General features: G+C 72.1%; 55 protein-coding genes and 1 riboswitch (2 of these 56 running past the window's edge). Of the genes, 21 read left to right on the top strand and 34 right to left on the bottom strand.

Going from position 1 to position 55,146, the window contains the following annotated elements; translation table 11 throughout:
- Together ACQB60_RS36090 and ACQB60_RS36085 are read right to left on the bottom strand one after the other, a co-directional pair.
- Positions 1-721, bottom strand: the 5' portion of a protein-coding gene (locus tag ACQB60_RS36090) for a cytidylyltransferase domain-containing protein (RefSeq protein ID WP_496930338.1). The gene continues 590 nt to the left of window position 1, outside the view; the window shows 721 of its 1,311 coding nt (coding positions 1-721); the start codon lies at positions 719-721; its stop codon lies beyond the left edge, outside the window.
- 86 nt (positions 722-807) lie between these two features.
- On the bottom strand, positions 808-2,139 hold the full coding sequence (locus ACQB60_RS36085; RefSeq protein WP_496930337.1) for a DUF6716 putative glycosyltransferase: 1,332 nt from the start codon (positions 2,137-2,139) through the stop codon (positions 808-810).
- A 198-nt stretch (positions 2,140-2,337) separates the two neighbouring features.
- Between ACQB60_RS36085 and ACQB60_RS36080 the strand changes: the two genes are divergently transcribed.
- From ACQB60_RS36080 to ACQB60_RS36070, 3 genes are read left to right on the top strand one after another with little or no spacing between them, the layout of a single operon-like run.
- On the top strand, positions 2,338-3,327 hold the full coding sequence (locus ACQB60_RS36080; protein WP_384845799.1) for a glycosyltransferase family 2 protein: 990 nt from the start codon (positions 2,338-2,340) through the stop codon (positions 3,325-3,327).
- A complete protein-coding gene (locus ACQB60_RS36075; protein WP_496930336.1) occupies positions 3,324-4,703 on the top strand; it encodes an alpha-2,8-polysialyltransferase family protein in 1,380 nt (459 codons plus the stop codon). The genes ACQB60_RS36080 and ACQB60_RS36075 overlap by 4 nt, the downstream gene beginning before the upstream one ends.
- Positions 4,700-5,824, top strand: coding sequence for an acyltransferase family protein (locus ACQB60_RS36070; RefSeq protein WP_496930335.1), 1,125 nt, complete (start codon positions 4,700-4,702; stop codon positions 5,822-5,824). The genes ACQB60_RS36075 and ACQB60_RS36070 overlap by 4 nt, the downstream gene beginning before the upstream one ends.
- 15 nt (positions 5,825-5,839) lie before the next feature.
- Here the strand turns inward: ACQB60_RS36070 and ACQB60_RS36065 are convergent, their stop codons facing one another.
- A complete protein-coding gene (locus tag ACQB60_RS36065) occupies positions 5,840-6,022 on the bottom strand; it encodes a hypothetical protein (RefSeq protein WP_496930334.1) in 183 nt (60 codons plus the stop codon).
- The gene (locus ACQB60_RS36060) at positions 6,019-6,696 is read right to left on the bottom strand and encodes a TetR/AcrR family transcriptional regulator C-terminal domain-containing protein (RefSeq protein WP_496930333.1); all 678 of its coding nucleotides are present in this window, start codon (positions 6,694-6,696) and stop codon (positions 6,019-6,021) included. Before ACQB60_RS36060 ends, ACQB60_RS36065 begins: the two co-directional genes overlap by 4 nt.
- A gap of 37 nt (positions 6,697-6,733) precedes the next feature.
- Here ACQB60_RS36060 and ACQB60_RS36055 point away from each other — a divergent pair, with 37 nt between their 5' ends.
- The 5 genes from ACQB60_RS36055 to ACQB60_RS36035 are packed head-to-tail and all read left to right on the top strand — an operon-like array spanning position 6,734 to position 13,983.
- Positions 6,734-8,212 carry an FAD-dependent oxidoreductase gene (locus ACQB60_RS36055; protein ID WP_496930332.1) on the top strand — a complete coding sequence of 493 codons (1,479 nt, stop codon included), beginning with the start codon at positions 6,734-6,736 and terminating at the stop codon, positions 8,210-8,212.
- A gap of 33 nt (positions 8,213-8,245) precedes the next feature.
- Positions 8,246-8,716 carry a winged helix DNA-binding protein gene (locus ACQB60_RS36050; protein ID WP_496930331.1) on the top strand — a complete coding sequence of 157 codons (471 nt, stop codon included), beginning with the start codon at positions 8,246-8,248 and terminating at the stop codon, positions 8,714-8,716.
- A 40-nt stretch (positions 8,717-8,756) separates the two neighbouring features.
- Positions 8,757-9,920: a hypothetical protein gene (locus ACQB60_RS36045; RefSeq protein ID WP_496930330.1), complete on the top strand. Its 1,164-nt coding sequence runs from the start codon at positions 8,757-8,759 to the stop codon at positions 9,918-9,920.
- Positions 9,904-13,464 carry a CHAT domain-containing protein gene (locus ACQB60_RS36040; protein ID WP_496930329.1) on the top strand — a complete coding sequence of 1,187 codons (3,561 nt, stop codon included), beginning with the start codon at positions 9,904-9,906 and terminating at the stop codon, positions 13,462-13,464. The genes ACQB60_RS36045 and ACQB60_RS36040 overlap by 17 nt, the downstream gene beginning before the upstream one ends.
- Positions 13,465-13,506: 42 nt before the next feature.
- Complete coding sequence (locus ACQB60_RS36035) at positions 13,507-13,983, top strand: hypothetical protein (protein WP_496930328.1); 477 nt, start codon at positions 13,507-13,509, stop codon at positions 13,981-13,983.
- A gap of 4 nt (positions 13,984-13,987) precedes the next feature.
- Here ACQB60_RS36035 and ACQB60_RS36030 read toward each other — a convergent pair whose 3' ends face one another.
- Complete coding sequence (locus ACQB60_RS36030) at positions 13,988-15,571, bottom strand: acyl-CoA mutase large subunit family protein (protein WP_496930327.1); 1,584 nt, start codon at positions 15,569-15,571, stop codon at positions 13,988-13,990.
- Positions 15,572-15,674: 103 nt separating this feature from the next.
- Here ACQB60_RS36030 and ACQB60_RS36025 point away from each other — a divergent pair, with 103 nt between their 5' ends.
- Positions 15,675-16,499: a L,D-transpeptidase family protein gene (locus ACQB60_RS36025; protein WP_496930326.1), complete on the top strand. Its 825-nt coding sequence runs from the start codon at positions 15,675-15,677 to the stop codon at positions 16,497-16,499.
- A gap of 210 nt (positions 16,500-16,709) precedes the next feature.
- Here ACQB60_RS36025 and ACQB60_RS36020 read toward each other — a convergent pair whose 3' ends face one another.
- The 3 genes from ACQB60_RS36020 to ACQB60_RS36010 form a co-directional block, all read right to left on the bottom strand.
- Positions 16,710-17,903 (bottom strand): hypothetical protein, encoded by a 1,194-nt coding sequence (locus ACQB60_RS36020; protein WP_496930325.1) that lies wholly within the window; start codon positions 17,901-17,903, stop codon positions 16,710-16,712.
- A complete protein-coding gene (locus ACQB60_RS36015; protein ID WP_496930324.1) occupies positions 17,903-18,574 on the bottom strand; it encodes an RNA polymerase sigma factor in 672 nt (223 codons plus the stop codon). The genes ACQB60_RS36020 and ACQB60_RS36015 overlap by 1 nt, the downstream gene beginning before the upstream one ends.
- A 346-nt stretch (positions 18,575-18,920) precedes the next feature.
- Entirely contained in the window at positions 18,921-19,730 is an 810-nt protein-coding gene (locus ACQB60_RS36010; RefSeq protein ID WP_496930323.1) for a hypothetical protein, read from the bottom strand.
- A gap of 174 nt (positions 19,731-19,904) precedes the next feature.
- On the opposite strand from ACQB60_RS36010, the gene ACQB60_RS36005 reads away from it, so the two are divergent.
- Positions 19,905-21,332 carry an FG-GAP-like repeat-containing protein gene (locus ACQB60_RS36005; protein ID WP_496930322.1) on the top strand — a complete coding sequence of 476 codons (1,428 nt, stop codon included), beginning with the start codon at positions 19,905-19,907 and terminating at the stop codon, positions 21,330-21,332.
- Here the strand turns inward: ACQB60_RS36005 and ACQB60_RS36000 are convergent.
- On the bottom strand, positions 21,269-22,255 hold the full coding sequence (locus ACQB60_RS36000; protein ID WP_496930321.1) for a hypothetical protein: 987 nt from the start codon (positions 22,253-22,255) through the stop codon (positions 21,269-21,271). The genes ACQB60_RS36005 and ACQB60_RS36000 overlap by 64 nt on opposite strands.
- A gap of 436 nt (positions 22,256-22,691) precedes the next feature.
- Here ACQB60_RS36000 and ACQB60_RS35995 point away from each other — a divergent pair, with 436 nt between their 5' ends.
- Positions 22,692-23,516 carry a helix-turn-helix domain-containing protein gene (locus tag ACQB60_RS35995; protein WP_496930320.1) on the top strand — a complete coding sequence of 275 codons (825 nt, stop codon included), beginning with the start codon at positions 22,692-22,694 and terminating at the stop codon, positions 23,514-23,516.
- Complete coding sequence (locus tag ACQB60_RS35990; RefSeq protein WP_496930319.1) at positions 23,503-23,727, top strand: DUF397 domain-containing protein; 225 nt, start codon at positions 23,503-23,505, stop codon at positions 23,725-23,727. Before ACQB60_RS35995 ends, ACQB60_RS35990 begins: the two co-directional genes overlap by 14 nt.
- Before the next feature lie 3 nt (positions 23,728-23,730).
- On the opposite strand, the gene ACQB60_RS35985 is transcribed toward ACQB60_RS35990, so the two are convergent.
- From ACQB60_RS35985 to ACQB60_RS35975, 3 genes are all read right to left on the bottom strand, one after another.
- The gene (locus tag ACQB60_RS35985) at positions 23,731-24,012 is read right to left on the bottom strand and encodes a transcriptional regulator (protein ID WP_496930359.1); all 282 of its coding nucleotides are present in this window, start codon (positions 24,010-24,012) and stop codon (positions 23,731-23,733) included.
- Between the two features lie 14 nt (positions 24,013-24,026).
- Positions 24,027-24,524 (bottom strand): hypothetical protein, encoded by a 498-nt coding sequence (locus ACQB60_RS35980; RefSeq protein WP_496930318.1) that lies wholly within the window; start codon positions 24,522-24,524, stop codon positions 24,027-24,029.
- Positions 24,525-24,654: 130 nt separating this feature from the next.
- Entirely contained in the window at positions 24,655-25,086 is a 432-nt protein-coding gene (locus tag ACQB60_RS35975) for an RICIN domain-containing protein (protein WP_384845837.1), read from the bottom strand.
- A 199-nt stretch (positions 25,087-25,285) separates the two neighbouring features.
- On the opposite strand from ACQB60_RS35975, the gene ACQB60_RS35970 reads away from it, so the two are divergent.
- On the top strand, positions 25,286-26,749 hold the full coding sequence (locus ACQB60_RS35970; RefSeq protein WP_496930317.1) for a protein kinase domain-containing protein: 1,464 nt from the start codon (positions 25,286-25,288) through the stop codon (positions 26,747-26,749).
- Positions 26,750-26,755: 6 nt separating this feature from the next.
- On the opposite strand, the gene ACQB60_RS35965 is transcribed toward ACQB60_RS35970, so the two are convergent.
- From ACQB60_RS35965 to ACQB60_RS35940, 6 genes are all read right to left on the bottom strand, one after another.
- Complete coding sequence (locus ACQB60_RS35965; protein ID WP_496930316.1) at positions 26,756-27,181, bottom strand: VOC family protein; 426 nt, start codon at positions 27,179-27,181, stop codon at positions 26,756-26,758.
- Positions 27,182-27,250: 69 nt separating this feature from the next.
- Positions 27,251-28,018, bottom strand: coding sequence for a succinate dehydrogenase iron-sulfur subunit (locus ACQB60_RS35960; RefSeq protein WP_496930315.1), 768 nt, complete (start codon positions 28,016-28,018; stop codon positions 27,251-27,253).
- Positions 28,018-29,772, bottom strand: coding sequence for a succinate dehydrogenase flavoprotein subunit (sdhA, locus tag ACQB60_RS35955; RefSeq protein WP_496930314.1), 1,755 nt, complete (start codon positions 29,770-29,772; stop codon positions 28,018-28,020). The genes ACQB60_RS35960 and sdhA overlap by 1 nt, the downstream gene beginning before the upstream one ends.
- Positions 29,773-29,796: 24 nt before the next feature.
- A complete protein-coding gene (locus tag ACQB60_RS35950) occupies positions 29,797-30,279 on the bottom strand; it encodes a succinate dehydrogenase hydrophobic membrane anchor subunit (protein ID WP_496930313.1) in 483 nt (160 codons plus the stop codon).
- A gap of 8 nt (positions 30,280-30,287) precedes the next feature.
- Entirely contained in the window at positions 30,288-30,668 is a 381-nt protein-coding gene (gene sdhC / locus ACQB60_RS35945) for a succinate dehydrogenase, cytochrome b556 subunit (protein ID WP_384845847.1), read from the bottom strand.
- A 147-nt stretch (positions 30,669-30,815) separates the two neighbouring features.
- On the bottom strand, positions 30,816-31,421 hold the full coding sequence (locus ACQB60_RS35940) for a 2-oxo-4-hydroxy-4-carboxy-5-ureidoimidazoline decarboxylase (protein WP_496930312.1): 606 nt from the start codon (positions 31,419-31,421) through the stop codon (positions 30,816-30,818).
- Positions 31,422-31,633: 212 nt separating this feature from the next.
- Between ACQB60_RS35940 and ACQB60_RS35935 the strand changes: the two genes are divergently transcribed.
- From ACQB60_RS35935 to ACQB60_RS35925, 3 genes are all read left to right on the top strand, one after another.
- Positions 31,634-33,241 carry a beta-N-acetylhexosaminidase gene (locus tag ACQB60_RS35935; protein WP_496930311.1) on the top strand — a complete coding sequence of 536 codons (1,608 nt, stop codon included), beginning with the start codon at positions 31,634-31,636 and terminating at the stop codon, positions 33,239-33,241.
- A gap of 119 nt (positions 33,242-33,360) precedes the next feature.
- Positions 33,361-33,867, top strand: a complete 507-nt coding sequence (locus tag ACQB60_RS35930; RefSeq protein ID WP_384845853.1) for a hypothetical protein — start codon at positions 33,361-33,363, stop codon at positions 33,865-33,867.
- Between the two features lie 64 nt (positions 33,868-33,931).
- Positions 33,932-34,489, top strand: coding sequence for a hypothetical protein (locus tag ACQB60_RS35925; RefSeq protein WP_496930310.1), 558 nt, complete (start codon positions 33,932-33,934; stop codon positions 34,487-34,489).
- Between the two features lie 57 nt (positions 34,490-34,546).
- On the opposite strand, the gene ACQB60_RS35920 is transcribed toward ACQB60_RS35925, so the two are convergent.
- The 3 genes from ACQB60_RS35920 to ACQB60_RS35910 form a co-directional block, all read right to left on the bottom strand.
- Complete coding sequence (locus tag ACQB60_RS35920; RefSeq protein WP_496930309.1) at positions 34,547-34,948, bottom strand: ATP-binding protein; 402 nt, start codon at positions 34,946-34,948, stop codon at positions 34,547-34,549.
- A gap of 172 nt (positions 34,949-35,120) precedes the next feature.
- Positions 35,121-36,362 (bottom strand): metallophosphoesterase, encoded by a 1,242-nt coding sequence (locus ACQB60_RS35915; RefSeq protein ID WP_496930308.1) that lies wholly within the window; start codon positions 36,360-36,362, stop codon positions 35,121-35,123.
- Positions 36,363-36,364: 2 nt separating this feature from the next.
- The gene (locus ACQB60_RS35910) at positions 36,365-36,607 is read right to left on the bottom strand and encodes an SCO4848 family membrane protein (RefSeq protein ID WP_384845861.1); all 243 of its coding nucleotides are present in this window, start codon (positions 36,605-36,607) and stop codon (positions 36,365-36,367) included.
- 109 nt (positions 36,608-36,716) lie between these two features.
- Here ACQB60_RS35910 and ACQB60_RS35905 point away from each other — a divergent pair, with 109 nt between their 5' ends.
- A complete protein-coding gene (locus ACQB60_RS35905) occupies positions 36,717-38,003 on the top strand; it encodes a D-alanyl-D-alanine carboxypeptidase family protein (RefSeq protein ID WP_496930307.1) in 1,287 nt (428 codons plus the stop codon).
- Here the strand turns inward: ACQB60_RS35905 and ACQB60_RS35900 are convergent.
- Genes ACQB60_RS35900 through ACQB60_RS35885 form a run of 4 tightly spaced genes read right to left on the bottom strand, consistent with a single transcriptional unit; the run spans position 37,945 to position 40,775 of the window.
- On the bottom strand, positions 37,945-38,847 hold the full coding sequence (locus ACQB60_RS35900; protein ID WP_496930306.1) for a YihY/virulence factor BrkB family protein: 903 nt from the start codon (positions 38,845-38,847) through the stop codon (positions 37,945-37,947). The two genes, ACQB60_RS35905 and ACQB60_RS35900, sit on opposite strands and share 59 nt — an antisense overlap.
- On the bottom strand, positions 38,835-39,293 hold the full coding sequence (locus ACQB60_RS35895) for a GtrA family protein (RefSeq protein ID WP_496930305.1): 459 nt from the start codon (positions 39,291-39,293) through the stop codon (positions 38,835-38,837). Before ACQB60_RS35895 ends, ACQB60_RS35900 begins: the two co-directional genes overlap by 13 nt.
- Positions 39,290-40,246 (bottom strand): decaprenyl-phosphate phosphoribosyltransferase, encoded by a 957-nt coding sequence (locus tag ACQB60_RS35890; protein WP_496930304.1) that lies wholly within the window; start codon positions 40,244-40,246, stop codon positions 39,290-39,292. Before ACQB60_RS35890 ends, ACQB60_RS35895 begins: the two co-directional genes overlap by 4 nt.
- Positions 40,239-40,775 carry a phosphatase PAP2 family protein gene (locus tag ACQB60_RS35885; RefSeq protein WP_496930303.1) on the bottom strand — a complete coding sequence of 179 codons (537 nt, stop codon included), beginning with the start codon at positions 40,773-40,775 and terminating at the stop codon, positions 40,239-40,241. Before ACQB60_RS35885 ends, ACQB60_RS35890 begins: the two co-directional genes overlap by 8 nt.
- Before the next feature lie 178 nt (positions 40,776-40,953).
- Between ACQB60_RS35885 and dprE1 the strand changes: the two genes are divergently transcribed.
- Together dprE1 and dprE2 are read left to right on the top strand one after the other, a co-directional pair.
- The gene (dprE1, locus tag ACQB60_RS35880; RefSeq protein ID WP_496930302.1) at positions 40,954-42,318 is read left to right on the top strand and encodes a decaprenylphosphoryl-beta-D-ribose oxidase; all 1,365 of its coding nucleotides are present in this window, start codon (positions 40,954-40,956) and stop codon (positions 42,316-42,318) included.
- A 41-nt stretch (positions 42,319-42,359) separates the two neighbouring features.
- The gene (gene dprE2, locus ACQB60_RS35875) at positions 42,360-43,115 is read left to right on the top strand and encodes a decaprenylphospho-beta-D-erythro-pentofuranosid-2-ulose 2-reductase (RefSeq protein ID WP_384845875.1); all 756 of its coding nucleotides are present in this window, start codon (positions 42,360-42,362) and stop codon (positions 43,113-43,115) included.
- A 20-nt stretch (positions 43,116-43,135) separates the two neighbouring features.
- Here dprE2 and ACQB60_RS35870 read toward each other — a convergent pair whose 3' ends face one another.
- The 3 genes from ACQB60_RS35870 to glyA all read right to left on the bottom strand — a co-directional run bounded on the left by ACQB60_RS35870 (position 43,136) and on the right by glyA (position 46,250).
- Positions 43,136-43,723 (bottom strand): 2'-5' RNA ligase family protein, encoded by a 588-nt coding sequence (locus ACQB60_RS35870; RefSeq protein WP_496930301.1) that lies wholly within the window; start codon positions 43,721-43,723, stop codon positions 43,136-43,138.
- Between the two features lie 83 nt (positions 43,724-43,806).
- Positions 43,807-44,817, bottom strand: coding sequence for a tryptophan--tRNA ligase (trpS, locus tag ACQB60_RS35865; RefSeq protein WP_496930358.1), 1,011 nt, complete (start codon positions 44,815-44,817; stop codon positions 43,807-43,809).
- A 161-nt stretch (positions 44,818-44,978) separates the two neighbouring features.
- Positions 44,979-46,250: a serine hydroxymethyltransferase gene (gene glyA / locus ACQB60_RS35860; RefSeq protein ID WP_496930300.1), complete on the bottom strand. Its 1,272-nt coding sequence runs from the start codon at positions 46,248-46,250 to the stop codon at positions 44,979-44,981.
- Between the two features lie 52 nt (positions 46,251-46,302).
- Positions 46,303-46,395, bottom strand: a riboswitch (ZMP/ZTP riboswitch).
- A 121-nt stretch (positions 46,396-46,516) separates the two neighbouring features.
- Between glyA and rocD the strand changes: the two genes are divergently transcribed.
- Complete coding sequence (gene rocD, locus ACQB60_RS35855; RefSeq protein WP_496930299.1) at positions 46,517-47,719, top strand: ornithine--oxo-acid transaminase; 1,203 nt, start codon at positions 46,517-46,519, stop codon at positions 47,717-47,719.
- A gap of 12 nt (positions 47,720-47,731) precedes the next feature.
- Here the strand turns inward: rocD and ACQB60_RS35850 are convergent, their stop codons facing one another.
- From ACQB60_RS35850 to ACQB60_RS35840, 3 genes are all read right to left on the bottom strand, one after another.
- Positions 47,732-48,517 (bottom strand): SAM-dependent methyltransferase, encoded by a 786-nt coding sequence (locus tag ACQB60_RS35850; RefSeq protein WP_496930298.1) that lies wholly within the window; start codon positions 48,515-48,517, stop codon positions 47,732-47,734.
- 65 nt (positions 48,518-48,582) lie between these two features.
- Positions 48,583-49,770 (bottom strand): glutathionylspermidine synthase family protein, encoded by a 1,188-nt coding sequence (locus tag ACQB60_RS35845; RefSeq protein ID WP_496930297.1) that lies wholly within the window; start codon positions 49,768-49,770, stop codon positions 48,583-48,585.
- Positions 49,771-49,802: 32 nt separating this feature from the next.
- On the bottom strand, positions 49,803-50,207 hold the full coding sequence (locus tag ACQB60_RS35840; protein WP_496930296.1) for a hypothetical protein: 405 nt from the start codon (positions 50,205-50,207) through the stop codon (positions 49,803-49,805).
- Positions 50,208-50,295: 88 nt separating this feature from the next.
- Between ACQB60_RS35840 and ACQB60_RS35835 the strand changes: the two genes are divergently transcribed.
- Positions 50,296-51,138, top strand: a complete 843-nt coding sequence (locus ACQB60_RS35835; protein WP_496930357.1) for a DMT family protein — start codon at positions 50,296-50,298, stop codon at positions 51,136-51,138.
- 132 nt (positions 51,139-51,270) lie between these two features.
- Here ACQB60_RS35835 and ACQB60_RS35830 read toward each other — a convergent pair whose 3' ends face one another.
- From ACQB60_RS35830 to pdxR, 3 genes are all read right to left on the bottom strand, one after another.
- On the bottom strand, positions 51,271-53,376 hold the full coding sequence (locus tag ACQB60_RS35830; protein WP_496930295.1) for an ATP-binding protein: 2,106 nt from the start codon (positions 53,374-53,376) through the stop codon (positions 51,271-51,273).
- Between the two features lie 145 nt (positions 53,377-53,521).
- A complete protein-coding gene (locus ACQB60_RS35825) occupies positions 53,522-54,667 on the bottom strand; it encodes a PP2C family protein-serine/threonine phosphatase (RefSeq protein ID WP_496930294.1) in 1,146 nt (381 codons plus the stop codon).
- Positions 54,668-54,826: 159 nt separating this feature from the next.
- On the bottom strand, positions 54,827-55,146 hold the 3' end of the coding sequence (pdxR, locus tag ACQB60_RS35820; protein WP_496930293.1) for a MocR-like pyridoxine biosynthesis transcription factor PdxR. It continues 1,120 nt past the right edge of the window; 320 of the gene's 1,440 nt are visible here — the last part of the coding sequence; the start codon falls outside the window, past its right edge — the gene reads right to left on this strand; it ends in the stop codon at positions 54,827-54,829.

Below are 55,146 nucleotides of genomic sequence, written 5' to 3'. Positions count from 1 at the left end.
GCACGAGCTCCGTACGCCCGAAGAAGCGGTGCTTGTGGTCGCGGAACCCGGCCGACGTCATCGCGTACACGGCGCCGGTCTCCAGGAGGTCCTGGGGGCGGTCCTGGCGGCGCGGCCGGAAGGACTTGTCGTGGTTGACGCCGTAACCGCCGTCCGTGGCCGTGGTGTTGGCGACCTTCACCGATCCGTTCCCGCCCACCTCGTCCGTGCGCTGCGCGCCGAGGACCGCGGGCTCGTCGTCGGCGTCGCGCCACACGAAGCCGTGGAAGGGCGCCACGGTCAGGGCGGTGTCGGCGCCGCCGCGCACCACCGCGTCGACCACGGCGTCGACGTCCTCGCGGACGATGAAGGGGCTGGTGCACTGGACGAGGAGGACCACGTCGACGGGCTCGCCGTGCAGCGCCTCGTGGGCGTCCATGGCGTGCAGCACGGCCGCCTCACTGGTCGCCGTGTCCCCGGCGATCGCCGCGGGCCGCAGCACCACTTCGGCACCCGCCGAGCGCGCGGCCTCGGCGATCACGTGGTCGTCGGTGGAGACGACGACGTCGGTGACGAGCCGGGCGGCCCGCGCCTCCCGGACGGCGCGCGCCACCAGTGGGACGCCGCCGACCGGGGCGAGGTTCTTGGCGGGCACGCCCTTGGAGCCACCGCGCGCGGGGATCACGGCGAGGACCCGGCGGGTCGGCGTGCTCGCTGGGGCAGGGCGGTCGGGGTGGGACATGGGGGCGGCTCCTTGGCGGGGGAGGTGGGGGTGGGGGTTCGGCACGTTCGGCGCGGCCGCGGCTCGCTCGTCCGGCGTCGGCCCGGTCACAGCTCGCCCATCCGGCGGATGACGGGCGCCACGCGCTGCACTCCGTGGCGGTAGGCGCCGCGGGCCGCGCTGCGCACGGCCTGGCGCACCGGGCCCGGCTCGCGGTCGGCGGCGGGTGCTCCGGGGAGCGGGGCGCCGTCGGGGCCGAGGTGGTGGCGGGCGAGGATCCGGGGCAGGTAGCCGGAGGCGGTGACGGGGCTGTAGTACGGGGTGAGCTGCGGGAGTCGAGGAGTGGCGAGCAGCTCTTCGACGCGCGAGCGGGCCGCGTCGAAGGCCGTCGCGTACGTCCCGTCCGCGGCGACTCCCTGGCGCGCCGTCCACTCCGGGTCGGCCTCGGGCCGGTGCCCGGCGTCCAGCTGGTCGAAGGAGGCCAGGCAGCCGGAGCCGATGAAGTGGTGGTTGCCGAGCGCCTCGCGCACCCCGAGGTCGGTGAGGACCGCGGTGGGGATGCGCCGGTGCAGGGCTTCGAGCGCGGCGGTGGAGCTGATGGTGACCAGCAGGTCGGTGTGGTCCAGGACGTCGCCCATGTGCCCGTACACGAGACGGAAGTTGGGCGGCGCGTCCTCGGCCTTGACGAGCTTCTGGTACGGGAGTTCTTCGATGTGCGTGGTGTGCTCGCCGGGCTTGCTGCGCAGCTTGAGCAGCACCTCGCGCTCGGGGCGCTGCCGCGCGTGCCGGACGAGGCGGCGCAGCAGGTAGGTGCGGTCGGCCTTGTTCTCCGGTACGGAGGGCTGGGCCGCGAAGACCACCGTGTAGGGGTCCTTGGCCTCGTAGGGCGCGCCGCCGAGGAAGGGCAGCGCGCACTCGGTGACGCTGGAGGCGTCGGCGCCCACTCCCTCGTAGACGGCGCGGAAACGCTCCGCGTCCTGGCGGGAGTTGGCGAGGACGACGTCCGCGCCGTGCCGCAGGAGCAGCCCGTCGGCGAGCTTCTCGTAGACGACGCCGACGTAGCCGGTGACGACGACGGGGCGCCGGGCGCGCCCCTGCCAGGCGTGGGCGAGACCGTGCAGGACCGCCTGAACGGCACCGCCGACGAGGGCGAGCACGACGATGTCGTACGAGGTCCCGTCCTCGCCGTCGCGCCCCATCTCCTGCAGGAACTCCACCGCGGTGACTTCGCGGAGGGAATCGGCGCGCACGCCGACTTCCTGGAGCTGCCGGGGGGTGGGGGTGGCCCGGCCACGGAGCAGATATCCGTCGAGTCTGGCACCCTGGATGAGGCGGTTCGCGGTGAGTGCGCCCCATTTCCACCGGGTGTCGGAATCGGCGAGCACGGCGATGCGTGTCTGCTGCTGATCCCTGGTGGTCTCGTTGTCGCTTACTGGCACAGCCAAGACGCTAGGAAGGCCCGTCGATTCGCGGCCCAACTCAGGTGCAACAAACGGTTAACAGAGAGCCGACGAATGGCGAATCGGCACGTCGGAATCGTCTCTCACAAGCCGGTTAACCATCCCGCCATGCGTCGTTCACCTGACATCCCACCAAGGGTCAAGACGAATGCCGGGCCGACACCTAACGTCACCCACGTGGTTAAGCTCTCCGTCATCGTGCCGTTTTTCAACGTGCAGCAATACGCGCCCGACACCTTGAAGAGTCTGCGTGCCAACGCACGGGACGACTTCGAATTCATTCTCGTGGACGACTGTTCCAAGGATGAGACGCCGGACATCCTGGAACGCGCCGCGCGGGAACTGCCGGACGCGGGCTGCCAGGTCAGACTCATCCGTCATGAGCAGAACGGCGGCCTGGCGACCGCCCGCAACACGGGCCTGGACGCCGCGCGCGGGGAGTACCTCACCTTCCTGGACGGCGACGACTGGCTCGCTCCCGGCTATTACGGTCAACTCCTCGACCGGATCGAGCGGTTGGACGTCGACTTCGTCCGCACCGACCACGTCCAGTGCACCGCGCGGGCCCGCTCGGTGCACCGCGTCCCCTACGGCCGCCGCGACGAGGCCCTGAATCCGCGCGACGCCATACTGCCCGCCGACCGCTCGACCTCCGTCGACTACGCGTACGCCTGGGCGGGCATCTACCACCGGCGGCTCGCGGACGCGGGCCTGCTGCACTTCACGGACGGGCTGCGCACGGCGGAGGACCGGCCGTGGATCTGGCGGCTGCACAGAGAAGCGGAATCGTTCGCGGTTTCGGGCCTGTTGGGCGTGTTCTACCGGCGTGGCGTCGCGTCCTCTCTCACCCAGATCGGCGACGTGCGGCAGCTCGATTTCATTCGCGCATTTGATCAAGTCGTACGGGAAACGGCACAGGACCGGGACGCGGCGAGCCTGCTGCCGAAGGCCGTGCGGACGTATTGCGCCATCATTTCCCACCACTTGGGATCCATCGAAAGGTTCGAACCGGCTGTGGCCCGCAAATTGAAGTCGATGAGCGCCGCCGCCCTGAAGCGGATGCCGCAGGGCGTGCTCGACGAGGCACTCGACTCCATGGACGTCCAGCGCGCCACCCGGCTGCGCAGGCTGCGGCGGCGTCCGGTCGCGGCGGAGGTCGCCGCGTGACCACGTCCTGGCTCACCAGCCCGCAGCGCACCACCCGTATCCACGTCGCCTCCACCCTCTACGGAGTGGCGACGCTGGCCGCCGCCATCGACGCGGACCGCTTCACCCCGGTGGACCGCAGCATCCTCCTCGTCTCCAACAACGCGGCCACTCCGGAGACGACGGCGGGCCCCGACACGGCCCCCGGCTTCGAGCGGCTGCGCTCCCGCTTCGACGAGGTGCTGTCCTGGAACGAGGCCATCTCGCCCTTCCACCCCGGTGGTTGGTCGCCGCGCGGCGACGACGTCCCCCTGTGGGAGCGGTATCTGCGGCTCACCTGGGGGCTCGGCGACGACCGCGTGGAGCTGGCGCTCGAATCGATCCAGGTCGACCCGGCCCTGGCGATCGCACGGATCTTCACGGGCGCGCCCGTCGACGTCTACGCCGACGGCCTGATGAGCTACGGCCCCACCCGCAACAAGATCGACCCGCTGGTCGGCACGCGCGTGCGCCGGCTGCTCCACCTCGACCTGGTGCCGGACCTGAAGCCGCTGCTCCTCACCGAGTTCGGCGTCGAGCCGGAGCTGGTGCCGACGGACGTGTTCCTCAAGGTGCTCGGCCAACTCGGCGAGTCCGAGGGCGAGTTGCCCGAAGGGCTGCCCGGCCCCGGGACCGAGCCCGCCCTGGTCCTCGGCCAGTACCTCTCCGCGCTCTCCATCCTCACCCCCGAGGAAGAGGAGGAGCTGCACCTGACCATGGTGCGCGGCGCCCATGAACGCGGTCACTCCCACGTGGTGTTCAAGCCGCACCCCACCGCCCCTGCCGCCTGGAACCGCACCCTGGAGAAGGAGGCGGAGCGGATCGGCGTGCACCTGACGGTGCTCGACTCGCCGGTCCTCGCGGAGGTCCTCTACCAGCGGATGCGGCCCGCGCTCGTCGTCGGCTGCTTCTCCACGGCGCTGCTCACCGCGTCCGCGTTCTACGGCCTGCCGGTGGCGCGCACGGGCACCGAGCTGCTCCTGGAGCGCCTGGCGCCGTACCAGAACAGCAACCGCGTACCGGTCACGATCGTCGACGCGCTGCTGCCCGACCTGGATCCGGCGAAGCAGCAACAGCCGCTCTCCGTGACGGAGTTGAAGGGGCTGCTCGGCGCCGTGGGCTTCGCGATGCAGCCGCAGATCTACCCGGGCCTGCGCACCGCCACCGAGGACTACCTCTCCCGGCACCTCACCGACCGCACCTGGCGGTACTTCAAGCGCCGCCGCCTCACCGCCCTCGCGCTGCCCGGCGCGCTGCCCTCGCAGCTGTCGTTCATCCCGCGCAACGCGACGGTGCGCAAGGTCGCGCGCCGCGCCCGCTCGGTGAAGCGCTCCTTCAAGCGGACCGCACTCGGATGACCGCGACGGGCACGACCGTTCCCGCGCCCGCCCCGGAGGCGGTGGCCGCACCGGTCCGCGCGAAGGCCGCACCCCGCCTGCGCGCCCTGGACGGCCTGCGCCTCATCGCCGCCCTGATGGTCGCCGCGTACCACTACGGCGGCCGGGACGGCGAGATCGCCAAGGCGTGGGGCAGCTCACCCAGCCACCAATTCCCGTCCCTGCACGGCTGGTTCGCCTACGGCTGCCTCGGTGTGCAGATCTTCTTCGTCATCAGCGGCTTCGTGATCTGCATGAGCGGCTGGGGGCGGCCGCTGCGCTCCTTCTTCGCCTCGCGCGTCTCGCGCCTGTATCCCGCGTACTGGGCGGCGATCGCCCTGGTGACGCTGGTCTTCGCGCTCCCGGCGGTGGCGTTCAAGGCGGTCTCACCGAGCGACACCCTGCTGAACCTGACCATGCTCCAGCAGCCGCTGGGCGCGCACCGGGTCCTCGGGGTCTGCTGGACGCTCTGGGCGGAGCTGCGCTTCTACGCGCTGTTCGCGGTGTGCGTGGTCCTTCCGGGGGCGACGCGCGCCCGGGTCGTGCTGTTCTGCGCGGGCTGGACCCTCGCGGCGGCGATCGCGGAGGCGGCGAACGAACCGCTCCTTGACCTGGTCCTGATGCCCGAGTACGCGCCGTTCTTCATCGGCGGCGTCGGCATCTACCTGCTGCACCGCAACCGCGGGGACGCCACGGCCTGGGGCATCGTCGGCGTGAGCTGGCTGATCGGCCAGCACTACGCGGTGGACCGGCTCTGGCACCCGGCGAGCACGCCCGCGTTCTCGTACCGCTCGGCCTTCGTCATCATCGCGATCGTCACGGCGGGCTTCGCGGCGGTGCTCCTGATCGCGCTCGGCTTCCTCGCCCGCGCCAACTGGGGCTGGCTGACGGTGGCGGGCGCCCTCACGTACCCCTTCTACCTGGTGCACGAGCACCTGGGCTGGGTGGCGGTGGGCTTCCTGCACCAGCGCCTGGGGCTGCCCTCGTACGCGACGCTCGGGCTCACGGTGGCGGCGATGCTGTTCCTGGCGTGGCTCCTGAACCGGTACGTGGAGGCGTGGGCGACGCCGCGCATACGGCGGGTGCTGAGCGCTCCTCGATGAGGGCGCGACCGGACCTCAGTAGCCGCCGGGCTCTCCGGCCCCGGGCTCCCCGGTGAGGTCCGCCACCAGCTCGTCGATGACCTCGCTCATCACGCCCTGAGCCTCGCCGATCGCGTCGGCGAGCTCCTGGACCAGGCGCTCCAGCGTCTCGTCCACGCTCTCCGTGCCCGCTGCGTCCCCGGCTTCGGCTTCGCTCATGCGCCCACCTTACGGTCCGGTCCCCCGGGCCGGACGAGCGTCGCCCCGATCCCCTCGACGACCGCCGCGAGGCCCTGCCCGAAGCCCGCGTCGTAGTCCCGGAACATCTCGTATCCCGCGGCCGCGGCGAGCGGGAACTCCGCGAGCCGCTCGGCCCGCGCGTCCAGGTCGTACCCCTCCTCGCCCTTGGCCGGGTCGGGGCCCATGGCCTGCTCCTCGATGACGTACCCGATGGTGTAGCTGTACGCGGTCTGCCAGGCGCGGGCGGCGTCGGCGGGCGTGAACCCGGCACCCGTGAGCCGCCGCAGGTTCGCCTCCATCGGCGCCACGTACGACAGGTCCGTGAAGTGCGTGCCGCTGTAGACCTTGGCGCCGTCGCGGTAGCGCAGCAGCTGGGCGCGGAGCCCGCGCATCGCGGCGGCGATGACCGTCCGCCAGTCGGCGCCGTCCGGCGCGACCATGTCGTCCACCATGCGCCGCAGCATCTCGGTGGCCATCTCGTCGAGCAGCGCCTGCTTGTCCTTGAAGTGCCAGTACAGAGCGGGCGCCTTGACGTCCAGCTCCTTGGCGATGGCGCGCAGGGTCAGCCCTTCGAGCCCCGTCTCGTTCAGGAGGTCGAGGGCGGTGCGGGCCACCAGGGTCCGGTCGAGTCGCGTCGTTCGTTCGCCAGCCACCTTGACAACTTAACACCGTTAAGCGCACCCTCGGGGCATGACGGAACTTAACAGCGTTAAGGACGTACTCATCGTGGGCGCGGGCCCCACCGGCCTGACCCTCGCCTGCGACCTGGCCCGGCGCGGTGTGCGCGCCCTCCTGGTCGAGCGGGCCGAAACGCTGTTCCCCGGCTCGCGCGGCAAGGGCATCCAGCCGCGCACACAGGAGGTCTTCGACGACCTGGGGGTCCTCGACGAGGCCCTGGCGCTCGGCGGGACGTACCCGACGGGGATGATCTGGCGCGACGGCGAACGGCAGGGCGAGCGGCCCATGTTCGAGGCGGTGGCGCCGACCCCCGCCGAGCCCTACACCGTCCCCCTCATGCTGCCGCAGTGGCGCACCCAGGAGATCCTGCACGCGCGACTGCGCGAACTGGGCGGCGCGGAGGTCGAGTTCGGCACGGCGCTGACCGCCCTGGCGCAGGACGAGGACGGGGTCACCGCCGAGCTCACGACGGACCACGGCACACGCACCGTGCGCGCCCGCTACCTGGTCGCGGCGGACGGCGGCCGCTCCACGGTGCGCCGCGCGCTCGGCGTCACGATGACCGGCGAGGCCGTGGACCCGTACCCGACGATCGTCGCCGACGTCCGCGTCCGGACCGGCGCCCTTGACCGCGACCACTGGCACATGTTCCCGCCGGCCACGGACGACGACACCCTCGCGAACACCTTCACGGCGCTCTGCCCCCTCGCCGGGACCGAGGACTTCCAACTGGCCGCCCGCCTTCCCGAGGACGCCACCCCCGACCTCTCCCCCGACGCCGTACGCGCACTGGTCGCCGCCCGCACCCACCTGGCCGCCGAGGACGTGACCGAGGTCCGCTGGGCCTCCGACTTCCGCCCGCGCGCGGCGATGGCGGGCCGCTTCCGGGCGGGCCGGGTGTTCCTCGCCGGGGACGCCGCGCACGTGCACTCGCCCGCGGGCGGCCAGGGCCTCAACACCGGCGTCCAGGACGCCTACAACCTGGGCTGGAAGCTCGGCGCGGTCCTGCGTGACGGAGCCCCCGCCGCGCTCCTCGACACCTACGAGGAGGAGCGCCTGCCGGTCGCCGCGAGCGTCCTGAACCTCTCGACGCGCGTGCACCGCCAGGAGGTCCCACGGGGCCGCGCGACCCAGCAACTGGGCCTGAACTACCGCGAGTCGAGCCTCTCGGCGGAGGAGCGCGGCGGCATCGAGGACGACGCACTCCAGGCGGGCGACCGCGCACCGGACGGCCCCGCGGACCGAGCCGGGGGCGACGGGCACCTCTTCGGCCTCTTCCGCGGCCCGCACTGGACGCTCCTGGCGGTCGGCACCCCCGAGGCCGAACTCCCGCCCCTGAAGGCCGACTTCATCCACGTACACCACCTGAAGCCGTACGAGCCGTACGGCCGGGGCCTGTTCCTGGTCCGGCCGGACGGATACGTGGGCTGGGCGGGGACGGACGCGGCCACCCTGCCCGACTACCTGAAGCACGTCACCGCGAACGTTTGACCTCAAGTTGACTTGAGGTTCTACGTTCTCCCCATGACGACTTCCACGTACTCGCACGACGACGCCGGACTCATCAACCAGCCCATCGGCTACTGGAGTTCGGCCACGGGCACCGCCGTGGTCCACTACATCCGCACCACCCTCGCCGAGTTCGGGGTGACCCAGCCACAGTGGTGGATCCTCAACCAGGCGGCCGTCGGCACCGACGACGGCAAGGACCGCTCCGAGGTCGTGGCGACCCTGCGCGGCTACCTCGACGTCGGCGACCGCGCCCTGGAGCACGACATCGACGCCCTGCTCGGCCGCGAGCTGCTCAGCGAGGACGGGAGCGGGCGGCTCCGGCCCACGGACGCGGGGCGCGAGCTGCACGCCAGGATCGCCGTGCAGCAGAAGGCGAACCGCGACCGGATCCACGCGGGCATCACGGACGGGGAGTACGTGGCGGCCCTGAAGGTGCTCCAGCGGATGATTCACAACGTGGGGGGTGACGCCTGGCACCACTGACGCCAGACTGGGCTCCACGAGTCGTGCACACGGGGGTGCGATGGGGCGAGCTCTGCCTGAGTGGGACGTGCCGTTCGCGCGGGAGGTGTTCGGAAGGGAACCCCTGGCCGTCCTCATGGGCGTCGAGACCGGCATGACGGACCGGGCGCGAGCCCTGGAGGTCATCGAGGAACAGCGTGACGCCATCCCGGACAGCGGATATGTGCTGGCGCTCGCACAGCTGCTGTCCGGGATGCCCTTCACCGCGCTGGCCGGGCTGGAAGAGCTGGCCGACGAGCGGCCGGAACACGTGCCGCTGCGCGTGGACCTGGCCACGGCCCTGGTGCACGCCGGCCGGCTCGCAGCGGCGGGCGCCGTCCTGGACGAGGCCGCCGGTCTCCTCGAGCGGCAGGGCACAGGGCTCGCGCGTCGGTGGCTCGACGAGGTGCGCAGGCGCGCGGAGTGGGTGGCCGACACCCTTGAACAGCGGGCCCTGGAAAGAGAGTTCCTCGTCCTGCGGATCGCGGCGTGGGACGTGAACACGGGCCAGGAGCGGCCCACCGAGACCTCACTGCTGCACGCGCAGAGCCTGTGCGCACTCGGAGAGCTCGACGACTCGCCGGAGCCGTTCTGGACCGCCTCGCGGGTCGTGACGGAGACCCTTCAGCAGCAAGTGAGCGTGCGGGCACTGGAGTTGCTGGTCCGAATCGCCCGTTCCGGTCTGCCCGCCTCGGTGCAGCACGACGCGATGGACTTCCTGCGCCGGGAGCACCCCGAGTCCGCCGTGCTCCGGGCCGCGCGCAGCGCCCCGCTGGCGGGCCGCGAGCTGCGCGAGCGCGAGGCGCGGGCCGAACGGGACTTCCTGTACGAGGAGTTGGTGACCGCCGCCGACGAGAACGACCAGGAAGCCCTGAACCGCGCCTTCGCCCGGCTCAGGCGCCGCGCCATGTCCGCGGAGCACCGCTCGCCCTATCTGGCCCTGCACCTCTTCTTCGAGGTGGCGTCGGCGCCCCCGGAGACGGCCGCCCTCCTGTCCGACGAGGTGGCGCGGGAGCCCGGCATGGAGGCCACCGATCTGCTGCGGATCGCCGGCGCCTTCGCGCGGGCGGGCCGGTGGCAAGAGGCCCGCGCGCACGCCCGGCGGTGCGCCGCCCTCACCCACGACCCCGAAGAGGCGGCACGGGCCGCGGCGCTGCTGGAGGACGACGATGACGCAGCTGTCTGAGGACACGATGTCGGCCACCCTCCGCATGATGACCGCGGCCACCTTCGACGAGGTGCGCACCCTTCTCCGCCGGATCCCCCTGGACCAGCGCGAGGGGGCGGCCGCCTTCCTGGAGGAGATCGGCGACGTCGGGGACCAACCGGCGATGCGTGAGCTGCACGTGTTCCTGGCGCGGTTGTGCAGGTCGGGCGTGGACGGGAGCGGCACGGCGGGCCCCGTGCGGGACTCGGGGCCGGGCACGGGCACGGCCTCCGCCGGTGAAGGCTCGGGCACGGCCTCCCGTACGGGCTCAGGCCCGGCTTCCGACACCGACACCGGCACCGGCACCGACACCGGCACCGACACCGCTTCCGGTCCGCCCGCGGACTTCGAGGACCTTCTCGCCCGAGCCCGCCGGGCCCCGCACCTGCTCGCCGCCCACCGCCTCCTGCACCGCCACCGCGCCCTGCTGCCGGACCGGCCCGTGCAGGCCGCCCAGCCCTCCCTCATGGCCGACTCCGGGGACCGCCTCGCCAAGGCGGGGCTCTGCGGAGTGCTCGCGATGCTCAGCGAAAGCCCGCCCGACCAGGTGCTCGGCCGGGCCCTGTGGGCGAGCGTGCTCGCCGAGCCGGAGCCCCGGCGGGGGCGGCCCCATCAGCCGGAGCCGAAGCTCCGCCGCGCCCTGTTCCACGGAGCGCGCGCCGTCGCTCTCCAGGAGGCCGCCGGAGACGGCTCCTCCCTCCTGATCGCCTACGGCTCGCTCGCCGGGGCCATGGGCTCGCTCAACGACCTCCGTGGCATGCGGCACACCCTGAACCGGGCCCTGGACCAGGCGCGCGGGCGCCGGGGAGTTCCGGGTGACGAACTGGCCGACACACACGCCCAGTTGGCGGGCATGTACGTCTACCGCGACGTGCGGTACCGGGAGGCCCTCGGCCACCTCGACGAGGTCGACGCCCTCACCGCGCAGGGGGTCCGGGCTCCCGTACCGCGGACCACCCTGCTGGACCTGCGGGCGCGCGCCTGGCAGGGCATCGGCGCCTACGGGGCGGCCGTCCGCGCCTTCCGTGAGCTCCTCGCGCTGGCAGGTGAGGACGGCACCGGAAATCTGCGCCGGGAGACCAACTACCGCCTGGCGCAGTGCATGGAGGCGCGCGGCCGCGGCCGGGAGGCCCTGCGGATCCTGCTGGCCGAGCAGGACGCGACCGGCATCGAGACGGCGCCGGGCCTCCCCCAGGTCCACCATCTGATCGCGCGGACCTTCATCCGGGAGGGCGCCCCGGAGCGGCGCCGCCCGGCCGCGCACATGCTCCTGCTGAGCCTGTTCGACCTGGGCGGCCGCCCCTGGGGCGGCCTCGGTGAGATCTTCGTGGCCTACGCGGACCTGGCCCTGCTCGACGGCGAGCGGGAGGAGGCGGCAGGCTATCTGCGGGACGCCCTCGCCATGACGACCGGGGCCGTCGAGGGCGACGAGTGGCACCGGGTCGAGGCCCGCCCGCGCATGCTGGGCTTCGCCGCCGGACACGAGCAGCTCCAGGACCACGACCTGGGCGAGTCCCTGAGCTTCCTCTGCCACCAGGTGCGGCTCATGCTCGGCTCCTCCCCCCAGTTCGCGACCCTGCTGCTGCGCATCCGCCTGATCGTCCTGGAACGCCTGGCCCGCGTCGCCGGAACCAGGGCCGAACGCGCCGCCGCCGAGGCCGAGTTGACGGCCCTCTACACCCAGACCCTCACCGACGACATCTGGTACGCCACCCGCGACCTCTGCCTGCCCGTCGCCGCCCTCCTCGCCGACACGCACGGCCCCGCCACCGCCGAGGCCCACCTGCGCGCCACCCTCGACGCCGCGCTGCGCAACGACCGCGCCGACGACACCCTCGGCGTCCGGCTGGCCCTCGCCCGCATCGTCGCCGAGGACCCGGAGCGGCGGCAGGTCGCCTTCGACGAGCTCTGGGAGTGCCGCGCCATGCTGCTGCGGCAGCGCGAGGGCGACCACGGCGCGCAGTCCTCGCAGGAGTGGGCGGGTCTCGCCCTGCCCGTGTACGAGGAGCTGCTCGCCCTCCTGCTCGGCGAGGGGGAGCCGCTCGCCCTCCCCGACGGCCGTCCCGCTCCCCACCTCGCCTTCGACCTCCACGAGGAGGTCAAGTCACGCGGCATCGTGGAGGACCTGTCCCGCCTCCCGCTGCCGCCGCCCCCGCCGGTCGCCCACGTCGACCCGCGACTCCTGGACGACGAGGCCCGGTTGCTGCCCGCCGTCCGCCGCCTGCTGCACGAGTCCGAACACGGCGACACCGGCGCCGACGCGTCCCGGCAGCGCCAGCGCGAACACATCCTCAACGGCCTCCTCGACGACCTGTACGCCAAGGCCGCGGCGATCGGCAGGACGGCGCCCCGCCACGAGCGGCTGCGCCGCGCCCGCGGCATCGGACTGCCCGAGGCCCTGCGCCTGGTCGAGGCGCACGCCCCCGCCGAGGGGCTGACCCTCGCCTCGTACTTCATCGGGGAACGGCACAGCTTCTGCTTCGTGCTCACCTCGGGCGAGTCCCGGCTGCGCACCTACCGCGTCCCCACCACCCGCGCGGCCCTGCACACCGCGGCCGACGCGATCCGCCGCACCGTCGACGGCGACCCGGACACCTTCCCGCCCCGCCCGCCGATCCACCCGCGCCGCCCCACCCCGCTCCCCCTCGGCGAGCTCTCCGCCCAACTGCTGCCCTTCCAGGACGCGCTGGCCGGCCGCGAGCTCCTGTGCGTCGCCCCGCACGGCCCCCTCGCGGTGCTGCCCCTGCACGCTCTCAGGCTCGCCGACGGCGCGTACGTCGCCGAGCGCGCCGCCCTCACCTACACGCCCAGCCTGTCCGCCCTCGAATACCTCCTCCTGGAGGACATGCCGCGCCCGCACCGGGTGGTGCACGTCAGCGTCGCCTCCGAGGAGGAGCTCGCGGACCCGGCCGCGCCGGACTTCGAGCACGAGAACACCGAGAACACCGCCCACGCCGGGCCCGGCGACGACAGCACCCGGCTCACCGGCACGGCGGCCACCCCCCGTACCGTCATGGCGGCCCTCGCCCGCCACGACCTGGCCTACGTGGCCTGCCACGGCCACTCGGGCGACGGCGAGCCCGACGACGCCGCGCTGATCCTCACCGACGGCCGCCGCCACACCAGCATGCACGCGAGCCCGCAGCTCCCCGACGCCCTGCCCTTCCTGCTGCGCGCCCGCGACATCACGGCCCCGCCCACCGGCTCCACCCCGGCCACGGTCGTCCTGCGCGCCTGCTCGGCCGGCTGGCACGACCCGGCCCACCTGGGCGAGGACTTCACGGGCCTCACCCAGGCCCTGTTCCGCGAGGGCACCCGGGTCGTGGTGGCACCGGTGTGGCGGGTGAACCGGGACAGTTCGGCGGAGCTGCTCGACGGGCTCGTGGACGACCGCAGGGCCGGGGAGCCGATGTGGCGGGCGCTGTGGCGGGCCCAGCGGCGGCTCCTGTCGGACGCGTCGCGGCCGTGGCTCGCGCACCCGTACCACTGGGCGGGGTTCGTGCCGCTCGGCGACTGGAGATGATGTGCCGTGTACGACCGTGTCCCACAGAGGAGTTGACCGTCCTTGACCACCACCGACATCGCCCGCTTCACGGACCGCACGGTCGTCCTGGCCCTGGGCGAGATCACCCACACGCTGGCCGCATCCGGTGCCGAGCCCTTCCCGGTGACCGACGCGGGGCAGGCGCAGGAGGTGCTCTGCGCGCTGTTCGCGGCGGCGGGCCTCGACGCCCCCGCGTTCGGTTCGGGGGACGCCCGCGCCGTCCTGGCCCGCCTCGCCGCCGACGAGGACAGCGCGGCGGTCAGCGGGCCCGTCCTCGCCGACCCCCCGAAGGACGACCAGATGGGCGTGCTGGAGTCGGCGGACCACATCGTGGTCCTCGGCGCCGTCGTCGCCTGGCTGCGCCTCAAGGTCGACTTCCGCTACACCCGCAAGGACGGCAGCAACTCCGTCGAGTTCAAGCTGTCCCAGAAGCCCGCGTCGAGCGGCTACCTCGCCCAACTGGCCCAGACGGTGCGGGACTTCTTCCAGCAGCCGTGACCTCTCAGAAGGTGCCTCGCGGCTCGTACGCCCCCCACACCTCCCGCAACGCCCCGCACACCTCCCCCACGGTGGCCCGCGCCCGCAGGGCGTCCTTCATGGGGTGGAGGACGTTCAGGTCATCGCTCTCCGCCGCCGTCCGCAGCGCGTCCAGGGCCGCGTCGACCGCCTGCTGGTCGCGGCCCGCGCGCAGCGCGGCAAGGCGGGCGACCTGCTGTGCCTCGATCGCGGGGTCCACGCGCAGCGGCTCGTACGGCTCCTCCGCGTCGAGGGCGTAGCGGTTGACGCCGACCACCACGCGCTCGCCGCTCTCCGTCTCGCGCGCCACGCGGTACGCGCTCCGCTCGATCTCACCCTTCTGGAAGCCGTGCTCGATCGCGGCGACGGCGCCGCCCAAGTCCTCGATCCTGTCCATGAGTTCGCTGATCGCCGCGTCCAGGTCGTCCGTCATCCGCTCGACCGCGTACGAACCGGCGAAGGGGTCGACGGTGGCGGTGACGTCCGTCTCGTGGGCGAGGACCTGCTGGGTGCGCAGGGCGAGCCGGGCGCTCTTGTCGGTGGGGAGCGCGATCGCCTCGTCGAAGGAGTTGGTGTGCAGCGACTGGGTGCCGCCGAGGACGGCCGCGAGGCCCTGGACGGCGACCCGGACGAGGTTCACCTCGGGCTGCTGCGCGGTGAGCTGGACCCCCGCCGTCTGGGTGTGGAAGCGCAGCATCAGGGATTTGGGGTTCCGCGCCCCGAACTCGTCGCGCATCACCCGGGCCCAGATCCTGCGCGCCGCACGGAACTTGGCGACCTCCTCCAGGAGCGTCGTGCGGGCCACGAAGAAGAAGGAGAGGCGCGGCGCGAAGTCGTCCACGTCCATGCCCGCCGCGACCGCCGTGCGCACGTACGCGATGCCGTCGGCGAGCGTGAACGCGACCTCCTGCGCGGGCGAGGCCCCCGCCTCCGCCATGTGGTAGCCGGAGATCGAGATGGTGTTCCACTTCGGCATCTCGGCGCCGCAGTAGCGGAAGATGTCGGCGGTCAGGCGCAGCGAGGGCTTCGGCGGGAAGATGTAGGTGCCCCGCGCGATGTACTCCTTGAGGACGTCGTTCTGGACCGTCCCCGTCAACTGCCGCGCGTCGACGCCCTGTTCCTCGGCGACCAGCTGGTACATGAGCAGCAGCAGCGCGGCCGGGGCGTTGATCGTCATCGACGTGGAGACCCGGTCGAGCGGGATCCCGTCGAACAGCACCCGCATGTCGTCGACGGAGTCGATGGCCACGCCCACCTTGCCGACCTCGCCGTGCGCGAGGGGCGCGTCCGAGTCGTGGCCCATCTGCGTGGGCAGGTCGAAGGCGACGGACAGGCCGGTGGTGCCGTCGGCGATGAGCTGCTGGTAGCGGGCGTTGGACTCGGTGGCGGTGCCGAAGCCCGCGTACTGCCGCATCGTCCAGGGGCGGCCGGTGTACATCGTCGGGTAGACGCCCCGCGTGTACGGGTACGCGCCGGGGTCGCCGAGCCGCTCGCCCGGATCCCAGCCCGCGAGCGACTCGGGGCCGTACACCGGCTCGACGGGCAGTCCTGACTCGGTTTCACGCGCCATGGGTCCAGGATGCGCCAACGTTCGAGAGCGGTCACTCGGGGGAAACAGTTTGGGGGACGGTGTCCACTCCAGGGGCGGCGTCCACTACAGCGGGGGGACCGGCATGACCAGAGGACTCATATCCAGACGGCGTACGGCGGTGGGGGCCGTCCTCGCCATGGCCGCGCTCGTCGGCGGCTGCAAGGCGGCCGCCGTGGAGACGGACGGCAAGGCGTCACCGCCGGCGAGCAAGGAGCCGGAGCACTCCGCGCCGCCGACGCCAGGACACACCGCGAAGCCCACTCCGCCCGCCCCGCCCAAGGTCCTCATGGCCCAGGGCGCCCGCGGCGAGAAGGTGCGCGGACTGCAGGCCAGGCTGCGTCAGCTCGCCTGGTTCTTCCAGGACCCGACGGGCACGTACGGCTCGTCCACGGCGAAGGCCGTCAGCGGCTTCCAGGGCAAGCGCGGCCTGCCCCGCACCGGCAGCGTGGACACGGTCACCTGGCAGCGGCTGCTCTCCATGACCCACGAGCCGAGCCGCTTCGAGCGGTACTCGGGCGGCGGCATACCGCCCGCCGCACCCGACAAGCGCTGCCTGACCGGCCGGGTCCTGTGCATCAGCAAGAGCACCCGGACCCTGACGTGGATGGTGGACGGGAAGGCCCGCTTCACCACGGACGTCCGCTTCGGCTCGCAGTACACGCCCACGCGGGAGGGCGAGTTCCCCGTGTACTGGAAGTCCCGGCACCACGTCTCGACGCTGTTCCACACTCCCATGCCGTACGCGATGTTCTTCAGCGGCGGCCAGGCGGTCCACTACTCCTCCGACTTCGCGGCCCGCGGCTACAACGGGGCGTCGCACGGCTGCGTGAACGTACGGGACGAGAAGAAGATCGCGCGGCTGTTCGCCGAGGTGGAGAAGGGCGACAAGGTCGTCATCTACAAGTGAGAGACGCGGGAGGGACAAGCAAGAGAAACAGCGCGGGCGGGACCGGGGGAACGTGTCCCGCCCGCGCTATGTGGCACTGAGTCGAAGGTACGGGGGGAACCCCCGACTCGTGCTCCGGCCGATGACCAGTCGGCTCACTACTTACTGCGCCGCCGCCTCAAAAAACGTCACACCTTGAACGAATTTCAGGAACGGACTTCAGAACGAGCCTCAGGAAGAGCTGCTCGTCGGCGCGGGCGTCACGCGGTACGACGCGGTGGGCATGGCGTGCTGCGGCGCACTCGGCGTGGACGTGGGCCGCGCGGTGTTGCCCTCGCCCGGCCGGTGTCCGCCGCCGTTGCCCCCGGGGCCGGAGCCGCCCGGACCGGAGCCGCCGGAGCCGTCCTCGTCACCGTCCCCGTCGCCGTCACCCTGACCGCCGCCGGAGCTGCCGCCGTTGCCGTTGCCGCCGCCCCCGGAGGAGCCGCGGTCGTCATCGCCGCCGCCGGGGGTGCCGCCGAGCACTCGCCCGCAGAATTCATTGACGCGCTCCGCGCCCTTCGCCGCCTTCTCCAGGCGGCGCCGCTGGTCGGCCGGGAGGTCGCCGTCGCGGTAGTCGCGGCAGGACTCGACGATGCGCCGGTACCAGCCCTTGGCCTCGTCGTCGGAGCCGCTGCCCGTGCCGGGGACCGGCTTCTTCGAGCCGCCGGGCGTGCTGCCCGCGTCGTCGTCCGGCGCCTTGCTGTCCGGGTCCTTCGCGGTGCCGGGCTTGTGCGTGGTGTCGTCGTCCGGGGTGGTGCCCTCGTCGGGCGTCGGCTCGTCCGGGTTCCGGCTGCTGCCGGAGGGAGTCGGCAGGACGCTGTCCGGGGAGGACGCCGCCGAGGGCGTGCGCTCCTGCGCGGGCGCTTCCTTGCGGGTGAACGGTGTCGGCAGGACCCCGGTGCCCGCCGCGACGGCGACGCCGCCGAGCATGCACCCGGCGAGAGCCGCGGCCATGCCGAACCGCACGGGTCTTCCCCAGCGGACGGCACGGGGACGCTCGCCGGGACGGCCCAGGCGCACCGGCCCGGCACCGGCGGACGCCGCCCCCGCCCCCTCGGCCCTGGCCTGCCGGAACGCGGCCAACGCGGCCGCCTCGCCCGGGAGTTCACCCTCCAGGGCGGCCGGAGAAGAAGCGTGCGCGGCCGTCCCGGGACGACCGCTCGCGACGGCGGCACCCGGCCGCACGCCCGACGTCTCCTCCGTGGCGCGCACGGCATCGTCCGCACACAGCGTCTCCAGCGACTCAAGGGCCTGCGCGAGCCGTTCGGCCTGCTCTTGTTCGGCCTGGTTACGGGTGTGAAGGTCGACATCGTCGAGGGGCTCACCGCGCAGCAGGCGTTCCGCCACGGCACGGTCGAGCCACTGGTAGTCCTCGTCGGCCATCACATGTCCTTCTGCGTCCGCGTACGCGAATGCGTCACACCGGTGGACGACACCGGGCGCCCGCGGCGGCCTCGCTGGGGTGGTACCGCGCCGAGCGCGGCGGGGGGCTCGGCACCTTCCGTGCCGTCCGCGCCGAGCAGCTCCGCGAGCCGCTTCAGGCCGCGGTGCGCCGCCGTGCGGACCGCTCCGGGGCGCTTGCCGAGAGTCTCGGCCGCGCTCTTCGCGTCGAGGCCGACGACGACCCGGAGCACGACGGCCTCGGCCTGGTCCTGCGGGAGCTGGGCTATCAGCGCGAGCGCGTCACCGGTGGCGAGGGACTCCATCGCCTCGCCCGCCGTGTCGGCCTCGCCGGGCTTGCCGGTCAGCTCCGTCTCGTCGCCGCCTATCGCCGGGCGGCGCCCCCGCATCCGTATGTGGTCGAGGGCGCGGTTGCGCGCGATGCGGGCCGCCCAGCCGCGGAACCGGTCCGCGTCGCCGGTGAACCGGTCGAGGTCGCGCGCGATCTGCAGCCACGCCTCGGACGCGACGTCCTCCGCGTCCGGGTCCCCGACGAGTGTCCGGACGTATCCGAGCAGCCGTGGATGCACGGCGCGGTACACGGTCCGGAACGCGGTCTCGTCCCCGTCCTGAGCCGCTAGCACCGCGGCGGTCAACTCCGCGTCGTCCCCCACTGCTGGCTGCCTGCCTGTCCCTTGCGCCTAAACCGGCGCCGCTCTCGCGGAGTCGGTTGTTCACCGTTGTGGTTGCTCAATTGATGGTGCGGTGCGTGGTCCCGAAGACAGCGGTCCTGACGTCCGCGGCCTCCCGCGCGATGTAGCACGCTACGGGTTTGACACGCCCTACGTCCATGTTTGTACGACCAGCAACCACCGGGTGACAGAGCGCGGTGTGACAGAAAACGCACCGGCGGCGCTGTAGAGAGTACGGGCCGTCCGCGGTCCGTACCGCGTGACGGCCGGGGCCTCTCCTGTGGGGGGTGGCGGCCTCGGCCGTTCACCCGGACCTGCCGCTGCGCCGCTACGCCTCCAGCAGCGAGCCCGCGCTCCCCAGGTCGATGTCGGCGATCTCGGACGGCGGCGGGGCCTTCACATGGACCGGCTCGCCGTAGTCGGAGAACTCCATCTCCATCAATGAGCGCCCCTGCCGCATCTCCATGGCGAGCGCGTACGGCTTCTTCTCGTCCGCCGCCACATACAGCGTCGCGTCCATCTCCCCCTTGGAGTCGACGAGCGGGATGACGCGCTTGCCGTCGCGGTAGGTCTCGGGCTTGGCGCGGGTGTTCTTGTTGTCCTGGCCGGCGCCGCCGCCCATCGGGCCCATGAGCCGGTCGAGGTCGCACTGGCTGTGCAGCGCGGCCGTGCTCGGGTCCTTGGCCGGGACGGCCATGAACTTGCCGCGTACGAGCGCCGTCCGCTCCTTGGCCCGGGCCTCGACGGCGGGGCCGCGCAGCGCGGCCTGCGCGAGGATCGCGTCCAGCGCGCTGTCCCTGAACCGGAAGAAGACGAGCCCGTCCGCCAGCACCCGGATCTCGCCCGACTTCATCTCCCCCTCGTCGAAGGTGCCGGAGCAGTTGCCCTTCCGGTCCACGAGCAGCGAGACCTTACGGGTGCCCAGGGGCGCGGTCATGGAGACCTTGAGCCGCACGGAGTCGGTCTCGGAGAGCAGCCGCATCGCCCGGTCCGCGAGCTTGCCGCCCCGCACCTGGTCCTCCGGCGGCAGCGTGCGCCACGTCCCGCCGGACAGCGTCGCGGGTTCGTCGGAACCGCAGGCGGTGAGCAGCCCCACCGCCAGCCCCACCGCGAGCGCACCCGCACCGGCTCTCTTCACCAAAGATCTCTTCACAGCTGGAACAGCGCGCCCCGACGTCCCGGCGTCACGCCTCCACGCTGCGGAAAACATCACGCGACATTTCACCCGCCCCCGTACAACCCTTTGCCCACCTCGGCAGTCGTACGCTCGGCCCTAGGTCATAGGGAACAACTGGACGTAAAGGAGGGCGAGTTGAGCCTGAGGAGCAGGGCACTGCTGACGATCGGGGCGGCCGTACTGGGGTGTTCGGGGGTGACGGCGCTCGCGGCCCCCGCGTCCGCGGCCGAGCCGGGCCCATCGGCCCCCACCGCCGACATCGACGGCGACGGCGGCGCCGACCTGGTCGCGGGCACGCCCGGGACCTCCGGCGGCACCGGCTCCCTCACGGTCCTGCCCGGCGGCGCGCAGGGCCCGGCGAGCGGGGCGCAGAAGACGCTCACGCAGTCCTCGCCCGGCGTCCCCGGCAACTCCGAGGCGGGCGACAACTGGGCCGCGGCGACCGCGACCGGCGACATCAACGGCGACGGCTACGCGGACCTGGCGATCGGCGCCCCCGGCGAGGACGACACGACGGGCCACAAGGACAGAGGAGCGGTCACGATCCTCTACGGCCCCGCCCTCACCTCCGGCACGGACATGCAGCTGGCCGACGACTTCCACATGCCGGGCGCCCGGTTCGGCTCGGCGGTGGCGGTCGGCGACTTCAACGCCGACGGGAAGGCGGACGTCTTCGCGGCGTCCACCGGCACGGGCGGCACCTGGTCGGCCCGCCTGTCGGAGACCCACGAGGTCGGCGGCAGCCTGACCACGCAGGACAGCTCGATAGCGTACGAGGACGCGGCGTCCGGCGACTTCAACCACGACGGCTACGCGGACGTGGCCCTGACCTACCGCGACCAGGCGGGCAAGGGCCGGGTCACATGGTTCAAGGGGACGCGGTCGGGCCTGAGCCGGGTCGGGGTCCTCCCGGTCGCGGGCGGCCGCTCGATCGCGTCGGCGGACGTGACGGCCGACGGCCACGACGACCTGGTCATCGGCCAGCCGTACACGTCCGAGTCCGGCGCGCACGCGGGCGGCCAGGTGACGGTGCTCCCCGGCTCCCCGACAGGCCCGACGTCCACCGGACTGACGACGGTCCACCAGTCCTCACCCGGCGTCCCCGGCGCCGCCGAGGCGGGCGACGCGCTCGGCTGGTCGGTCGCCGCCGCCGACGTGGACGGCGACGGCCACGCGGACGTCCTGGCGGGCGCCCCCGGCGAGGACATCACGCGCGCGGGAACGGCCCGCAAGGACGCGGGCACGAGCTTGTTGTTCAAGGGCACGGCATCGGGCCTCACGGGGACGGGCGCCCTCGCGATCTCCCAGGACGAACCCGACGTCCCCGGCTCGACGGAGTCCGGCGACCGCCTCGGCTCCTCGGTCTCCCTCGCGAACTTCGCCACCACCGACGGCCGCGCGGACCTGGCGATCGGCGTCGACGGCGAGGACGCGGGCGACGGCACGATCCTCCAGCTGGACAGCGGCAGTTCGGGCGTCGCCCTGGCGGGCGGGGTGTACTACGGCCGTGCGGCGCTGGGCACTCCGGCGGGCGCGCACGTGGGCGGGTCACTGACGCCGTAGCCCGCCCCGCGCAGGGCCGCCCGCACGACGGAGGCACCTCGTACGGCGGCCGACTCCACACTCGGTACGGGCTCAGGCTCGGACTCGGCCGCCCGCTCCCGACGGCACTCGGCGCACAACTCCTCGTCCCCCACCGGCCGGAAGAGCCACACCTGTACGTGCCGCTCGCCCGCACACTCCCGCATCCGCGCGACGCGCGGCTCGGGCCGTGGTGCGGGCGGCACGGCCACAGGCGGGATCCGCCGCAGCACGTACCGCAGCAGCCCACCGGGCCGGTGAATGCCCGTTCCCGGACAGGGCAGTTGGCGGCTGACCTCGCGCCAGACGCCCTCCGCCGTGTGCCCGCGCACCAGCCACTCCGCGGCCAGCACGGACAGCTCGGCGAACATCCCCCGAGGAACCCGCAGCCGGGGGTCGAGCTGGGGCAGCGCGTCGACGACGCGACGCCCTTCGGCGAGCACCGCGTCCACCTCCGCGCCAGGTTGGAGGGTGTTCCCTACGGGGGTTTCCTCTGGAAGACGGCCGACGGACCGACCCACCGGCGCACCGGCGGCCGGTGCACCACCCGTCGGCGCGACCTGCATCGACTCGTCCGCACCACCGCCCGCGAGCCGGATCGCCTCCTCCCGCACGAGCGGCACCTTGGATACGAGCTGCCGCGTACGCCACCGCCCCCGCTCCACCTGCTCCCGCCACTCGTGCACATACCCCTCGTCCTTCAACTGCCCCTTGGCGCGCAGGAAGGCGACCTTCCCGATCCCGGCGCGCCGGGCGGTTCGGGAAAGAGATTCTTCCGCTTCGGCGGGGAGGGAGAGCTGCCAGGTCAGGAGCCGAACCGCGTCGGAGGAGAGCCGGGGATGCCGGATGATCTCGTTCGGTACCTGAGAGAAGAAGCGCGCGGGCGCGCTAACATGACGGAACATCGTCGGGTGCTCCTAGTGCACTCGAGGTTGAAGGCCCTCGCCGCCGGTTGCAGCCGGGACGGGGGCCGCCTCGTTTCCGTACGAGGCGATCAAGCTGTGCATGCTCACGCTACAGCAACTCCCGTACACGCAGGGTCACTTCACGCCTCGGCACCGCGAACACCTGCACAGCGGATACCTGACCCCCGCCGGGAGCGCCGCGACGTCCCGGGCTGGGTAGTAGACGACCCGGGGCCCCCAGGTCCGCCCGCTGTCCCGCGACACCCGCAAGGTGATCCCGGGCCCTACCCACTCCTTCTCCCCCATCTCCCCGATCTCCTCCATGACCTCGCCCTCTCGCTCAGCGTGCTGTTCCGATCACAGAGTGAGGTGGCGATGGGTACGCTCGGTAGGGGATCCGATGTGACAACGCAACTCGCACATCCGGGAGTTGGGCATGGCGATCGAGGACAGCCCGCAGTCGCGAGAGAAGTACGGGCAGGAGCTGAAGCGGCGACGGGAGGCGGCCGGGCTCACGCAGGAGGAGCTGAGTGTGCGGGCGGTGATGTCGCGGACGCACATCGCGCATATTGAGGCGGGGCGGCGGAGGCCGGATGTGGAGGACGCGAGACGGCTGGGTCAGGTGCTGGGGGCGGGGGACTTCTTCGTGGAGTTCCTGCCGACGCTGGCAGAGGGCAAGGTCGCGGAACACTTCGCGGAGGCGTTGGAGCTTGAGCGTCAGGCGACGGTGATCAGGGTGTACGGCCCCAAGCTGGTGCCGGGCGTCCTTCAGACGGAGGCGTACACGCGCGAAGTACTCGGCTCGGGCTTCCCGCCCAAGTCGACCGAGGAACGTGACAAGCTCCTTGTCACACGCGTGAAGCGGGGCCAGATCCTCGACGATTTCCACTCGCCGGTGTTCTGGGCGCTGCTGGACGAGGCAGTACTCAGGCGTCCCGCTGGAGACCGGGCCGTGATGTGCGAACAGCTCTGTCACATCGTGAAGTTGGGCGAGAGCCAGCGCATCCGAGTGCATGTGCTTCCGTTCTCGGCGGGCTTGCACGCGCTGATGGAAGGCGTCGTCTCATTGATGTGGTTCGAGGACCTGCCACCTGTCGCCTATGTGGAAGGCTTGAGTACAGGACGGGTGCTCGAAGTCCCGTCCGTGGTCCGCGAGTGCCAAGCGGCATACGATCACGCTCTGGGGGATGCGCTCTCGCATCGCGCCTCCCTGGCCCTGATCAGGTCCATCGCGAAGGAATACGAGCATGCGCAGCAGTGAGCCCGTGACCATCCCCGACGCGTCCGCTCTGCTGATGTGGCGCAAGTCAAGCTACAGCGGTGGAGAAAGCGGCCAGTGCCTGGAAGTGAACGACGCAGGGGCCCCCACCCACATCCCCGTCCGCGACAGCAAAAACCCCACCGGCCCCGCCATCGCCTTCACGGCCCCCGCGTGGACCACCTTCGTCGACGCACTCAAGAACAGCGACTGAGCCTCAGGGGCCGACAATGGCCCGCAACGCCGCATGGTGAGCCTGATACGCCGCACGCCCCGGCGAGCTCAGCTTCAGCCAGACCCGCTGCCGGGTGTCCCGTACGGCCTTGCGCTGCTCCACATACCCCGCGTCCATGAGCACGGTGACGTGCTTGCTGAGCACGGACGCGGATACGCCGAGCTGTTCCTGCACGACACTGAACTCCGCCTCCCCGGCGACATCCAGCAGGGCACAGATCCGCAGCCGGTTGGGCGCGTGGATGGTGGCGTTGAAGCCCTCCATGGGGTCGGCGGCGCTCACGACGCCTTCCGGTGCAGTCGGACGAACCAGCGGTGGAAACCGATGGACACGGCCGCACCCACGACGGCGGCGCCGAAGAGCCACAGCGGCTGCCCGGTCTCGCGGAACACGAACGCGGGGCCCACGAAGAGTAGCGGCATCCCGATGAACAGCGGCACGGTGGCGCTCTTGGGCAGGACGTCCATGCGCAGCGCCACGCCTGTCTTGGCACGCCAGTTCCGGGCGGCGACGGCGAAAGCCACGAAGTACAGCCCCTCGACGACGAGCAGGGCGACGAGCCAGGCCCCGTGCGGCATCAGCCAGTCACGCTCGCCCAGCACACCGCCGAGCAGGATCGGCGACGCGGCGCAGAAGGCGGCGAGCAGCACGGCGAACCACCGCGGCCACGGCGTGGCGGACAGCGCAGCGACGGACGCGCGGACCTGATCGGTGTCGGCCAGAGCGGCACGCGCCTGCTCGGGCGTCGGCTGGAGGACTCCCCCGTTTGTTTCCATGCCGGAAACTCTAGCCGCTGACTTTCCGATACGGCAAGAGTCCAGTTTCCGATACAGAAAACGACACGAAAAGGGGCCGCCCCACGCAGCACACACGCTGATGGCGGCGACCCCACAACTCACTTACAACTCAGGCGCGTTCGAAGGTCCACTCCTGGGTCGGCGAGAGCGTGCCGTCCTGGAGGATGCCCTGGGAGCCCTCGGTCTCGGTGGCGAGGGTGACGACCTGAAGGGTGCCCGGGTAGCTGATCCGGAACGCGCTGCTCGCGACGGGCACGATGGGCCACACCACGTACACGGGCTGGACCGCCAGCTTCGGCGGGTAGGACCGGTCGCTGGAGAGGTTGAGGAAGACCTCACCGATCGCGGACTTGATGATGAACTCGTTCGGGAACTGGGTCTCGACCAGCTCCCACGCCTGATTGTCGCTCTTCTGCCAGTGCCAGCCGATGACAGGGGTGTTGGGCGCCGTACTGCCACCGCTGACGTCGAGGACGCGGTCCGCGTAGGCCGCGCTCTTGATGAAGTACCTGCCCGGCTCGACCACGAGTTGCATCGCCATGGATCCTCCATGAAGAAACGGGGATGACGAGCGTTTCGGGCATTCACGCTAGACAGCGATCAAGGTCCCGTAACGGGCAAATCCGGCCGTAGGGCACGCTCCAGCGCGTTCGACGCTCACGACGGTCATGCCGGGCACGGCCCTCAGCCGGAGCTCCGCGGGCAGTAGCCTGCTCGTTGACGGAGAGGCGGGGCGGACGGTGACCACGGGAATCAGGCCCGGACATGAGTTGTCGCAAGGGCGTTATGTCATACAGGAGTTGATTGGCAAGGGGGGCATGGCGGCCGTACACCGTGCACGGGACACCGCGCTTGACCGGACCGTGGCCGTGAAGTCCATGAGCACCGAACTCGCGGGCCAGCAGAGTGCCCGCGAGCGGTTCCGGCGCGAGGCACGCGCTGTCGCACGGATCGGCCACCCACGCGTGGTCGCGGTGCACGACGTCGGTGAGGAGGCGCTGCAAGCGGGGCAGGCACCGGTGCCGTACATCGTCATGGAGTACGTAGAGGGCAATCCGCTCAGTCGGCTGGTGCCGGAGCAGCCCGGTGGCATGCCGCTGGACGAGGTGCTGCGGATCACCTCCGATGTGCTGTCCGCCCTCACGGCCAGCCACGCGCAGGGCATGGTGCACCGCGATGTGAAACCCGCCAACATCATGGTGGGGCAGGACGGTTCAGTGAAGGTCATGGACTTCGGCATCGCCCGGGCCTTCGACGGTTCGGGCACGGCACTCACCGGCACCGGCGTCACCATCGGGACCCCGCACTACATGGCACCCGAGCAGTTCGAGGGCCGCAGCACCGTCGACGGGCGCACGGACCTGTACGCGGTCGGGGTCGTCCTCGTTCAACTCCTTACCGGAAGGCTCCCGTTCGACGCCGACTCCGGCTATCAGATCGGCTACCAGCACGCCACCATGGAGCCACCGACCCTCGCGGAACTCGGCGCCGACGTCCCAGCCGAAGTGCAGGGTCTGGTCACACGCGCACTCGCCAAGGCTCCCGACTCGCGGTACGCGGACGCTGTGGCGATGCGGGCCTCCGTGGACCGGCTCCGTCCGCGGATTCTGACCCAGGACACGCCGCCTTACGGTGTCCCCACTGCCCCCGCGTACAGTCCGACCGTTCTCGACGGCCCGGACGAAGGTACCGGGCCGCCCGGACCGGCCCCCAGCGGCACCGACCTGCACGGCGCCCTGACCCAAAGCGCCCCGGCACGAGCATCAGAGCCGCAACCACGCCCGGCACCGGCCGCTCCGGAGCCCTCCTCTCACCAGCCCCCGCCACGGCTCAACTCACAGCTCCCGCCCACGCTCTCGGAAGAGGAAGCCGACCCGTACACGCTCCCGCCGGTCGCCCCATCCGCCCCCGTCCGCACGTTGAAGGAGCGTGCCCGGCTGGTCCGGAACTCGTACGGGATGCTCATGGCGTCGGTCGCACTCATCGGCCTCACCCACTGGCTGCCCGGCGGCTTCATCGTGCTGCCGCTGCTGTCGTCGGTCCGCGGCTTCTGGCTCGCAGGCAAGGGCGGCGTGACGCCGGGGCTCGCCCTCGGCGGGACCGGCTCCGGCATGCTGCAGGCGGCCGCCGCGGCCGCCATGCTCGGGCACGGGTTCTTCGGCCTGCTCACGCTGGTGGAACTGGCGACCTTGACGAGTGGCTGAAGAATCTCAACTCCGCGCCAGCTCCGGCCTCTTCGAGTAATCCGTGAACCCGACCACGTTCCCCCACGGGTCCGCGATCTCCACGGTCCACCCCGTGGCCACGGAGAACGGCTCGGCCAGGACCGGGATGCCCGCCCCCGCGAGCACCCCCGCCTTCGCCCGCGCGTCGCGGACCTCCAGCCAGATGCGGGGCGCGTCCCAGGGGGCGCCGCGGTGGACCGTCGCTTCCTCCACGCGCAGCAGGATGCCCGGGGTCTCCTTGCCGACCTTCAGGATCGCGAGCCCGATCTCGTCGAGGCGGAAGGCGACGGGGAAGCCCGCCCGCTCGTAGAAGGAGACCGCCTCGCCCAGGTCCCCGACGGGGAAGAGCACGTTGTCGAAGCCGAGCGTCTCGTACGTCTCGGACGTCTCATACGACTGGTCATCTGACATGCCGTCAGAGTACGGCGAAGGCCCCGTTCCCAAGGGGAACGGGGCCGGAGGGATCAGCGGGTCAGCCGATCAGAAGCGGCGCGTGATGAGCGCGCGCTTCACCTCCTGGATCGCCTTGGTGACCTCGATGCCGCGCGGGCACGCGTCCGTGCAGTTGAACGTCGTGCGGCAGCGCCACACGCCGTCCTTGTCGTTGAGGATCTCCAGGCGCTGCTCGCCCGCCTCGTCACGCGAGTCGAAGATGAAGCGGTGGGCGTTCACGATCGCCGCGGGGCCGAAGTACTGGCCGTCGTTCCAGAACACCGGGCACGAGGAGGTGCAGGCCGCGCACAGGATGCACTTCGTCGTGTCGTCGAAGCGCTCGCGGTCCTCGGCGGACTGCAGGCGCTCACGGGTCGGCTCATTGCCGGTCGTCACCAGGAAGGGCATGACATCCCGGTACGCCTGGAAGAACGGGTCCATGTCCACGACCAGGTCCTTCAGGACCGTGAGGCCCTTGATGGGCTCGACCGTGATCGGCTTGGCCGGGTTGATGTCCTTGATCAGGGTCTTGCAGGCCAGGCGGTTCTTGCCGTTGATGCGCATGGCGTCCGAGCCGCAGATGCCGTGCGCGCAGGAGCGGCGGAAGGTCAGCGACCCGTCCATGTCCCACTTGATCTTGTGCAGACCGTCGAGGACCCGCTCCTTGGGGTCGATCTCCAGCTGGAAGTCCTCCCAGGTCGCCTCCGCCGAGACCTCCGGGTTGAACCGGCGGATGCGGAAGGTGACCGTGATGAGGTGGGAGGAGGACGAGTCCTTCTCCAGGGCCTCCAGCTTGTCCATCGTCGGGGTAGCCATCAGTACTTACGCTCCATCGGCTGGTAGCGGGTCTGCACGACCGGCTTGTAGTCGAGGCGGATCGACTCGGAGCCGTCAGCGCCGACCTCGCGGTACGCCATGGTGTGGCGCATGAAGTTGACGTCGTCGCGGTTCGGGTAGTCCTCGCGGTAGTGACCGCCGCGGGACTCCTTGCGGGCCAGGGCGGAGGTCGCCATGACCTCGGCCAGGTCGAGCAGGTTGCCCAGCTCGATGGCCTCCAGGAGGTCGGTGTTGAACCGCTTGCCCTTGTCCTGGATGGAGACGTTCAGGTAGCGCTCGCGGAGCTCCGCGATCTTCTCGACCGCCGTCTTGATGGTCTGCTCCGTGCGGAACACCATCACGTTGGCGTCCATGGTCTCCTGCAGCTCCTTGCGGAGCTCGGCCACGCGCTCGGTGCCGGTCGCGTCGCGCAGGCGCTCGACCTGGGCGACGACCAGCTCCTCCGGGTTCTCCGGAAGCTCGACGTAGTCGTTCTTCGCGGAGTACTCGGCGGCGGCGATGCCCGCGCGGCGCCCGAACACGTTGATGTCCAGGAGCGAGTTGGTGCCGAGGCGGTTGGCGCCGTGCACCGAGACGCAGGCGACCTCGCCGGCCGCGTACAGGCCGGGCACGACCGTCGAGTTGTCCGCGAGGACCTCGCCCTCGACGTTCGTCGGGATGCCGCCCATGGCGTAGTGCGCGGTCGGCTGGATCGGGATCGGGTCCGTGTAGGGCTCGATGCCGAGGTAGGTGCGCGCGAACTCCGTGATGTCGGGCAGCTTCGCGTCGAGCTGCTCCGGCGGGAGGTGCGTGAGGTCGAGGTAGACGTGGTCGCCCTCGGGACCGCAGCCGCGGCCCTCACGGATCTCCGTGTAGATGGAGCGGGACACGACGTCACGGGACGCGAGGTCCTTCATGACCGGCGCGTACTTCTCCATGAAGCGCTCGCCGTCCTTGTTGCGCAGGATGCCGCCCTCACCGCGGGCGCCCTCCGTCAGCAGGATGCCCATGCGCCAGATGCCGGTCGGGTGGAACTGGAAGAACTCCATGTCCTCCAGCGGCAGCCCGCGGCGGTAGCACGCGGCCTGGCCGTCACCGGTCAGGGTGTGCGCGTTCGACGTCACCTTGAAGAACTTGCCGGTGCCGCCCGAGGCGTAGACGACGGCCTTCGCCTGGAAGATGTGGATCTCACCGGTCGCCAGCTCGTACGCGACGACACCCGCGGACTTCTTGACGCCGTCGACCTCCACGATGAGCTGGTCGAGGACGTAGAACTCGTTGAAGAACTCCACACCCTCCTTGACGCAGTTCTGGTAGAGGGTCTGGAGGATCATGTGGCCGGTGCGGTCCGCGGCGTAGCAGGCCCGGCGGACCGGGGCCTCACCGTGGTTGCGGGAGTGACCGCCGAAGCGCCGCTGGTCGATCTCGCCGGCGGGCGTGCGGTTGAACGGCAGGCCCATCTTCTCCAGGTCGAGGACCGCGTCGATGGCCTCCTTCGCCAGGATCTCGGCGGCGTCCTGGTCGACCAGGTAGTCGCCGCCCTTGATCGTGTCGAAGGTGTGCCACTCCCAGTTGTCCTCCTCCACGTTGGCGAGCGCGGCGGCCATGCCGCCCTGCGCGGCGCCCGTGTGGGAGCGGGTGGGGTAGAGCTTCGTCAGCACGGCGGTACGGCTGCGCTTCGTCGCCTCGATGGCGGCGCGCATGCCCGCGCCGCCGGCGCCGACGATGACGGTGTCGTACTTGTGGATCTTCATGAGTGGATTACCTCAGCCCCGTGCCTAGCGGATGTTCGGGTCGAAGGTGAAGATCACCAGCGTGCCCAGAAGGATGGTGAACACCGTGGCGGTGTACAGCAGGCCCTTGAGCCACAGTCGCGTGTTCGGGCGCTCCGCGTAGTCGTTGATGACGGTACGCAGGCCGTTCGCGCCGTGCAGCATCGCGAGCCACAGCATCAGCAGGTCCCAGACCTGCCAGAACGGGGAGGCCCAGCGGCCGGCGACGAAGGCGAAGCCGATCTTGCTGACGCCGCCGTCGAGGACGAGCTGGATCAGCAGGTGGCCGAGGACCAGGACGACCAGGACGACGCCGGACAGGCGCATGAAGAGCCACGCGGCCATCTCGAAGTTGCCGCGGGTCGAGCGCGGCGTCTTCGACGTGCGCTTGCGCGGGGCCTCGATGAGGGGCGCGGGGTGCTCGGCGTCGTAGAGGGACTCACCCTCGACGGGGCTCACTCCGGACTTCTCAAGTGTGGTGTCGGACATGTCTGGCGTCAGCTCCCGAACAGTTCACGAACGGCGTGGCCGAGAACCGGGTACAGCGCCCCGGCCATCAGCACGACCCAGATGCCGACGACGGTCCACAGCATCTGCTTCTGGTAGCGCGGACCCTTCGACCAGAAGTCGACGGCGATGACGCGCAGGCCGTTGAGCGCGTGGAAGAGGATGGCAGCGACCAGGCCGTACTCGAGGAGTGCGACGATCGGCGTCTTGTAGGTGCTGACGACATCGTCGTACGCCTCCGGGGAGACGCGGACGAGAGCGGTGTCCAGCACATGCACGAACAGGAAGAAGAAGATGAGGACACCGGTGACTCGATGAGCCACCCAGGACCACATGCCTTCCCGGCCGCGGTACAGCGTTCCAGCCGGCACGGAAGAACCCTCCGGGAGCGGGGATTGGGGCCGGCCGGCTGCGGTGTCGGACGACCCGGCCGGGTACGGTCCACCGGCCGCTCGACATCGTATCGACGAGTTGTCGGCTTGCTCGCCCGGGGTCCGCAGGTGTGATCAAACAGGCAATCAAACAGGCACGTACGGGCTATCGGGCCGCGTTTGTGTCCGCTCTTCCTGCAGTTGAACGAGCCGGGCGAGGCGGCCGCGGGCGAGGCGGCGCAGCTCCTCGGCCGCGATGGCCCGCTCCTCCTCCGGGTCGTGGCCGAGCCGGGAGCGGATCCCGGCGAGCAGCGCGTCCAGGGCCTCGCCCGGGGCGATGTCGTCGAGACAGATCACGAAGGCGTGGCCGAAGCGGCTCTCGTACGCGGCGGTCGCGGCGCGCAGCGCGGTGTGCGCGGCGGAGTAGATGTCCTGGTCGGCGCCGGGCGCCGGGAACGCGGTGGGCTCGACGGGTTCGCCCGCGAGGGCCTCGGTGAGGTCGGCGGGGGTCAGGTCGTAGGCGGCCTCGTCGGCGGCGGCGAGCAGCGCGTCGAGGTCGGGGTAGGGCCGGTGCTCGGCGACACGGCGGGCCCAGCTGTGGCTGGCGCAGCAGGTCAGGAGGGTGCGCACCGCTGTTTCGGCCGCGACGGAGTTGAGCTCCGTCAACTGGGCGACGGGGCCTCGTGGCTGGCCGGGGACGCGGCCGGTGGGGCGCGGGTGCGTGGGCAGCGGGTGCTCCTGGGCAGGGGCCATCTGTGGATGGGACTGGATGTGCTGGGGGGTGTGCCGTAACGCTATCGAGACGTGTGGGGAAGTGTCCGACGGATGCACGAATTTCACTCAGACGGGAGAGTTTGGCTTCGCGGTGTGGACGGGGAGGGGTGCGGGGCAAGTCGTAGCGTGACCCTCATGACGGCGCTCACTCTCTTGTCCTTGTCCGCTCCCCGGGCCGTGGGCGGTGCCCGGTGAACCGGCGCCGGGCCACGGCGGTCGGCGGGGTCGTCGCGGCGGGGGCCGTGGTGCTGACGGTGGCGCTCTGGCCGGACGGGGGCGACGGGTCGGGCGGGCGTGCGGGCCACCCCTCCGCCGGGAAGTCGGGCGCCTCCTCCGCTCCCTCGCCCACGAAGTCGTATCCGCTGTCCAAGGCGCCGCAGACCATCCCGGCGGTGCGGCAGCACACGCCCGCGCGCGGCCCCGGGTGGAAGCCCGCCGAGGGCGGCCGCGTCGTCGTCGCGGACGGCGCGCTCGCCGACGAGGGCCGGCTGCTCGCCGGGGAGCTGAAGCTCCGGTACGCGGGGATCCTCGGGGAGTCCGCCCCGCGCGCGGGCGACGTGGAGCTGGCGCTCGACGAGGGCGGGGACGGCGGGAAGGACGACGAGTCGTACACCCTCACCGTCAAGGACCGGCGGGTGCGGATCGTCGCGGGCAGCGACGCCGGGGTGTTCTACGGCACCCGCACCCTCAAGCAGGAGGTGAGCGGGGACGGCACCGCGCCGGAGGGAGTGGTGCGGGACCGGCCCGCCAAGGAGCGCCGCGGCTTCATGCTCGACATCGCGCGCAAGCACTTCACCGCGGGGTGGATCGAGGACCGGATCCGGGAGATCGCGGACCTCAAGTTCAACGAGCTGGGGCTGCACTTCTCCGACGACCAGGGCTTCCGGATCGAGTCGGACTCGCACCCGGAGATCGTCTCGCCGTACCACCTCACCAAGGCCGAGATGCGCCGCATCCTGAAGCTGGCCGCGAGCCGCCACGTCACGGTCGTGCCCGAGATCGACTCCCCCGGGCACCTCGGCGCCGTCATCGCCAGGCACCCCGGGCTGCAGCTGCGCGACACCCGGGGCGTGGCCGCGCGCGGGGCCGTCGACATCTCCGAGCCCGAGTCGGAGGAGATCGTCAGCGATCTCCTCGACGAGTACGGGAAGTTCTTCCCCGGCCCCTACTGGCACGTGGGCGCCGACGAGTACCGCGCCCTGATGACGAAGGACCCCGAGGCCTCGTATCCCCAGCTGGCCGCCCGCGCGCGGGAGGACGACGGGCCCGGCGCGCGCGTGCAGGACCTGGCGACGACGTGGCTGAACGACCGGGCCGACTTCGTCCGGCAGTCCCCGTACGAGAAGCGGCCGCGCGCCTGGAACGACGGGTTCTTCCGGGGCGGGACCGTCAAGGCCGACAAGGACGTCGAGGTGGCGTACTGGACGGGCAAGGAGATCGGGGCACGGGAGCCCGCCGAGTATCTGCGCGAGGGCCGCAAGGTCCTCAATTACAACGACGAGTACCTGTACTACGTGCTCGGGCAGCCCAACACCTTCCGCTATCCGACGGGGCAGCGCATCTACGAGGAGTGGACGCCGCTCGTGCTGCGCGGCTCGCACGCGGTGAGCGGCACGTACGACGGGCAGGTCCTCGGCGGCTCCTTCGCGGTCTGGTGCGACCTGGCGGGCGCGCAGACGCAGGACCAGGTGGCGCGGGGCATCCGGCTGCCGCTGCGGGCGACCGTGCAGAAGTTGTGGGACCCGCGGAAGCCCGCGCTTTCCTGGGGGAACTTCGCACGGCTCGCCGATCGTCTTTAGGGCCAGGACCTGACGTGGATTGACGTGATGGGTGGCGAACTCGCTTATCCGTGTGGTCTATTCGGCCCGAGCCGAGACTGCGGATTCAAGCGTTGCGAGCACACCGGGGGGATGCCGGCATGGGCTACTGGGGTTATTACGTCGTGGGGCGCAGCGAGCGTCCGCTCAATGAATACGCGGCGGTGGCCGGTGTCCATGACGAGCTGACGCTGCTGGAGCGGCGGCCCGACGGCTGGCAGGTCTGGGAGGTCCCGGGCGGGGACGGCGCGCGGGACGTCGGGAACATGAACACCCTTGCCCTGGAGACCGGTTCACCCGCCCTGTTCGGATATGTGATGGACAGCGACTGCGTCGTCGTCGAAGCGGCCGCCCCGGAGAGCGGGGCGTGGACGACGTGCCTGGCGCGCGAGGCGATGGCGGGCTACCTCGGCGACGACGGGCTGACGGTGGAGGACTACTTCCTGGAGCCGCGCGACGCCGCGGACCGGGCGGTCGCCTGGGCCGCCGAGTCGGGCCGGCGGGTCACGGCGGAGCCGCTCCTTGACGTGCTGAGCGCCGACCCCGAGCCGTCGGCGGAGCAGCTCTTCTTCCGCTTCCTCGACCGGCTCGGCGTTCTCCCGCAGTGACGTTCCCGGGGCCTCGCACGCAGTAAGGGGATGTGCAGGGTCCGCTCTACGGGAGGCGTACGCCATGAGCCTGGTGGAACTGATCGCGCAGGCCGACGAGAGGGGCCTGGCGGCCAGCGGGCTCGCCTGTCTGGACCGGTGCGCCCCGCTGCTCGGCGGCGGGGACGAGGTGTTCCGGCCGCTGTGGAGCAGCCTCGCGGACGGCGCGGAGTGGGACGCCCCGCTGGCCGCGGCGCGCGCCGCCATCGGCCCGGTGGACGCGGCGGCCGACGAGGCGACGGCGCTCGCGCACCGCATGCTCATGGCCGCGCCCGCGTCCCGCGCGGCGGGCGGGCTGCGCGAGTGGGCGGACGGCTGCTCGGTGGCCGCGCTGCAGATCCACCGACTCCTCGACACGGTGGCCTTGGCGGCCACCAACGCCCCGGCGCCTGCGACGGTGGGCGGCTACGAGCCCACGTCCCCCTTGGTGGCCGCCGAACTCCGGCGCCAGATCCGGACGTTGGAGCTCCTGGCCAACCAGGGGGCGGGCGCGGGCGGTCTGCGTCAGGCCCACACCGTGGCCACGGAGGGGCGGCGGGTGCTGCGCGCGGTGGTGTCCCGGCGGGCCCGCAGCGCGAAGTGAGCGCGGCGCGCGCCCGTGTGCCTGCGGCTTGATTCCTGCCTCGCTGCGTACGTGCGGCTACGCATGCCGTACGAGGGCCCACACGGTCTTTCCGTAGCGCCCCCGCCGCCACACCCCCCACGCCTCCGCGAACGCGTCCACCAGGCGCAGGCCCCGGCCGTTCTCGCCGTTGCAGGAGGCGAGGGGCCGGGGCTCGGGGAGGCGGGGGTCGCCGTCGGAGACCTCGATGAAGCAGGAGCCGTCGGCGAGGGCGGTGACCGCGACCTCCACCTCGCGCTCCCCCGTGCTCGCGTGGGTCACCGCGTTGGTCACCAGCTCGGAGACGAGGAGGAGCGCCTCGTCGAGTCCGTCGCCGCGCTCGGGCAGGCCCCAGGCGGCGAGGTGGTCGTGGGCCCGTCTTCGGGCCAGCGGGACGGAGGCCGGGTGCGGTGGCAGCCGGAACGCCAGACGTCGTAACAAACCCCGTTCTCCCCTCCGGCACACCACGTCATGGAGAAAGCATCAAAAACCGCACACACGTCCTACACAAGATGCTGCGCGGGGAAAGCTCGCCTTGTCACACGCTTGCCGGAGGCCGTGCCGCGATCCGGCCAGGTCCGAACCTGCCGCTGACATAGGCCAGTTGACGCCCTCACGCCTGGCGCGAGGCCAGCTCCACGACCGTCACGTCGGACGGCGCCCCCACCCGCGTCGGCGGCCCCCAGGCCCCCGCGCCCCGGGACACGTACAGCTGTGTGTCCTCGTACCGCTCCAGCCCGGCGACCGTCGGATTGGCCAGCTCGGCGAGGTAGTTGCCCGGCCACAGCTGGCCGCCGTGGGTGTGCCCGGAGAGCTGCAGGTCGACGCCGTGCCGCACCGCGTCGTGGATGACGACGGGCTGGTGGGCGAGGAGGACGGCGGCCCGCGCGCGGTCCCGGTCGCCGAGGGCCGCCGCGAAGTCGGGCCCGTGCCCCTCGCTCTCGCCCGCCACGTCGTCGACGCCCGCCAGGTCGAAGGCGCCGAGCTCGACGCGGGCGTTGCGCAGCGGGTGCAGGCCGAGCTCGCGGACCTCGTCCACCCAGGCGTCCGCGCCCGAGTAGTAGTCGTGGTTGCCGGTGACGAAGAAGCTGCCGTGCCGCGCGCGCAGGCCGCGCAGGGGTGCGGCGGCCGGGCGCAGATCCTCGACGCTGCCGTCCACCAGGTCCCCGACGACCGCGATCAGGTCGGGCTGCGTGGAGTTGACGACGTCCACCACGCGCTGCGCGAAGCCGCGCCCGAGCACCGGGCCCAGGTGGACGTCGCTGACCACGGCGATCCGGAACCCGTGCGCCGCGCGCGGCAGCTTGGCCAGCGGCACGGTCACCCGCTTCACGGTCGGCCCGCGCAGCACCCCGTACGTGCCGTACCCCACGGTCCCGACGGCGACGGCGGCCGCCGCCCCGCCCACGACCCGGGAGACGAAGACCCGCCGCGACGGCTCGGCCGCGCCCGCGCCCGCCTCGGGTTCCGCGGGTCCGGTGGTCTCCGCGCTCCCCTCCGGTTCCGCCTCTTCCCGTACGGGCTGACGCCCCCGCGCCCGCGCGGCCGTCCACCGCAGCAGCAGCGGCCGCACCGCCTCTCCCACCACCAGCGCGAGGACCAGGTAGAGGGAGACCGCCGTCCACAGGAACCCGGGCCACGCCACCGCCCGCTGGAGCCAGAACGGCGCGCCCGCCCGCTCCACCACGACGGCGCCGATCATCAGCACCAGGCCGGCGGCGAGGAGGACGGCGCCCGCGCGCCGGATGCCGGGGCGGGACGTGGTGTCACGGAACAGGCGGCGCCAGGCGTACCAGTGCAGCGCGGCGAGGACCGCGAGCGCGACAAGGCCCGCGAGGAGGGCGAGGACGACCACGGCTATGACGTTCGGCGCAAGGCGCGCAGCCCACGCAACCCAATGGTCCCGACCACCGTCCCCAAGACAAAGGAGACAACGGCGAGCGTCAGATGCACCCAGAAGTACCCGGTCGGGTTGTCTGCGTCATCGAAGGCGAGACCGCTGCCGTCCTTCCACAGGTTCTTGACGAAAGTGATCCAGATGAACCAGCTCCACACGCCGAAGGCGAGCAGGAACCAGGAGACCGGGCGGCTGAGCTTCATGCGTTCAGTATCGCGAGCCTCCGTGGCGCACCGCCGCCGGGGTGGGGAGCAGGAGACACAGCCGACCGCGGCGACGACTTCCATAGTTGCGCCCTGTACGTTCTCGTCCGTGTCCGCCGTTAAGAAGACAAAGAAGACCCAGAGGGCCCAGAGGACCGCTCTGCTGGTCGCCTCCGCAGCCCTGCTCACCGTCTCCACCGCGGCTCCCGCACTCGCGGACGGCAAACCGGGCGGCGACAAGGACAAGCCCCAGCCGCCGAAATCGATGTCGACGGTCGGCGGCGCCCAACTCGGCAAGCCCGGCACCCAGGTGCGGCTGAAGTCCGGCGCGCCCGTCCTGCCGAAGGACCTGTCGGGGCGGTCGTGGATCGTCTCGGACGCGGAGACCGGCGACGTGCTCGCCTCGCACAACGCGCACTGGCGCCTCGCCCCCGCGAGCACCCTCAAAATGCTCTTCGCAGATACGGTTCTGCCGAAGTTCCCCAAGAACCTGAAGCACAAGACCAAGCTCTCCGACTTCGACGGCATCGGCGCGGGCTCCAGCATGGTCGGCGTCAAGGAGAACGAGACGTACACGGTCCACGACCTGTGGCTCGGCGTCTTCCTGCGCTCCGGCAACGACGCGGTGCACGTCCTGTCCGCGATGAACGGCGGCGTCAAGGAGACCGTCAAGGACATGCAGGCGCACGCCGAGTCGCTGCAGGCCCTCGACACGCACGTGGTCACGCCGGACGGCTACGACGAGAAGGGCCAGGTCTCCTCCGCGTACGACCTGACGCTCTTCGCCCGCTCCGGGCTGCAGAAGAAGGACTTCCGCGAGTACTGCTCGACGGCGACCGCCAAGTTCCCCGGCGCGACCAAGAAGGACAAGAAGACGGGGAAGACGAAGCGCGAGTCCTTCGGCATCCAGAACACCAACCGGCTGCTCACCGGCCTGGACGGCGTCAGCCGGTACAAGGGCATCGCGGGCGTCAAGAACGGCTCCACCACCAACGCGGGCACGACCTTCACCGGCGTCGCCGAACGGGGCGGCAAGGTGCTGCTCGTCACCGTCATGAACCCGTCCTCCGGTGAGCCGCACGCCGTCTACAAGGAGACCGCCCGCCTCCTCGACTGGGGCTTCGCGGCCTCCGGCAAGGTCGACCCGGTCGGCGAGCTGGTCCCGCCGAAGGGCGCCAGGACCGGTGCGGGCAAGGGTGCTCCGGGCGCGGGCAAGGACGGCTCGGACTCGGCGAAGACGGTCGCGAGCTCCTCGGACGACAACTCCGGGGGCATGGGGGTCGCCCTCGGGATCACCGGCGGGGTGCTGGTGCTGCTCGCGGGTGGTGTCTTCCTGATCAACCGCCGGTGGCCGCTGCCGGAGCTGGTGCGGCGTCGCTCCGGTCGCCGGGGCTGACGCGGGGGGTCGCGGTCCAGGCGGCGCAGAACAGGACGAGCTTCGCGGTGAAGTTGATCCACAGCAGCAGCGCGATCGGCACACCGAAGGCTCCGTACATGCTCTTCGCCGCCACCCCCTTCATGTAGCTGCCGAGCAGCAGCTTCAGGAGCTCGAAGCCGGCGGCGCCGATCAGGCCCGCCGTGACCAGCTCGCGGCGGCCCGGCTGCACGCCGGGCAGCAGCGTCAGCACGTACAGGAGCAGCAGGAAGTCCGCGAGGACGGCGATGGCGAAGGCGACCGCCTGGAGCAGGAAGCCGCCCCAGCCGTCCTCGCTGACGCCGAGCCGGCCCGCCATCCACCCGACCGCGGTGGAGGCGAGCATGGAGGCGACGAGCGAGGCAAGACCGGCGCCGCCGAGCCCGAGCAGCACGCCCGTGTCCTTGAGCTTGCGCAGGAACGGGTTCTCCTCCTCGTCCTCCAGCTCCCACACCGAGCGCAGGCATTCCCTTATCGAACCGACCCAGTTGACGCCGGTGAGCAGCAGGAGGGCGCCCGCGACGAGGCCGACGGTGCCGGCGTTGGCGAACAGCGCGTCCAGGTTCAGCTGGTCGGAGATGCCCGGGACCTGTTCGGAGATCTTGCTGTCGAGCTTGTGCCGCTGCGCCGTGCTGAGGGTGGCCGCGGCGACCGCGGCGGCGACCGTGAGCAGCGGGAAGAGCGCGAGGAAGCTGATGAAGGTCATGGCCGCGGCGAGGCGGCTCCAGCGCACCTGGTCGAGCCGCTCGTAGGCGTGCCACGCGTGGGTCTCCATCAGCCGCGTGACGAGCGGACCGATCCCGGGGAGTTTCTTCAACCAGTCCATGACGCCTGTCTGTTCTGTGTGCGGAAAACCAAGGTGCGAGTACCCCAAAAGCGCAGAACAGTGGCGAGCGCCATGCCGATTCCGGCCCCCGAGACGGTGTCCGCGCGCTGCGAGGTGAGCCCGAGTCCATAGTGCGACACGGCGATGCACAGGAGCTGCACGAGGGCGCCCGCGATGTTCACGGCGAAGAAGATCCCGTACTGGCGGAGCCGGGAGACGGCCGCGGTCTTGTTCCGGTAGGTGCCGAGCGCGTTGCCCGCGTACGCCACCGAGCAACCGGCCAGGAACGACAGGGCCTTGGCGGTGAGCGGGTCGAGGCCGACGGGCCCGCGCAGCCAGACGAAGAGGCCGAGGTCGGCGGCGTAGGCGAGGACTCCGGCGGTGGCGAAGCCGAGCAGCTCGGGGCCGAGGGCCCGCAGCCGCTCCCGGACGGCGACGGCGCTCACCAGTCCGCGACCGCGAGCCCGTACATCGCCAGCCACACCAGGCCGATGATGGCCAGCGCCCGGTCGCGCAGGACGACGTCCTCGGGCTCGCCCGCGGTGCCCCGGTCGGCGAAGACCGCGTAGCGCAGGACGGCGAGGATGAAGGCCGCCATGGAGAGCTGACGCCAGGGCAGCAGGCTGCCGTTGGCGGTGCCGCCCTCCTCCATGGCCCACAGGCAGTACGCGAGGACGGCCACCCCGGCGGCGAGCTGCCAGACGAAGCGCAGATAGCCGGTGGTGTACTCGGTGAGCAGCGCCCGGGTCGCGCCCAGCTTCTCGGGCGCCGCGTCGGCCATCTGCACGGCTTCGGAGTACCGCTTGGCGGAGACCATGAAGAGCGCGCCGAAGCCGGTGGTGATCAGGAACCAGCGCGACAGCGGGATGCCGAGCGCGACGCCCCCGATCATGGCGCGCATCAGGAACCCGGTCGTGACGATGGTGAGGTCGACGACGAGGACGTGCTTCAGGCTGACGCAGTACGCGAGTTGCATGCCCACGTACGCGGCGAGGAGCGCGCCCGTGAGCGGGGTGCACAGGGCGAAGGCGGCGGCGGGCGCGAGGACGGCGAGGGCGCCGCCGACGCCGTACGCGACGGGGACCGGCACCTGTCCGGCGGCCACCGGGCGGCGGCACTTGGTGGGGTGGGCGCGGTCGGCCTCGGCGTCCCGGGCGTCGTTGATGAGGTAGACGGCGGACGCGGCGGCCGTGAACAGCGTGAAGACCAGCGCCAGTTGGATCAGGGTGTGGCGGGCGAAGAGCTCGCCCGCGGCCGCCGGGGCGGCGATGACCAGGACGTTCTTGACCCACTGGCGGGGCCGCGCGGTCTTGAGCAGCCCGAGCGGCAGGCTGACGGCCCCCGGCTTCGGCCGCTGCGGCGGGACCGGGCGGTGCAGAAGTGCGGTGCGCTCAGCCATGGTTGACGACACCCCCCGCCCGCATCCAGGAGGCACCCACGCGCGCGGTGAGCGCGCCGAGCGCCGCGCCCGCCGCGACATCGCTCGGGTAGTGGACGCCGACGACCATCCGGGACACGCACATCGCGGCGGCGAGCGGCGGCACGAGCTGGGCGCCGACGGGCCGGAGCGCGCCGTAGGCGACCGCGGCGGCCGCCGCCGAGGTGGCGTGCGAGCTGGGGAAGGAGTGCCGTCCGGCGGTCCGCACCAGCGGCTTGACGTCGACGGGGCTGCCGTCGCTCCCCGGCCGCGGCCGCCGCACCACCCGCTTCACCCCCATGCTGGCGAGGTGCGCCGCCGCCGTCAGAGCCGTGCCGCGCAGCCAGGCGCCGCGCCGCTCCCGGTCGAGCGCGGCGCCCGCGAGCCCGGCGGCGAGCCAGAGCGCGCCGTGCTCACCGCTCCAGGACAGGGCCCGCGCGGCCGCCGCCACCCGGGGGTTGGCGCCGCAGTCGTGCAGGGCCGACAGCAACCGGTGGTCCATGTCGTGCATGTGGCCTCATTTTCGGGGGGCGTTGGGAGTACTCCAGAGAGCCGGACATCCCGACTCTTCCGGGCAACGACCCAACAATTACGGCAATGTTGGGTGACACTCCCTCAATCACCCATTTCGGTGAGGGGGTGGACGGTTTAGAGCGAAGCACCCTTGTGCGGGCGATACGGTCGCTGCCATGCCCGTTCCCACGCCTGCTTCCGATGTCGCGTCCGTCTCCGGCTGGGGCCGCACCGCCCCCACCACCGCCCGCATGGTCAGGCCCCGCTCACCGGAAGAGGCGGCGGCGGCGCTGCGCGCCTGCGGGGAGCGGGGCGGCATCGCCCGGGGCCTCGGCCGGGCGTACGGGGACGCGGCACAGAACGCGGGCGGCGCCGTCTTCGACATGACGGCGATGGACCGCGTGCACGCGATCGACGCCGACGCAGGCACCGTCGTCTGCGACGCGGGGGTCTCGCTCCACCGCCTGATGGAAGTCCTGCTCCCCCTCGGCTGGTTCGTGCCGGTGACGCCAGGGACCCGCTATGTGACGGTGGGCGGCGCGATCGGCGCGGACATCCACGGCAAGAACCACCACGTGTCGGGCTCCTTCTCCCGCCACGTCCACTCCCTCGACCTGCTCACCGCCGACGGCTCGGTCCGCACGGTGGAGCGGGGCAGCGACCTCTTCGACGCGACGGCGGGCGGCATGGGCCTGACCGGCGTCATCCTCACGGCGACGATCCAACTCCAGCCGGTGGAGACGTCCTTGATGACGGTCGACACGGAACGGGCCACGGACCTCGACGACTTGATGGCCCGCCTCACCGCGACGGACCACCGCTACCGCTACTCGGTCGCGTGGATCGACCTGCTGGCACGCGGCGCCGCCATGGGGCGCTCGGTCCTGACGCGCGGCGACCACGCGCCGCTGGACGCGCTGACGGGGCGGGCGCGGAAGGCTCCGCTCGGCTTCCGGCCGGGGCAGCTCCCGGCCGCGCCCTCCTTCGTACCGGAGGGGCTGCTGGGGAAGAAGTCGGTCGGACTCTTCAACGAGCTCTGGTACCGGAAGGCGCCGCGCTCGCGGACCGGCGAGCTCCAGAAGATGTCCACCTTCTTCCACCCGCTGGACGGCGTCCCGCACTGGAACCGCATCTACGGCCGCAGCGGCTTCGTCCAGTACCAATTCGTCGTCGGGTACGGCAAGGAGGAGGCGCTGCGGAGGATCGTGCGGCGGATCTCCGAGCGGGGCTGCCCCTCGTTCCTCGCGGTCCTGAAGCGGTTCGGGGGCGGCGACCCGGGGTGGCTCTCCTTCCCCATGCCCGGGTGGACGCTGGCCCTCGACATCCCGGCGAACCTGCCCGGACTCGGGGGGTTCCTGGACGAGCTGGACGAGGAAGTGGCGGGAGCGGACGGGCGCATCTATCTGGCGAAGGACTCGCGGGTGCGGCCGGAGATGCTGGCGGCGATGTATCCGCGCCTGGGTGATTTCCGCGCGCTGCGCTCGGAGTTGGACCCGCGGGGGGTGTTCCGGTCTGACCTTTCGCGTCGGCTGAGCCTCTGACCCCTCTCCCTTCCGCAGCCCCGGCCACCAGGAGCCCGCACATGAAAGACGCCTTCGGCACCCCCCAGTCCCTGCTCCTCCTCGGCGGCACCTCCGAGATCGGCCTCGCCACCGCCCGCCGCCTCGTCGCCCGCCGCACCCGCACCGTCTGGCTCGCCGGACGCCCCTCCCCCGCCCTGGACAAGTCCGCCGCCGCCCTGCGCGACATGGGCGCCGACGTCCGCACCGTCCCCTTCGACGCGCTCGACGCCGAGTCCCACGAGGCCGCCCTCGGCAAGGTCTTCGCGGAGGGCGACATCGACATGGTGCTGCTCGCCTTCGGGATCCTCGGCGACCAGGCCAGGGACGAGGACGAGCCCCTCTCCGCCGTGCGGGTCGCCCAGACCAACTACACGGGCGCCGTCTCGGCGGGCCTCGTGTGCGCGCGGGCGCTGCAGTCGCAGGGGCACGGCTCCCTCGTCGTGCTCTCCTCCGTCGCGGGCGAGCGCGCCCGCCGCTCCAACTTCATCTACGGCTCCAGCAAGGCGGGCCTCGACGCCTTCGCGCAGGGGCTCGGTGACGCCCTGCACGGGACCGGGGTGCATGTGATGGTCGTGCGGCCCGGCTTCGTACGGTCGAAGATGACCGCCGGGATGGAGGAGGCCCCGATGGCGACGACGCCGGACGCCGTCGCGGAGGCCATCGAGAACGGGCTCCGGCGGCGGTCGGAGACCGTGTGGGTGCCGGGGGCGCTGCGGGTCGTCATGTCGGCGCTGCGGCATGTGCCGAGGCCGGTGTTCCGCAAGCTGCCCGTATAGGCGGTGGCGGGCCCGCCCGCTCAGCGCGCGGGCAGGGTGCCCCGGGCCGCCGGTGCCTGGGCCTGGGGCGGGACGATCGGGCCCCCGCCGCCGAAGGCGAACTCGCGCAGCTTGCGCCAGACGCCGTCGGCGCCCTGCTCGTACAGGGCGAAGCCGGTGCACGGCCACTCCGCCTCGTAGTCCGCCAGCTCCTCGTACGCCCGGTCCATCGCCTCCTCGGAGATGCCGTGCGCGACGGTGACGTGCGGGTGGTACGGGAACTGCAGTTCACGGACGATCGGGCCGGACGCGTCCCGGACCCGCTCCTGGAGCCAGGCGCAGGCCGAGCCGCCCGTCACCACCCGCACGTACACGACGGGAGAGAGCGGGCGGAACGTGCCCGTGCCGGACAGGCGCATCGGGAAGGGGCGCGCGCCCGCGGCGACGGAGACCAGGTGCGCCTCCACCGCGGGCAGCGCCCCGGCATCCACCTCGGTCGGCGGGACCAGCGTGACGTGGGTGGGGATGCCGTGTGCCGCGGGGTCGCCGAAGCCCGCGCGCAGCTCCTGGAGCAGGCTGCCGTGAGGCTCCGGGACCGCGATCGAGACGCCGATCGTTACGGTCCCCACGTCGTACTCCCGTTCCTCGTGATGGCTTGTGCCGTGATGATGCCGCGCGCCGTGCTGTCTCTTGGCAGCGGCGGCAGGGGCGCTCAGTGCTTGGCGGGCACGAAGCCCACCTTGTCGTAGGTCTCGGCGAGGGTCTCCGCGGCGACGGCGCGCGCCTTCTCTGCGCCCTTGGCCAGGATCTGGTCGAGCGTCTCCGGGTCGTCCAGGTACTGCTGGGTGCGGTCCCGGAACGGGGTCACGAAGTCGACCATGACCTCGGCGAGGTCCGTCTTCAGCGCACCGTAGCCCTTGCCGGTGTACTTCTGCTCCAGTTCCGCGATACCGGTGCCCGTGAGCGTGGAGTAGATGGAGAGGAGGTTGCTGACGCCCGGCTTGTTCTCGGCGTCGTAGACGATCTCGCTGCCGGTGTCCGTGACGGCGCTCTTGACCTTCTTCGCGGTCGCCTTCGGCTCGTCGAGGAGGCTGACCACGCCCTTCGGCGTCGACGCCGACTTGCTCATCTTGATCGACGGGTCCTGGAGGTCGAAGATCTTCGCCGTCTCCTTGAGGATGTACGGCTGCGGGACCGTGAACGTGTCCCCGTAGCGACCGTTGAACCGCTCGGCGAGGTCGCGGGTCAGCTCCACGTGCTGGCGCTGGTCCTCGCCGACCGGGACCTGGTCGGCCTGGTACAGGAGGATGTCGGCGACCTGCAGGACCGGGTACGTGAACAGGCCGACGGAGGCGCGGTCCGCGCCGTGCCGGCTGGCCTTGTCCTTGAACTGCGTCATGCGGGACGCCTCGCCGAAGCCCGTCAGGCAGTTCATGACCCAGGCGAGCTGGGCGTGCTCGGGGACGTGGCTCTGCACGAAGAGGGTGCAGCGCTGCGGGTCGAGCCCGGCGGCCAGGAGCTGGGCCGCCGCGAGCCGGGTGTTGGCGCGCAGCTCCTTCGGGTCCTGCGGGACCGTGATCGCGTGCAGGTCCACCACCATGTAGAAGGCGTCGTGGGACTCCTGCAGCGCCACCCACTGGCGCACCGCGCCGAGGTAGTTGCCGAGGTGGAACGAGCCTGCGGTGGGCTGGATTCCGGAGAGTACTCGCGGGAGACGCTGCATGGCGGAGCCATTCCCCTGAGGGTGGTGGTGGGAGACGGGCGGGCGGTCTGTGGCCATGCTCAGCATTCTCTCAGGTGACTGCGACAGGTGGGGAACAGGTGCGGAACAGGTGCGGGACGGCCCGTACCGGTTCGGCGCCTGTTCCCCGCCCGGCCGTCGGCTCAGTCCGTGGGCAGGCCCGGCGCCGGGAACGACCGCATCAGGTCCGCCACTTCGGCCCTGATCTTGGTGAGGGTCTCTTCGTCACCCGCACGAGCTGCGGTGACGCCCCGGTCGATCCACTCGGCGACGGTCGGCATGTGGTCGGCGGTGAGGCCCCGCGAGGTGAGGGACGGGGTGCCGATGCGGACGCCGGAGGGGTCGAAGGGCTTCCTCGGGTCGTACGGGACGGTGTTGTAGTTCACGACGATCCCGGCCCGGTCGAGCGCCTTCGCGGCCACCTTGCCGGGGACGTCCTTGGGGGTGAGGTCCATCAGGATCAGGTGGTTGTCGGTGCCGCCGGAGACAAGGTCGAAGCCGCGCGCGAGGAGGGCGTCGGCGAGGGCCTTGGCGTTGGCGACCACGGCGTGCGCGTAGGTGCGGAAGTCCGGCCTCGCCGCCTCGTGCAGGGCGACGGCGATCGCTGCGGTGGTGTGGTTGTGCGGGCCGCCCTGGAGCCCGGGGAAGACGGCCTTGTCGATGGCCTTGGCGTGCTCCTCGCGGGACATCAGCAGGGCGCCGCGCGGGCCGCGCAGGGTCTTGTGGGTGGTCGTGGAGATCACATCGGCGTGCTCGGCGGGCGAGGGGTGGGCGCCGCCCGCGACCAGGCCCGCGATGTGGGCGATGTCCGCGACGAGGACGGCCCCGGCCTCGCGGGCGATCTCCGCGAAGCCCGCGAAGTCGATGGTGCGGGGCAGCGCGGTGCCACCGCAGAAGATCAGCTTCGGGCGCTCCTTGAGGGCCAGGTCGCGCACCTCGTCGAGGTCGACGAGCCCGGTGTCCTGCCGCACCCCGTACTGCACTCCCTGGAACCACTTGCCGGTCGCCGAGACGCCCCAGCCGTGCGTGAGGTGGCCGCCCATCGGCAGGGCCATGCCCATCACGGTGTCGCCGGGCTCGGCGAAGGCCAGGTAGACGGCGAGGTTGGCCGGGGAGCCGGAGTAGGGCTGGACGTTGGCGTGGTCGACGCCGAAGACGGCCTTGGCGCGGTCCTGGGCGAGCCGCTCCACCTGGTCGATGACCTGCTGGCCCTCGTAGTAGCGGCGGCCCGGGTAGCCCTCGCTGTACTTGTTCTGCAGGACCGTGCCGGTGGCCTCGAGGACGGCCGTGGAGACGTAGTTCTCGCTGGGGATCAGGCGCAGCGTCTCCGCCTGGAGCTGCTCCTCGGCGCCGACGAGGCCGGCGAGCTCGGGGTCCTCGGCGGCGAGGGCGGGGTGCGACAAGGGGAGAGTCATGGTGGTGGCCTCCGGGGCATGCGGTCAGGTCGTGTCCGTACGTGACGTGCTCCCGGGGTGCCCAGGCGGGCGGCACCTCGAAGGTCTTACCCATGGCGGGGCTCCCTCGGGGTCGGTTCCCCGTACGCCAGTCGCCCTGCCGGTGAGAACACAGTAACGGGCGCGCCGGTACGGCAGGTTTCCCTGTCCGCGATGCGAGCGACGATAGGAATTGGGCCACGAGCCCCGCCTCCCATCCGCCGTGTGTGCCGAAGAACGGAGACCCCGTGTCCGCTACGGAAGCCCTCATCGCCCAGGCCGAAGCCCACAGCGCCCACAACTACCACCCGCTGCCCGTCGTGATCGCCTCGGCCGACGGCGCATGGATGACCGACGTCGAGGGGCGCCGCTTCCTCGACATGCTCGCCGGGTACTCGGCGCTCAACTTCGGACACGGCAACCGCCGCCTCGTCGAGGCCGCGAAGGCCCAGCTCGACCAGGTCACGCTGACCTCGCGGGCCTTCCACCACGACCGGTTCGCGGCGTTCTGCACGCGCCTGGCCGAGCTGTGCGGCAAGGAGATGGTGCTGCCCATGAACACCGGCGCCGAGGCGGTCGAGACGGCCGTGAAGACGGCGCGGAAGTGGGGCTACCGGGTCAAGGGCGTGCCGGACGGGCGGGCGAAGATCGTCGTGGCGGCCGACAACTTCCACGGCCGCACCACGACCATCGTCAGCTTCTCCACCGACCCCGAGGCGCGCGCCGACTTCGGCCCCTACACGCCGGGCTTCGAGATCGTCCCGTACGGCGACACGGAGGCGCTGCGGGCGGCCGTCGACGAGAACACGGTGGCCGTGCTGCTCGAACCCATCCAGGGCGAGGCGGGCGTCCTGGTGCCGCCGCCCGGATACCTCGCGGCCGTACGGGAGTTGACGCGGGAGCGGAACGTGCTCTTCATGGCGGACGAGATCCAGTCCGGCCTCGGCCGCACCGGGCGCACCTTCGCCTGTGAGCACGAGGGCGTGGTGCCCGACGTGTACCTGCTCGGCAAGGCGCTCGGCGGCGGCGTCGTGCCGGTCTCCGCGGTGGTGGCCGACGCCGACGTGCTCGGCGTCTTCCACCCCGGCGAGCACGGCTCGACCTTCGGCGGCAACCCGCTCGCCTGCGCGGTCGGCCTGGAGGTCGTCGACATGCTCTCCACCGGCGAATTCCAGGCCCGCGCCACCGAGTTGGGCGAGCACCTGCACGCCGAGCTGGGGCTGCTCACCGGCACCGGGAAGGTCACGGCGGTGCGCGGGCGCGGGCTGTGGGCCGGGGTCGACATCAGCCCCGCGTACGGGACGGGGCGGGACATCTCGCAGAAGCTGATGGACCGGGGCGTCCTGGTGAAGGACACCCACGGGTCCACGATCCGGCTCGCGCCGCCCCTGGTGATCAGCAAGGAGGACCTGGACTGGGGGCTCGACCAGCTGCGGGCCGTCCTCAGCTGACCGGCTGCCGGTTCAGGCTTTGCGTGCGACGCCGCCGAACATCGCCACGTCCTCCAGCGGACCCTCGGCGGCGTCCGCACGCCACTTGTTGCACGACACGACGCCCGGTTCGAGGAGGTCAAGGCCGTCGAAGAACCGGGTGATCTGCTCGGGGGTGCGCTGGGTGAGCTTCGGGGTGCCGTGCTCGTTCCAGAACGCGACGGCGGCGTCCACGTCGGGCATGTCCGGCCGGGTGATGGTGTGGCTGAGGACGAGGTGGCTGCCGGACGGCAGGGCGTCCATGACGCGCCGCACGACGCCGTACGCCTCGGAGTCGTCGTCGAGGAAGATGACGACGCCGAGCAGGATCAGGGCGACGGGCTTGCTGAAGTCCAGGGTCTTCGCGGCCTGTTCGAGGATCACGTCGACGTCGCGCAGGTCCTGGTCGAGGTAGTCGGTGCGGCCCTCGGGGGTGCTGGTGAGCAGCGCGCGGGCGTGGACGAGGACCAGCGGGTCGTTGTCCACGTAGACGACGCGGGACTCCGGGGCGAGGCGCTGGGCCACCTCGTGGGTGTTGTCGGCGGTGGGCAGGCCCGTACCGATGTCCAGGAACTGCCGTATGCCCTCCTTCGCCACCAGGTGCTGCACCGCGCGGCCGAGGAAGACCCGGTCGGCGCGGGCGTACTCCCCGATGCCGGGGTGGAGCTCGCGGATCTGGTCGCCCGCCGCCTGGTCCACCTCGTAGTTGTCCTTGCCGCCGAGCCAGTAGTTCCAGATGCGCGCCGTGTGCGGCTGGCTTGTATTGATCCTGTCGTCCATGGGTGCAGGGTATGCGGCGCACAACGGGACGTCTCCGCCGGGGAGTTCAAAGAATTCTCCGGCGGTCAGAGGATCACGTGGGGCAGGAAACGGGCGTACTCGTCCGTGATCAGGCCCGCGGACTCCCGGATGCCGAGGCCCGCCGCCTCCCCCTCGACGACCCACGCGCCCAGCACCGTGCGGTTGCCGTCGAAGTCCGGCAGCGGCGCCAACTCCTGGTAGCAGCAGGGCTCTTCGCGTACGGCGGCGGGGGCACCCGGGTCGTGGACCGTCACCCCCGCGCCCTCCCGGCCCAGGAGGGGCTTGGCGACCCAGCCCGTCGTGGCGGCGAGGTCGCGCGGGCCGTCCAGGTAGGCGGGGAGCAGGTTCGGGTGGCCCGGATACAGCTCCCAGAGGACCGCGAGCAGCGCCTTGTTGGACAGCAGCATCTTCCAGGCGGGTTCGATCCACAGCGTGCTGCCCGTGCCGCCGCCGTTGTCCAGGGTGTCCAGGACGTGCGGGCCGAAGCGGTCCGTGGCCAGCCACTCCCAGGGGTAGAGCTTGAAGCAACTGCGCACAAAGCGGAGCTTCTTGTCGACGAAGCGGCCGGAGAGACCGTCCCAGCCGATGTCCTCCATCGAGATGGACTCCGTGGCCAGGCCCGCCTGGTCGGCCGTCTCCCGCAGATACGCGACCGTCATCAGGTCCTCGCCGAGCTCGTCGCCCGCGGAGTGCGCGAAGTAGAGGGGGCTGCCCGGCGGGAGCAGCTCGGCCTGCTTCCGCCAGGCTTCGACCAGGCGCTCGTGGAGGGAGTTCCACTGGTCGGCGCCCGGGAAGCGCTCCTCCATCCAGAACCACTGGGGGCTGGCCGCCTCGACGAGGGAGGTCGGGGTGTCCGCGTTGTACTCGAGGAGCTTCGCCGGGCCCGTCCCGTCGTACCGCAGGTCGAACCGGCCGTAGAGGGACGGGAGTTCCGCCCTGCGGCGCCAGGACTCCTTGACGAGCGCGGTGAGGCGGGGGTCGGTGATGCCCAGGTCCTCCGCCAGCCGGTCGCGGCTGACCAGGTGCTCCGCCGCCGCGAGACACATCGCGTGCAGTTCCTCGACCACCTCCTCCAGCGCCTCCACCTCGGGCAGCGAGAAGACGTAGTACGCGGACTCGTCCCAGTACGGGCGCAGCGTGTCGTCCGGGTAGCGGGTGAGCGGGTAGATGAGGCCCTGGTCCTCGACTGTCTGCTGCCAGCCGGGGCGGGGGGTGGTGGTGTGGCGTTTCATGGGGGTGCGGTTGTCTCTGGCTCTCTGTTCGTTCAGCCGCCGCCGCTGCCCGAGCAGCCGAAGCCGTTCCTGTCCACAGCCTCGCTGCGGCTGAACGTGCCGTCGTCCGCGCGGCGGCCGGTGACGTCCGCGTCGTAGTACCAGGCGGCGTCCACGCGGCCCTGCCTGCCGGTGCCGAAGGACCCCGGGGAACCCTTGCGGGACGACGATGAGCCCTGCGCGCCCGACGCGCAGTTGCTGTCGCTCACGATGCGGTAGCCGTCGGTGAAGTTGTAGCTGTCGCGGTCCACGCAGCGGCGGTCCGGGTCGGAGCCGCAGGATGTGAGGGCCGCGGCGAGCACGCCCATGCCGCCGAGGGCGACGGTGCTTGAGCGCATCCGGCGGCGTGAGGCCGGGGCTGGGGTCGGCGCCGGCGTCGGCGTCGGGACTTCGGTCATGGTGCGTGAGGGTAGGCAACGCCCGGGCGGGCCCGCCGGGCGCCCCCTGGGCCTCAGCCTCAACTACTGTCCCTTCATGCCCCTTGGGATGATTTGCGCACTGGGTTCCGCGGTCTGCTTCGGTACGGCCTCCGTCTTCCAGGCGGTCGCCACCCGCTCCACGGCGCCCGGCTCCGGCTCCGGCGTCGACCCGGCGCTGCTGCTGCGCGCGGCACGCCAGTGGCGCTACCTGCTCGGCCTCGCCCTGGACGGCCTCGGCTTCCTCCTCCAGATCGTCGCGCTCAGATCGATCCCCATCTACGCGGTGGGGGCGGCGCTCGCGGCCTCGCTGGCGGTCACGGCGGTGGTGGCGGCGCGGCTGCTGCACGTGCGGCTGAGCGGGGTGGAGTGGGGTGCCGTGGGGGTCGTCTGCGCGGGTCTGGCGATGCTGGGGCTGGCCTCCGGCGACGAGGGCGAGCACGGCGGGTCGGCGACGCTGCGGTACGCGATGCTCGGGGTCGCGGTGGCCGTGCTGCTGCTCGGTGCGGTGGCGGGCAGGCTTCCCGACCGGGGGCGTGCGCTGGCGCTGGGTCTGGGGGCGGGGTGCGGCTTCGGCGTGGTGGAGGTGACGGTGCGCCTCATCGACGACGTCTCGCCGGGTGCGCTGCTCTCCAATCCCGCGACGTACGCCCTGCTCGTGGGTGGTGGCGCGGCGTTCCTGCTGCTCACGTCGGCGCTGCAGCGGGGGTCGGTGACGACGGCGACGGCCGGGATGGTCATCGGCGAGACGGTCGGTCCGGCGCTGGTGGGCGTGGTGTGGCTGGGTGACCGGACGCGGGAGGGCCTGGGGTGGCTGGCGGTGCTGGGGTTTGTGGTGGCGGTGGTGGGGGCGCTGGCGCTGGCGCGCTTCGGGGAGGCGCCCGCGGAGCAGGCGGCGGACGCCGTGCGGTGAGCGTGCGTGCCGGGCGTCGGGACGCGGGCGGGGGCTGAAGGGCAGGCCCTCAGAGGACCGGGCCGGGGCGGGCGAGGAGTGAAGGGCAGGCCCTCAGGGGGCCGGGGCGGGCGAGGGGTGAAGGGCAGGCCCTCAGGGGGCCGGGGCGGGTGGGGGCGTGAGGGCGTAGGCGAGGGCGGCGTCGGGGGCGGCGGCGTAGCCGGTGTCGAAGGCGGTGCGGTAGGCGTCGTCGCCGATGAGGCCGCGGGCCTGCTTCTCGGTCGCGATGCGCGCGCCGACGAGTCCGTCCACGCCCATCTGAGGGGTGCCGATGGCGTGCCAAGTCTGCTCGGCGATGCCGAGGAGCCGGGCGGCGCACTCGGCCTGCCCGGCGGCGACGGCGGCGGAGGCGAGCACGTCGATGGCCATGGCGATGGCGAGATGGTCCCGGAAGCGGCGCTTGCCGTCGAGGGCGGTGCGGGCCCGGGCCGCGGCCTCCTCCACCCGCCCCAGTCCGAGCGCCGCGAGGGCGCGCATGTAGTCGGCCCAGGCGTGGGCCCAGGTCTCACCGCGCCGGGCGCACTCGGAGGCCACCTCGTCGGCGGCGGCCATGGCTTCGGTGAACTCCCCGATGAAGTTGTGGACGACGGCCCGTCCGGCCACGGCAAGGAACCACGCCTCGTGGTAGCGCCCGCCGTCCGCGGGACGGCGCGGTGTCGTGCCGAACACCTCGACGGCGCGCGTCAGTTGACCGCTCAGTGCGAGAGCCTGGCCTTCGAGAATGGCCGCGGCGACCGGGCTGGTCTCGTCGGTGTCGTCCGCGGTGGCCTCGCGGAAGGCGGCGGCGACGGCGGCGATGGTCTCCGTGTCGCCCTGGGCGGCGGCGACGATGCCACGGGCGAACAGGGCTCGCGCACGGGCCGGTGCGGGGGTGTCGTCGAGGGCCAGGACCTGGTCGAGGTAGTGCCGGCCTTCCCGGACGAAGCCACAGGCGAACCAGAGGAACCACAGCGTCCCGCCCAGCTCCGCGGCGGTGCCCCCGTCCCGTTCCGCGAGGCAGAGGTCGAGGGCGGCGCGGAGGTTGGCGTGCTCGGCGACCGTCCGCTCGTACCAGACGAGTTGATCCGGCCCCATCCAGGCGGCGTCCGCCCGGTGGGCCAAGGTCCGGTAGTGCTCCAGGTGGCGGTGGCGCAGGGTGCGTTCCTCGCCCAGGCTGCGCAGCCAGCAGGCGCCGAACTCGCGGATGGTGTCCAGCATCCGGTAGCGCGTCCCCGAGCCGCCGCCCGGGGCGAAGGTGAGCAGGGACTTGTCCGCGAGCCCGGCCAGCAGGCCCTCGATGGCGCCCTCGGGCAGCCGGGCGTCGGCGCACACGTCGCGGGCCGCCGCCGCGTCGAAGCCGCCCGCGAAGACCGAGAGCCGGGCCCACAGCAGCCGCTCGTGCGGGTCGCACAGCTCGTGGCTCCAGCCGATCGCCGTGCGCAGGGCCTGGTGCCACGGCGGGTCGGCCTCGTGCACCAGCTCCTCGGTGGTGCCCAGGACGGAGAAGCGGTCGTCGAGGCGTGCGGTCAGCTCGGCCATGGACAGGTCGCGCAGGCGGGCGGCGGCCAGCTCGATGGCGAGCGGGAGGCCGTCCAGGCGGTGGCAGAGGCGTACGAGGCCGGAGCGGTTGGCGTCGCAGACGGCGAACCCGGGCACCGCCTCGGCCGCACGGGCGGCGAGCAGGGCGACCGCGTCCGCCTCGCCTCCGTGACCGCCCTCGCCCCGCACCGGCAGCGGCGCCACGGTCAGCAGGCGCTCCGCGCCCAGGCCCAGCGGGCGGCGGCTGGTCACCAGGATCCGCAGCCCCGGCGCCGCCGCCAGCAGCGCCTCGGCCATCGGCGCGCACCGGTCCACCAGATGCTCACAGGTGTCGAACACCAACAGCAGCTCACGGTCCGCCAGATAGTCGGCCAGCACGTCGGCCATCGGCCGCGTCGTCTGGTCCGCCAGCGGCAGTACCTCGGCGATGACGTGCTCCAGCAGCGCTCCGCGCCGCAGGGCCGAGAGGTCGACCCACCACACCCCGTCCCGGAAGGACGGCCGTGCCGCGTGCGCGGCGCGCAGCGCCAGACGTGTCTTGCCCACCCCGCCGACGCCCGTCAGCGTCACGAGCCGGGAGTCGCCGAACAGCCGTCGGACCTGCGCCAGTTCCGCGCGCCGCCCGATCAGCTCCGCGGCCTCCGCGGGCAGATCGCCCGCGCATCGCCCCTGCGTCGTCATGCTCGTCCTCTCCCCGGCCCTTCCGAAAAGAGACAGCCTCCTGGCTCCGGCCCGGCGGCGGGATCGATGATCAGTACTCACCGGCAAGTGACCGATTGTGATGACCGCAGGTCACGGAGGGCAGTAATCCGTTCGCGGGCGTCCGTCACGAGGAGCGCAGCGGCGGTTGCCGCCCCTCGTCCTCCGCCGCCCGGTCGTCCGCCCCCCGGTCGTCCGCCCCCCGGTCGTCCGCCACCCGTCCGGGCGCCCCGTCGAGCAGTGCGACGGTGGGCTGGACGAGGAGCAGGGTCAGGTCGTCGTCGGCGCCGGGTGGGGCGTGCCGGTGGAACAGGTCGAGGAGGCCGTCGAGAGCCTGGTCGATGGGGGGTGCGGCCAGGGCGGCCCCGACCCGGTGGTCGAGCGGAAACTCGACGCCCCGGTCGTTCCGGGCCTCGGTGAGACCGTCGGTGTAGAACAGCAGCCGTTGTTCGGGGCTGAGCACGATCCGCTGCAGGGACGGCTGTGGCGACAGGCCCAGGGGCGGGGAGGGGCTGGGCGGTTCGAGGAGCTCCAGGCGGCGTCCCGTGCGCAGCGGGGGCGGGTGGCCGCAGTTGACCAGGCGGGCCCCCTCGGGCACGAAGTCGGCGAGGAGCAGGGTCACGAAGTCCTCGTCACCCAGGTCGGCCCGGATGCGCTGGTCGAGCGTACGGGCGAGGCGGACCAGGTCGGGCTCGGTGGCCGCGGTCTGCCGGAAGGCGCACAGCACGGCCGCGCCGACCCGGGCCGCGTCCACGCCGTGCCCCCGCACGTCCCCGATGACAAGGCGCGGGCCGGCGGCGGTGAGCGTGACGTCGTGCAGATCGCCGCCGAGCAGGGCGCCCTCGGTGGCGGAGCGGGTGTGCGCGGCCAGGGCGAGGCCGCCGATCTCGGCGGGCAGGGGACGTACGAGGGCCCGCTGGGCCAGCTCGGCGATCCGGGTCATCCGGGCCAGGGCGGCCTCGCAGGCCGTGCGGGCGTGGGCCATCAGGACCGCCCACAGGCCGACCGCGGCCACGAACAGGACGTGCACCGCGGCGGGGGGTGTGGCCGGCCAGGGGGTGGCGGCGCCCGCCACGCCCGGGAGCACCGCGGCGAGGAGGACCGCCACGAGGGTGAGCACGGCCGTGGCCCGGACCGTCAGCCGGTAGGCCGCGAGGAGCGGCCCGCCGACCACCAGCACACAGAACGAGCCCCCCGGGTGGACGGCTGCGCCCCCCGCGACGGCTGCCTCGGCCGTCCCCGCCAACAGCAGCCAGCCACGATCCGAGCGCACGCACCCCTCCCGACGGTCGTTCGTCCCGGGAAAGCCGGAATCCCCGCACCCTTTCAGACGCGGCGCGCACGGAGAGTCACTTTCGCGCTATCGGTCCCCCGGCGTGCAAGGGGATCGGCGATCTCGGACCGGGTGTGACAGACCCTGACAGCGTGTGCCTCACGGCAGCACCCGGCACAGCGCCTCCAGCGCCCCCGCCCACGCGTGATCCGCCGGCGTCCCGTACCCCACCACCAGCGCGTCCAGGTCCGGCACCGTCGCCCGCGGGTGGCGGAAGTGGGACAGGCCCTGGACCGCGAGACGCTGCCAGCCGGCGGACTGGACCACCGAGTGCTCGGTGCCCGGCGGGAGTTCGAGCACCGCGTGCAGCCCCGCCGCGATGCCGCTGGCGTGGACGTCGGGCGCCTGCTCGGCCAGCGCGGCCACCAGCTGGTCCCGGCGGCGGCGGTAGCGCAGGCGGGCGCCGCGCACATGCCGGT

The sequence above is a fragment of the Streptomyces odontotermitis genome (genome assembly GCF_050510915.1).
GTDB lineage: Bacteria > Actinomycetota > Actinomycetes > Streptomycetales > Streptomycetaceae > Streptomyces.
Note: the sequence above shows the minus strand (reverse complement) of the source record. Positions and strands in the feature narration are given on the sequence as shown.

What these genes read in the sequence shown, in the direction of transcription:
- ACQB60_RS36055 (WP_496930332.1), top strand. Translation starts at nt 6,734, where the DNA reads ATGACGGAACTTAACAGCGTTAAGGACGTACTCATCGTGGGCGCGGGC.
- ACQB60_RS35960 (WP_496930315.1), bottom strand. Translation starts at nt 28,018, where the DNA reads ATGGCTACCCCGACGATGGACAAGCTGGAGGCCCTGGAGAAGGACTCG.
- ACQB60_RS35985 (WP_496930359.1), bottom strand. Translation starts at nt 24,012, where the DNA reads ATGGAGGGCTTCAACGCCACCATCCACGCGCCCAACCGGCTGCGGATC.
- ACQB60_RS36000 (WP_496930321.1), bottom strand. Translation starts at nt 22,255, where the DNA reads ATGTTCCGTCATGTTAGCGCGCCCGCGCGCTTCTTCTCTCAGGTACCG.
- trpS (WP_496930358.1), bottom strand. Translation starts at nt 44,817, where the DNA reads ATGCAGCGTCTCCCGCGAGTACTCTCCGGAATCCAGCCCACCGCAGGC.
- dprE2 (WP_384845875.1), top strand. Translation starts at nt 42,360, where the DNA reads ATGAAAGACGCCTTCGGCACCCCCCAGTCCCTGCTCCTCCTCGGCGGC.
- ACQB60_RS36070 (WP_496930335.1), top strand. Translation starts at nt 4,700, where the DNA reads ATGACCGCGACGGGCACGACCGTTCCCGCGCCCGCCCCGGAGGCGGTG.
- ACQB60_RS35840 (WP_496930296.1), bottom strand. Translation starts at nt 50,207, where the DNA reads ATGACCGAAGTCCCGACGCCGACGCCGGCGCCGACCCCAGCCCCGGCC.
- ACQB60_RS35845 (WP_496930297.1), bottom strand. Translation starts at nt 49,770, where the DNA reads ATGAAACGCCACACCACCACCCCCCGCCCCGGCTGGCAGCAGACAGTC.
- dprE1 (WP_496930302.1), top strand. Translation starts at nt 40,954, where the DNA reads ATGCCCGTTCCCACGCCTGCTTCCGATGTCGCGTCCGTCTCCGGCTGG.
- ACQB60_RS36045 (WP_496930330.1), top strand. Translation starts at nt 8,757, where the DNA reads ATGGGGCGAGCTCTGCCTGAGTGGGACGTGCCGTTCGCGCGGGAGGTG.
- ACQB60_RS36020 (WP_496930325.1), bottom strand. Translation starts at nt 17,903, where the DNA reads ATGGCCGACGAGGACTACCAGTGGCTCGACCGTGCCGTGGCGGAACGC.
- ACQB60_RS35990 (WP_496930319.1), top strand. Translation starts at nt 23,503, where the DNA reads ATGCGCAGCAGTGAGCCCGTGACCATCCCCGACGCGTCCGCTCTGCTG.
- ACQB60_RS35890 (WP_496930304.1), bottom strand. Translation starts at nt 40,246, where the DNA reads ATGGCTGAGCGCACCGCACTTCTGCACCGCCCGGTCCCGCCGCAGCGG.
- ACQB60_RS36030 (WP_496930327.1), bottom strand. Translation starts at nt 15,571, where the DNA reads ATGGCGCGTGAAACCGAGTCAGGACTGCCCGTCGAGCCGGTGTACGGC.
- ACQB60_RS35850 (WP_496930298.1), bottom strand. Translation starts at nt 48,517, where the DNA reads ATGGACGACAGGATCAATACAAGCCAGCCGCACACGGCGCGCATCTGG.
- ACQB60_RS35950 (WP_496930313.1), bottom strand. Translation starts at nt 30,279, where the DNA reads ATGTCCGACACCACACTTGAGAAGTCCGGAGTGAGCCCCGTCGAGGGT.
- ACQB60_RS36065 (WP_496930334.1), bottom strand. Translation starts at nt 6,022, where the DNA reads ATGAGCGAAGCCGAAGCCGGGGACGCAGCGGGCACGGAGAGCGTGGAC.
- ACQB60_RS35830 (WP_496930295.1), bottom strand. Translation starts at nt 53,376, where the DNA reads ATGACGACGCAGGGGCGATGCGCGGGCGATCTGCCCGCGGAGGCCGCG.
- ACQB60_RS35835 (WP_496930357.1), top strand. Translation starts at nt 50,296, where the DNA reads ATGATTTGCGCACTGGGTTCCGCGGTCTGCTTCGGTACGGCCTCCGTC.
- ACQB60_RS35930 (WP_384845853.1), top strand. Translation starts at nt 33,361, where the DNA reads ATGGGCTACTGGGGTTATTACGTCGTGGGGCGCAGCGAGCGTCCGCTC.
- ACQB60_RS35885 (WP_496930303.1), bottom strand. Translation starts at nt 40,775, where the DNA reads ATGCACGACATGGACCACCGGTTGCTGTCGGCCCTGCACGACTGCGGC.
- ACQB60_RS35900 (WP_496930306.1), bottom strand. Translation starts at nt 38,847, where the DNA reads ATGGACTGGTTGAAGAAACTCCCCGGGATCGGTCCGCTCGTCACGCGG.
- ACQB60_RS35980 (WP_496930318.1), bottom strand. Translation starts at nt 24,524, where the DNA reads ATGGAAACAAACGGGGGAGTCCTCCAGCCGACGCCCGAGCAGGCGCGT.
- ACQB60_RS35940 (WP_496930312.1), bottom strand. Translation starts at nt 31,421, where the DNA reads ATGGCCCCTGCCCAGGAGCACCCGCTGCCCACGCACCCGCGCCCCACC.
- ACQB60_RS35975 (WP_384845837.1), bottom strand. Translation starts at nt 25,086, where the DNA reads ATGGCGATGCAACTCGTGGTCGAGCCGGGCAGGTACTTCATCAAGAGC.
- ACQB60_RS35965 (WP_496930316.1), bottom strand. Translation starts at nt 27,181, where the DNA reads ATGTCAGATGACCAGTCGTATGAGACGTCCGAGACGTACGAGACGCTC.
- ACQB60_RS36050 (WP_496930331.1), top strand. Translation starts at nt 8,246, where the DNA reads ATGACGACTTCCACGTACTCGCACGACGACGCCGGACTCATCAACCAG.
- glyA (WP_496930300.1), bottom strand. Translation starts at nt 46,250, where the DNA reads ATGACTCTCCCCTTGTCGCACCCCGCCCTCGCCGCCGAGGACCCCGAG.
- ACQB60_RS35995 (WP_496930320.1), top strand. Translation starts at nt 22,692, where the DNA reads ATGGCGATCGAGGACAGCCCGCAGTCGCGAGAGAAGTACGGGCAGGAG.
- sdhA (WP_496930314.1), bottom strand. Translation starts at nt 29,772, where the DNA reads ATGAAGATCCACAAGTACGACACCGTCATCGTCGGCGCCGGCGGCGCG.
- ACQB60_RS36025 (WP_496930326.1), top strand. Translation starts at nt 15,675, where the DNA reads ATGACCAGAGGACTCATATCCAGACGGCGTACGGCGGTGGGGGCCGTC.
- ACQB60_RS36040 (WP_496930329.1), top strand. Translation starts at nt 9,904, where the DNA reads ATGACGCAGCTGTCTGAGGACACGATGTCGGCCACCCTCCGCATGATG.
- ACQB60_RS35910 (WP_384845861.1), bottom strand. Translation starts at nt 36,607, where the DNA reads ATGAAGCTCAGCCGCCCGGTCTCCTGGTTCCTGCTCGCCTTCGGCGTG.
- ACQB60_RS35925 (WP_496930310.1), top strand. Translation starts at nt 33,932, where the DNA reads ATGAGCCTGGTGGAACTGATCGCGCAGGCCGACGAGAGGGGCCTGGCG.